The sequence below is a fragment of the Pseudomonas sp. GW823-FHT02C02 genome (assembly GCF_058797635.1).
Genome location: NZ_JBXAJV010000015.1, coordinates 1 through 55,546 on the forward strand (window position 1 = coordinate 1; position 55,546 = coordinate 55,546).

Annotated in this window: 55 protein-coding genes, 1 tRNA gene and 1 riboswitch (1 of these 57 cut by a window edge); of the genes, 17 read left to right on the top strand and 39 right to left on the bottom strand. The window is 60.0% G+C overall.

What is annotated here, in order from left to right; translation table 11 throughout:
- Positions 1–2: 2 nt before the first annotated feature.
- A tRNA-Val gene (locus tag AC1ROI_RS23775) sits at positions 3–75 on the bottom strand.
- A 160-nt stretch (positions 76–235) separates the two neighbouring features.
- Between AC1ROI_RS23775 and rdgC the strand changes: the two genes are divergently transcribed.
- The 3 genes from rdgC (at position 236) to sugE (ending at position 2,701) form a co-directional block, all read left to right on the top strand.
- Complete coding sequence (rdgC, locus tag AC1ROI_RS23780; protein WP_077749804.1) at positions 236–1,156, top strand: recombination-associated protein RdgC; 921 nt, start codon at positions 236–238, stop codon at positions 1,154–1,156.
- A gap of 145 nt (positions 1,157–1,301) precedes the next feature.
- Positions 1,302–2,267 (top strand): bile acid:sodium symporter family protein, encoded by a 966-nt coding sequence (locus AC1ROI_RS23785; RefSeq protein WP_077749803.1) that lies wholly within the window; start codon positions 1,302–1,304, stop codon positions 2,265–2,267.
- 119 nt (positions 2,268–2,386) lie between these two features.
- Positions 2,387–2,701 carry a quaternary ammonium compound efflux SMR transporter SugE gene (sugE, locus tag AC1ROI_RS23790; RefSeq protein ID WP_010456757.1) on the top strand — a complete coding sequence of 105 codons (315 nt, stop codon included), beginning with the start codon at positions 2,387–2,389 and terminating at the stop codon, positions 2,699–2,701.
- A gap of 124 nt (positions 2,702–2,825) precedes the next feature.
- Here sugE and AC1ROI_RS23795 read toward each other — a convergent pair whose 3' ends face one another.
- The 4 genes from AC1ROI_RS23795 to AC1ROI_RS23810 all read right to left on the bottom strand — a co-directional run bounded on the left by AC1ROI_RS23795 (position 2,826) and on the right by AC1ROI_RS23810 (position 7,603).
- The gene (locus tag AC1ROI_RS23795; protein ID WP_102599431.1) at positions 2,826–4,700 is read right to left on the bottom strand and encodes an MFS transporter; all 1,875 of its coding nucleotides are present in this window, start codon (positions 4,698–4,700) and stop codon (positions 2,826–2,828) included.
- 99 nt (positions 4,701–4,799) lie between these two features.
- The gene (locus tag AC1ROI_RS23800) at positions 4,800–5,951 is read right to left on the bottom strand and encodes a TDT family transporter (protein ID WP_102595104.1); all 1,152 of its coding nucleotides are present in this window, start codon (positions 5,949–5,951) and stop codon (positions 4,800–4,802) included.
- 104 nt (positions 5,952–6,055) lie between these two features.
- Positions 6,056–6,367 (bottom strand): cupin domain-containing protein, encoded by a 312-nt coding sequence (locus AC1ROI_RS23805; protein ID WP_010456760.1) that lies wholly within the window; start codon positions 6,365–6,367, stop codon positions 6,056–6,058.
- A gap of 42 nt (positions 6,368–6,409) precedes the next feature.
- Positions 6,410–7,603 (bottom strand): MFS transporter, encoded by a 1,194-nt coding sequence (locus tag AC1ROI_RS23810; RefSeq protein WP_077749801.1) that lies wholly within the window; start codon positions 7,601–7,603, stop codon positions 6,410–6,412.
- Positions 7,604–7,694: 91 nt separating this feature from the next.
- Here AC1ROI_RS23810 and AC1ROI_RS23815 point away from each other — a divergent pair, with 91 nt between their 5' ends.
- Both AC1ROI_RS23815 and AC1ROI_RS23820 read left to right on the top strand, forming a co-directional pair.
- Positions 7,695–8,234, top strand: coding sequence for a TetR/AcrR family transcriptional regulator (locus tag AC1ROI_RS23815; protein ID WP_010456762.1), 540 nt, complete (start codon positions 7,695–7,697; stop codon positions 8,232–8,234).
- 276 nt (positions 8,235–8,510) lie between these two features.
- Positions 8,511–11,981: a hybrid sensor histidine kinase/response regulator gene (locus AC1ROI_RS23820; RefSeq protein ID WP_077749800.1), complete on the top strand. Its 3,471-nt coding sequence runs from the start codon at positions 8,511–8,513 to the stop codon at positions 11,979–11,981.
- A 137-nt stretch (positions 11,982–12,118) separates the two neighbouring features.
- Here AC1ROI_RS23820 and AC1ROI_RS23825 read toward each other — a convergent pair whose 3' ends face one another.
- Together AC1ROI_RS23825 and AC1ROI_RS23830 are read right to left on the bottom strand one after the other, a co-directional pair.
- Positions 12,119–13,483: a DNA recombination protein RmuC gene (locus tag AC1ROI_RS23825; RefSeq protein ID WP_169857066.1), complete on the bottom strand. Its 1,365-nt coding sequence runs from the start codon at positions 13,481–13,483 to the stop codon at positions 12,119–12,121.
- A gap of 175 nt (positions 13,484–13,658) precedes the next feature.
- A complete protein-coding gene (locus tag AC1ROI_RS23830; protein ID WP_077749798.1) occupies positions 13,659–13,982 on the bottom strand; it encodes an SEL1-like repeat protein in 324 nt (107 codons plus the stop codon).
- A 940-nt stretch (positions 13,983–14,922) separates the two neighbouring features.
- On the opposite strand from AC1ROI_RS23830, the gene AC1ROI_RS23835 reads away from it, so the two are divergent.
- From AC1ROI_RS23835 to AC1ROI_RS23845, 3 genes are all read left to right on the top strand, one after another.
- The gene (locus AC1ROI_RS23835; protein WP_008031832.1) at positions 14,923–15,147 is read left to right on the top strand and encodes a hypothetical protein; all 225 of its coding nucleotides are present in this window, start codon (positions 14,923–14,925) and stop codon (positions 15,145–15,147) included.
- 277 nt (positions 15,148–15,424) lie between these two features.
- The gene (locus AC1ROI_RS23840) at positions 15,425–15,907 is read left to right on the top strand and encodes a hypothetical protein (protein WP_102595106.1); all 483 of its coding nucleotides are present in this window, start codon (positions 15,425–15,427) and stop codon (positions 15,905–15,907) included.
- Positions 15,908–16,053: 146 nt separating this feature from the next.
- The gene (locus AC1ROI_RS23845; protein ID WP_102595107.1) at positions 16,054–17,325 is read left to right on the top strand and encodes an OmpP1/FadL family transporter; all 1,272 of its coding nucleotides are present in this window, start codon (positions 16,054–16,056) and stop codon (positions 17,323–17,325) included.
- Between the two features lie 89 nt (positions 17,326–17,414).
- On the opposite strand, the gene AC1ROI_RS23850 is transcribed toward AC1ROI_RS23845, so the two are convergent.
- The 14 genes from AC1ROI_RS23850 to cobO all read right to left on the bottom strand — a co-directional run bounded on the left by AC1ROI_RS23850 (position 17,415) and on the right by cobO (position 29,011).
- Positions 17,415–17,966: a glutathione peroxidase gene (locus tag AC1ROI_RS23850; protein WP_102595108.1), complete on the bottom strand. Its 552-nt coding sequence runs from the start codon at positions 17,964–17,966 to the stop codon at positions 17,415–17,417.
- Positions 17,967–18,020: 54 nt separating this feature from the next.
- Positions 18,021–18,143: a hypothetical protein gene (locus AC1ROI_RS23855; RefSeq protein ID WP_010456772.1), complete on the bottom strand. Its 123-nt coding sequence runs from the start codon at positions 18,141–18,143 to the stop codon at positions 18,021–18,023.
- Entirely contained in the window at positions 18,140–19,348 is a 1,209-nt protein-coding gene (locus AC1ROI_RS23860; protein WP_102595109.1) for an MFS transporter, read from the bottom strand. Before AC1ROI_RS23860 ends, AC1ROI_RS23855 begins: the two co-directional genes overlap by 4 nt.
- Positions 19,349–19,400: 52 nt before the next feature.
- Positions 19,401–19,805, bottom strand: coding sequence for a MarR family winged helix-turn-helix transcriptional regulator (locus AC1ROI_RS23865; protein WP_102595110.1), 405 nt, complete (start codon positions 19,803–19,805; stop codon positions 19,401–19,403).
- A gap of 203 nt (positions 19,806–20,008) precedes the next feature.
- Positions 20,009–20,740: an adenosylcobinamide-GDP ribazoletransferase gene (locus tag AC1ROI_RS23870; protein WP_102595111.1), complete on the bottom strand. Its 732-nt coding sequence runs from the start codon at positions 20,738–20,740 to the stop codon at positions 20,009–20,011.
- A 2-nt stretch (positions 20,741–20,742) separates the two neighbouring features.
- On the bottom strand, positions 20,743–21,318 hold the full coding sequence (gene cobC, locus AC1ROI_RS23875; protein ID WP_102595112.1) for an alpha-ribazole phosphatase family protein: 576 nt from the start codon (positions 21,316–21,318) through the stop codon (positions 20,743–20,745).
- Entirely contained in the window at positions 21,315–22,370 is a 1,056-nt protein-coding gene (gene cobT, locus AC1ROI_RS23880) for a nicotinate-nucleotide--dimethylbenzimidazole phosphoribosyltransferase (RefSeq protein WP_102595113.1), read from the bottom strand. Before cobT ends, cobC begins: the two co-directional genes overlap by 4 nt.
- Complete coding sequence (gene cobU, locus AC1ROI_RS23885; RefSeq protein ID WP_010456782.1) at positions 22,367–22,888, bottom strand: bifunctional adenosylcobinamide kinase/adenosylcobinamide-phosphate guanylyltransferase; 522 nt, start codon at positions 22,886–22,888, stop codon at positions 22,367–22,369. The genes cobT and cobU overlap by 4 nt, the downstream gene beginning before the upstream one ends.
- 118 nt (positions 22,889–23,006) lie before the next feature.
- The gene (locus AC1ROI_RS23890; protein WP_102595114.1) at positions 23,007–24,458 is read right to left on the bottom strand and encodes a cobyric acid synthase; all 1,452 of its coding nucleotides are present in this window, start codon (positions 24,456–24,458) and stop codon (positions 23,007–23,009) included.
- Positions 24,455–25,447: a threonine-phosphate decarboxylase CobD gene (cobD, locus tag AC1ROI_RS23895; RefSeq protein WP_010456784.1), complete on the bottom strand. Its 993-nt coding sequence runs from the start codon at positions 25,445–25,447 to the stop codon at positions 24,455–24,457. The genes AC1ROI_RS23890 and cobD overlap by 4 nt, the downstream gene beginning before the upstream one ends.
- Positions 25,440–26,348, bottom strand: a complete 909-nt coding sequence (gene cbiB / locus AC1ROI_RS23900) for an adenosylcobinamide-phosphate synthase CbiB (RefSeq protein ID WP_102595115.1) — start codon at positions 26,346–26,348, stop codon at positions 25,440–25,442. The genes cobD and cbiB overlap by 8 nt, the downstream gene beginning before the upstream one ends.
- Positions 26,345–26,995, bottom strand: a complete 651-nt coding sequence (gene bluB / locus AC1ROI_RS23905; protein WP_102595116.1) for a 5,6-dimethylbenzimidazole synthase — start codon at positions 26,993–26,995, stop codon at positions 26,345–26,347. The genes cbiB and bluB overlap by 4 nt, the downstream gene beginning before the upstream one ends.
- Positions 26,992–28,389 carry a cobyrinic acid a,c-diamide synthase CobB gene (locus AC1ROI_RS23910; RefSeq protein ID WP_102595117.1) on the bottom strand — a complete coding sequence of 466 codons (1,398 nt, stop codon included), beginning with the start codon at positions 28,387–28,389 and terminating at the stop codon, positions 26,992–26,994. Before AC1ROI_RS23910 ends, bluB begins: the two co-directional genes overlap by 4 nt.
- 10 nt (positions 28,390–28,399) lie before the next feature.
- Positions 28,400–29,011 (bottom strand): cob(I)yrinic acid a,c-diamide adenosyltransferase, encoded by a 612-nt coding sequence (gene cobO, locus AC1ROI_RS23915; RefSeq protein WP_010456792.1) that lies wholly within the window; start codon positions 29,009–29,011, stop codon positions 28,400–28,402.
- Between the two features lie 80 nt (positions 29,012–29,091).
- Positions 29,092–29,324: riboswitch (cobalamin riboswitch) on the bottom strand.
- Positions 29,325–29,479: 155 nt separating this feature from the next.
- Between cobO and AC1ROI_RS23920 the strand changes: the two genes are divergently transcribed.
- Together AC1ROI_RS23920 and AC1ROI_RS23925 are read left to right on the top strand one after the other, a co-directional pair.
- Complete coding sequence (locus tag AC1ROI_RS23920; RefSeq protein ID WP_077749786.1) at positions 29,480–30,064, top strand: hypothetical protein; 585 nt, start codon at positions 29,480–29,482, stop codon at positions 30,062–30,064.
- A 67-nt stretch (positions 30,065–30,131) separates the two neighbouring features.
- Entirely contained in the window at positions 30,132–31,445 is a 1,314-nt protein-coding gene (locus AC1ROI_RS23925; RefSeq protein ID WP_102595118.1) for a PQQ-dependent sugar dehydrogenase, read from the top strand.
- A gap of 102 nt (positions 31,446–31,547) precedes the next feature.
- Here AC1ROI_RS23925 and AC1ROI_RS23930 read toward each other — a convergent pair whose 3' ends face one another.
- The 6 genes from AC1ROI_RS23930 to AC1ROI_RS23955 all read right to left on the bottom strand — a co-directional run bounded on the left by AC1ROI_RS23930 (position 31,548) and on the right by AC1ROI_RS23955 (position 36,925).
- On the bottom strand, positions 31,548–32,201 hold the full coding sequence (locus AC1ROI_RS23930; protein WP_077749784.1) for an O-methyltransferase: 654 nt from the start codon (positions 32,199–32,201) through the stop codon (positions 31,548–31,550).
- Between the two features lie 22 nt (positions 32,202–32,223).
- A complete protein-coding gene (locus tag AC1ROI_RS23935) occupies positions 32,224–32,760 on the bottom strand; it encodes a C40 family peptidase (RefSeq protein WP_010456801.1) in 537 nt (178 codons plus the stop codon).
- Positions 32,761–32,979: 219 nt separating this feature from the next.
- On the bottom strand, positions 32,980–33,606 hold the full coding sequence (locus tag AC1ROI_RS23940; RefSeq protein ID WP_010456802.1) for a C40 family peptidase: 627 nt from the start codon (positions 33,604–33,606) through the stop codon (positions 32,980–32,982).
- 213 nt (positions 33,607–33,819) lie between these two features.
- Positions 33,820–34,524: a DnaA regulatory inactivator Hda gene (gene hda, locus AC1ROI_RS23945; RefSeq protein WP_010456804.1), complete on the bottom strand. Its 705-nt coding sequence runs from the start codon at positions 34,522–34,524 to the stop codon at positions 33,820–33,822.
- Positions 34,525–34,754: 230 nt separating this feature from the next.
- Positions 34,755–35,828 carry an AI-2E family transporter gene (locus AC1ROI_RS23950; protein WP_010456806.1) on the bottom strand — a complete coding sequence of 358 codons (1,074 nt, stop codon included), beginning with the start codon at positions 35,826–35,828 and terminating at the stop codon, positions 34,755–34,757.
- Positions 35,829–35,866: 38 nt separating this feature from the next.
- Positions 35,867–36,925, bottom strand: a complete 1,059-nt coding sequence (locus tag AC1ROI_RS23955) for a DUF8605 domain-containing protein (RefSeq protein WP_102595119.1) — start codon at positions 36,923–36,925, stop codon at positions 35,867–35,869.
- 384 nt (positions 36,926–37,309) lie between these two features.
- Here AC1ROI_RS23955 and purM point away from each other — a divergent pair, with 384 nt between their 5' ends.
- The 3 genes from purM to AC1ROI_RS23970 are packed head-to-tail and all read left to right on the top strand — an operon-like array spanning position 37,310 to position 39,740.
- The gene (gene purM / locus AC1ROI_RS23960) at positions 37,310–38,368 is read left to right on the top strand and encodes a phosphoribosylformylglycinamidine cyclo-ligase (protein WP_010456810.1); all 1,059 of its coding nucleotides are present in this window, start codon (positions 37,310–37,312) and stop codon (positions 38,366–38,368) included.
- A complete protein-coding gene (purN, locus tag AC1ROI_RS23965; RefSeq protein ID WP_010456811.1) occupies positions 38,368–39,018 on the top strand; it encodes a phosphoribosylglycinamide formyltransferase in 651 nt (216 codons plus the stop codon). Before purM ends, purN begins: the two co-directional genes overlap by 1 nt.
- Before the next feature lie 8 nt (positions 39,019–39,026).
- Positions 39,027–39,740 carry a DUF3108 domain-containing protein gene (locus AC1ROI_RS23970; RefSeq protein ID WP_077749780.1) on the top strand — a complete coding sequence of 238 codons (714 nt, stop codon included), beginning with the start codon at positions 39,027–39,029 and terminating at the stop codon, positions 39,738–39,740.
- A gap of 64 nt (positions 39,741–39,804) precedes the next feature.
- On the opposite strand, the gene AC1ROI_RS23975 is transcribed toward AC1ROI_RS23970, so the two are convergent.
- From AC1ROI_RS23975 to AC1ROI_RS23985, 3 genes are all read right to left on the bottom strand, one after another.
- Positions 39,805–40,983 (bottom strand): trans-sulfuration enzyme family protein, encoded by a 1,179-nt coding sequence (locus AC1ROI_RS23975; RefSeq protein ID WP_077749779.1) that lies wholly within the window; start codon positions 40,981–40,983, stop codon positions 39,805–39,807.
- A complete protein-coding gene (locus AC1ROI_RS23980) occupies positions 40,980–42,356 on the bottom strand; it encodes a pyridoxal-phosphate dependent enzyme (RefSeq protein WP_077749778.1) in 1,377 nt (458 codons plus the stop codon). Before AC1ROI_RS23980 ends, AC1ROI_RS23975 begins: the two co-directional genes overlap by 4 nt.
- A 149-nt stretch (positions 42,357–42,505) precedes the next feature.
- On the bottom strand, positions 42,506–43,516 hold the full coding sequence (locus AC1ROI_RS23985; RefSeq protein ID WP_010456819.1) for an amidohydrolase family protein: 1,011 nt from the start codon (positions 43,514–43,516) through the stop codon (positions 42,506–42,508).
- Positions 43,517–43,658: 142 nt separating this feature from the next.
- Between AC1ROI_RS23985 and AC1ROI_RS23990 the strand changes: the two genes are divergently transcribed.
- On the top strand, positions 43,659–44,075 hold the full coding sequence (locus AC1ROI_RS23990; RefSeq protein ID WP_010456822.1) for an OsmC family protein: 417 nt from the start codon (positions 43,659–43,661) through the stop codon (positions 44,073–44,075).
- A gap of 61 nt (positions 44,076–44,136) precedes the next feature.
- Complete coding sequence (locus AC1ROI_RS23995) at positions 44,137–44,997, top strand: pirin family protein (RefSeq protein WP_102595120.1); 861 nt, start codon at positions 44,137–44,139, stop codon at positions 44,995–44,997.
- 135 nt (positions 44,998–45,132) lie between these two features.
- Here AC1ROI_RS23995 and AC1ROI_RS24000 read toward each other — a convergent pair whose 3' ends face one another.
- The 4 genes from AC1ROI_RS24000 to AC1ROI_RS24015 form a co-directional block, all read right to left on the bottom strand.
- Complete coding sequence (locus tag AC1ROI_RS24000; RefSeq protein ID WP_010456825.1) at positions 45,133–45,861, bottom strand: dienelactone hydrolase family protein; 729 nt, start codon at positions 45,859–45,861, stop codon at positions 45,133–45,135.
- A gap of 66 nt (positions 45,862–45,927) precedes the next feature.
- Positions 45,928–47,832, bottom strand: a complete 1,905-nt coding sequence (htpG, locus tag AC1ROI_RS24005) for a molecular chaperone HtpG (protein WP_102595537.1) — start codon at positions 47,830–47,832, stop codon at positions 45,928–45,930.
- Between the two features lie 81 nt (positions 47,833–47,913).
- On the bottom strand, positions 47,914–48,366 hold the full coding sequence (locus AC1ROI_RS24010) for a PaaI family thioesterase (protein WP_010456830.1): 453 nt from the start codon (positions 48,364–48,366) through the stop codon (positions 47,914–47,916).
- Positions 48,363–48,839, bottom strand: a complete 477-nt coding sequence (locus AC1ROI_RS24015; protein ID WP_102595531.1) for a PaaI family thioesterase — start codon at positions 48,837–48,839, stop codon at positions 48,363–48,365. Before AC1ROI_RS24015 ends, AC1ROI_RS24010 begins: the two co-directional genes overlap by 4 nt.
- Positions 48,840–48,996: 157 nt before the next feature.
- Between AC1ROI_RS24015 and AC1ROI_RS24020 the strand changes: the two genes are divergently transcribed.
- Complete coding sequence (locus tag AC1ROI_RS24020; protein WP_102595532.1) at positions 48,997–49,233, top strand: hypothetical protein; 237 nt, start codon at positions 48,997–48,999, stop codon at positions 49,231–49,233.
- 68 nt (positions 49,234–49,301) lie between these two features.
- Here the strand turns inward: AC1ROI_RS24020 and AC1ROI_RS24025 are convergent, their stop codons facing one another.
- Positions 49,302–49,703 (bottom strand): MAPEG family protein, encoded by a 402-nt coding sequence (locus AC1ROI_RS24025; protein ID WP_102595533.1) that lies wholly within the window; start codon positions 49,701–49,703, stop codon positions 49,302–49,304.
- Positions 49,703–50,440 carry a DUF599 domain-containing protein gene (locus AC1ROI_RS24030; RefSeq protein ID WP_010456838.1) on the bottom strand — a complete coding sequence of 246 codons (738 nt, stop codon included), beginning with the start codon at positions 50,438–50,440 and terminating at the stop codon, positions 49,703–49,705. Before AC1ROI_RS24030 ends, AC1ROI_RS24025 begins: the two co-directional genes overlap by 1 nt.
- 228 nt (positions 50,441–50,668) lie before the next feature.
- Between AC1ROI_RS24030 and AC1ROI_RS24035 the strand changes: the two genes are divergently transcribed.
- Complete coding sequence (locus AC1ROI_RS24035) at positions 50,669–51,976, top strand: NHL repeat-containing protein (RefSeq protein ID WP_102595534.1); 1,308 nt, start codon at positions 50,669–50,671, stop codon at positions 51,974–51,976.
- A gap of 87 nt (positions 51,977–52,063) precedes the next feature.
- On the opposite strand, the gene brnQ is transcribed toward AC1ROI_RS24035, so the two are convergent.
- The 3 genes from brnQ to sucC form a co-directional block, all read right to left on the bottom strand.
- Complete coding sequence (gene brnQ, locus AC1ROI_RS24040; RefSeq protein ID WP_010456842.1) at positions 52,064–53,377, bottom strand: branched-chain amino acid transport system II carrier protein; 1,314 nt, start codon at positions 53,375–53,377, stop codon at positions 52,064–52,066.
- Positions 53,378–53,841: 464 nt separating this feature from the next.
- Positions 53,842–54,723 (bottom strand): succinate--CoA ligase subunit alpha, encoded by an 882-nt coding sequence (gene sucD, locus AC1ROI_RS24045; protein WP_008148605.1) that lies wholly within the window; start codon positions 54,721–54,723, stop codon positions 53,842–53,844.
- Positions 54,723–55,546, bottom strand: the 3' portion of a protein-coding gene (sucC, locus tag AC1ROI_RS24050) for an ADP-forming succinate--CoA ligase subunit beta (protein ID WP_008148602.1). The gene runs 343 nt beyond the window's last position; the window shows 824 of its 1,167 coding nt (coding positions 344–1,167); the start codon falls outside the window, past its right edge; its stop codon occupies positions 54,723–54,725. Before sucC ends, sucD begins: the two co-directional genes overlap by 1 nt.

Consider the following 55,546-nt stretch of genomic DNA (forward strand, 5'->3'; position numbering starts at 1 on the left):
GGTGGGTGATGACGGGATCGAACCGCCGACATTCTGCTTGTAAGGCAGACGCTCTCCCAGCTGAGCTAATCACCCTTCACTTTCGGTGTGGCGCGCATTCTACGGAGCGACCCAACCTCTGGCAAGCACTTTTTACAATAATTTTTGCAGGCCTTCCAAAGGCTTAGAGAAGGGTTGGCCTATGGCTTCGCTAAGAGAATAATGCCCCCCTTTGTATAAAGGAGAGACTCGCCCCATGTGGTTCAAAAACCTGCTTATCTATCGCCTGACCCAAGATCTGCCTTTTGATGCCGAGGCGTTGGAAACTGCACTGGCCACCAAACTGGCGCGTTCATGTGCAAGCCAGGAGTTGACCACCTATGGTTTCGTCGCGCCCTTCGGCAAAGGCGAAGATGCCCCCCTGGTGCACGTCAGCGGCGACTTCCTGCTGATCTCCGCCCGTAAGGAAGAGCGCATCTTGCCGGGCAGCGTCGTGCGTGACGCTGTGAAGGAAAAGGTCGAAGAGATCGAAGCCGAACAAATGCGCAAGGTCTATAAAAAGGAACGCGACCAGATCAAGGATGAAATCATCCAGGCGTTCCTGCCGCGTGCCTTTATCCGTCGTTCGTCGACCTTCGCTGCTATCGCGCCGAAACAAGGCCTGATCCTGGTGAACTCGGCCAGCCCGAAACGCGCCGAAGACCTGCTGTCCACCCTGCGCGAAGTGATCGGCACACTGCCGGTACGTCCGCTGACCGTTAAAATGTCGCCGACCGCGACCATGACCGAATGGGTCACCACCCAGAAAGCCGCGGACGACTTCTTTGTGCTGGACGAGTGCGAACTGCGCGACACCCACGAAGATGGTGGCATCGTGCGTTGCAAGCGTCAGGACCTGACCAGCGAAGAAATCCAGTTGCACTTGAGCACCGGCAAAGTGGTGACTCAGCTGTCGCTGGCCTGGCAAGACAAGCTGTCTTTCGTCCTCGACGACAAGATGGTGGTCAAGCGCCTGAAGTTCGAAGACCTGCTGCAAGACCAGGCGGAACAGGACGGCGGCGAAGAAGCCCTCGGCCAGCTGGACGCCAGCTTCACCTTGATGATGCTGACCTTCGGCGACTTCCTGCCGGCCCTGGTTGAAGCGTTGGGCGGTGAAGAGCTTCCGCAAGGGATCTAAAAGCGTGTGATATCACTGTGGGAGCAAGCCTGCTCGCGAAGGCGTTGTGACAGTCGGCATTTATGTCGACTGATACACCGCATTCGCGAGCAGGCTCGCTCCCACATTGGTTTTTGTGGTGTTACTTAATAATAAGGATCAGGCCATGCGCGCCCTCGCTGCATTGAGTCGTTTTGTCGGCAACACCTTCGCTTACTGGGTATTGATTTTCGCGGTCGTGGCGTTCTTGCAGCCGACGTGGTTTATCGGCCTGAAAGGCGCGATCGTGCCGCTGCTGGGCCTGGTGATGTTCGGCATGGGCCTGACACTCAAACTCGAAGACTTCGCCGAAGTCGCTCGCCATCCGTGGCGCGTGGCGCTGGGCGTGGTTGCACATTTCGTGATCATGCCCGGTGTGGCGTGGTTGCTCTGCCAGGCGTTTCACCTGCCACCGGAAATCGCCGTCGGCGTGATCCTGGTCGGCTGCTGCCCAAGCGGCACCTCGTCGAACGTGATGACCTGGCTGGCACGCGGCGACCTGGCGCTGTCGGTGGCCATCGCCGCCGTCACCACCCTCCTCGCTCCGCTGCTGACCCCGGCGCTGATCTGGCTGCTGGCCTCGGCGTGGCTGCCGGTGTCCTTCATGGAGCTGTTCTGGTCGATCCTGCAAGTGGTGCTGTTGCCGATCGTGCTGGGTGTGGTTGCCCAGCGTTTGCTCGGCAGCCGGGTGCGCCATGCGGTGGAAGTATTGCCGCTGATTTCGGTGGTGAGCATCGTGATCATCGTCACCGCCGTGGTGGCCGCCAGCCAGGCGAAGATTGCCGAGTCCGGCCTGCTGATCATGGCCGTGGTGATGTTGCACAACAGCTTCGGATATCTGCTGGGTTACTTCACCGGGCGCCTGTTCAAGTTGCCGCTGGCCCAACGCAAATCCCTGGCACTGGAAGTCGGCATGCAGAACTCCGGCCTCGGTGCTGCGTTGGCCAGTGCGCACTTCTCGCCACTGGCGGCGGTGCCTAGTGCGCTGTTCAGCGTCTGGCACAACATTTCGGGGGCGTTGCTCTCGACGTATTTCCGTCGCATGAGCGAAAAACAAGACCGGGAAACCGCAGTTCAGCAAGCGGCCGAGTAATCCGCAAACTTGATCCCCGGGTTAATGATGGGCACTCTATGGCGCAACGCGAGGACGACCTCGCGGCTCGATCGAGTCATTAATCTGGGGACGACCCCGTCAATCGATGGAGGTCTTTCATGTCCTGGATCATTCTGTTTTTCGCCGGCCTGTTCGAAGTCGGCTGGGCCGTCGGCCTGAAATACACCGATGGTTTCAGCCGCCCTCTCCCCACCGCATTGACCGTTGCCGCCATGGCGATCAGCCTTGGCTTGCTGGGCCTTGCCATGAAGGAATTGCCGCTGGGCACGGCCTATGCGATCTGGACCGGTGTGGGTGCGGTGGGCACGGTGATCGCCGGGATCATTTTGTTTGGTGAATCCATGGCGCTGTTCAGGCTGGCCAGTGTGGCGTTGATTATTGCCGGGTTGATTGGGCTCAAGGTCAGCGCCTGACCTTTAGATGGCCTTCGCGGGCAGCCTCTTTCCTGCAGGGTTTCTGGCGCATCCCGAATGATGGATATGCCACAAACCCCGCAGGAGCGAGGCTTGCCCGCGAAGAGGCCCTCACAGTCACCGACTATCTAACGGCCCCACGCAAATCCCCGACCATCGCCTGCAACGTCGCCGGCTCCGCCGCCTCAACCGCCACCGCCGGCCCCGCCACCAACGTCACCCGCGACCACAACCGACGAAACAAGCCCTTGCCCGGATCGCGGCTGAAGAAACTCCCCCACAACCCTTGCAACGCCATTGGAATCACCGGCACCGGCGTCTCTTCGAGAATGCGCACCAGCCCGCCCTTGAACTCACTCATCTCCCCGTCAGCGGTCAACTTGCCTTCCGGGAAGATGCACACCAGTTCACCGTCCTTCAGGTATTGAGCGATACGCGTGAAGGCTTTTTCGTAGATTTGAATGTCTTCCTGGCGCCCCGCAATCGGAATCGTCCCCGCCGTGCGAAAGATAAAGTTCAGCACCGGCAAGTTGTAGATCTTGTAGTACATGACAAAGCGAATCGGCCGACGCACCGCACCGCCAATCAGCAACGCATCCACAAACGAAACATGGTTGCAGACCAGTAATGCCGCGCCTTCATCCGGGATCAAATCGAGATTGCGATGCTCCACGCGGTACATCGAATGGCTGAGCAGCCAGATCAGGAAACGCATGGTGAACTCAGGCACGATGCTGAAGATGTAGGCGTTGACGCCGATGTTCAGCAGCGACACCACCAGAAACAGCTGCGGAATCGACAGCTCGACCATGCTCAGGAGCACGATCGAGACAATCGCCGACACCACCATGAACAGTGCGTTGAGAATGTTGTTGGCGGCAATCACCCGCGCCCGCTCGTTCTCGGGGGTGCGCGACTGAATCAGCGCATACAGCGGCACAATGTAGAAACCGCCGAAAATCCCCAGACCCAGAATGTCGATCAGCACCAGCCAGGCGTGACCAAAACCAAGGATTTCGATCCAGCCGTGGCCGGCAACGCTGTCTGGGATACCGCCGGAATGCCACCACAGCAGCAAGCCAAAGACCGTCAGGCCGAACGAGCCGAACGGCACCAGGCCAATCTCGACTTTGCGTCCGGAGAGCTTCTCGCAGAGCATCGAACCGAGCGCGATCCCCACGGAAAACACCGTCAGAATCAGCGTCACCACGGTCTCGTCGCCGTGCATCCATTCCTTGGCATAGGCCGGGATCTGCGTCAGATAAATCGCCCCGACAAACCAGAACCACGAGTTGCCGACGATGGAACGCGATACCGCAGGCGTCTGCCCCAGGCCCAGTTTCAAGGTGGCCCAGGATTGGCTGAAGATGTTCCAGTTCAGGCGCATTTGCGGCGACGAGGCCGCCGCCCGTGGAATGCTGCGACTGGCCAGGTAGCCGAGCACCGCGACAGCGATGATCGCGGTGGACACGATGGGCGCGTAATGACTGGACGACATCATGATCCCGGCGCCGATAGTCCCGGCGAGGATCGCCAGGAACGTGCCCATTTCCACCAGCCCGTTGCCACCCACCAACTCTTCTTCACGCAGGGCCTGGGGCAGGATCGAATATTTCACCGGCCCGAACAGCGCCGAGTGCGTGCCCATGGCAAACAGCGCCACCAGCATCAGCGACAGGTGATCGAACAGGAAACCCACGGCGCCGACCGCCATGATGGCGATTTCCCCGAGCTTGATCAGTCGAATCAGCGCGTCCTTGGCGAACTTTTCCCCGAACTGGCCGGCCAGCGCCGAGAACAGAAAGAACGGCAGGATAAACAGCAACGCGCACAGGTTGACCCAGATCGAACGGTCACCGTCGATGGTCAGCTTGTACAGAATGGCGAGGATCAACGACTGCTTGAAGATGTTGTCGTTGAACGCCCCGAGGGACTGCGTGACAAAGAACGGCAGGAAGCGCCGGGTGCGAAGCAAGGTGAACTGTGAGGGGTGGCTCATCTTCCATGGGTCCCTGAGATTGGGTAAAGAGTGGCTTGGCGATTTGCTATTGGAATGTCGAACGTCGATCCAGGCCACACATTACCTAATCTTTGCGGCTTATTTCTTTAATCCTGCAATGCACGGCGAGACAAACAACTCACCCCGCCACGCGCCCTGCACTGTGCGTTTGGAGACAATCAGCCACATCACCGCCAGCATCGCCACCAGCACGCAGCCAAAGACATTGAAAAACGCCAGGTTCAAGGTGCTGCCCAGTTTCAACGTCGTCAGAGAATAGACGCCCAGCGGGAAGGTGAAGCCCCACCAGCCCAGGTTGAACGGGATACCGTCGCGCAGGTAACGCACGGTGATCAGCACCGCCATCAGCATCCACCAGAAGCCGAAGCCCCACAGCGTGATCCCGGCCACCAGGCCCAACCCGGCTGCAATTTCACCGATGCCCGGCAGGCCGTTGGCCGCAAAGATGGCCGGCGCATCGGCGCCCAGCAGCAACATGCCCAACGCCCCGGTGCCGATCGGCCCCAGCGCCAGCCAGCTGGAGGCGGCCATGTTTTCGTGAGGCAGTTTATGCAGCGCCATGCGCAGCAACAGAATGGTCAGAATGCTGAACGCCACCGGCAGGGAAAAGGCCCACAGCACGTAGCTGGTTGTCAGCACGACCAGTTGCGAATGGGCATCGGTCAAGTGCGGTGCCAACAGGCCCCCACTGGCGGCCGCCACTTCCGCCGCGACCACAGGCAACAGCCAGACCGCTGTCATCTGGTCGATGCTGTGCTCCTGACGGGTGAACATCATGTAGGGAATCAGCACACCGCAGGCCAGCGACATGACCACATCGAGCCACCACAGCACCTCGGCGACATGAATCACTCCATCGCCCCAGCGCGGCAAGCCGAACACCAGGAAGCCATTGATGATGGTCGCCAACCCCATGGGGATGGTGCCGAAGAACATCGAGACCGTGGAGTGACCGAAGATCCGCCGAGCCTCATCGAAGAACAGCACCCAGCGTGCCGTGTACGCGGCGGTGAATAATACGAACAAGCAGATATTGAGCAGCCAGAGACCTTCGGCCACCGCCTTCAGTCCGGGCATGGCGACGGGCAATTGCGCCAGTGCCAATGCCAGCACGCCCGTGCCCATGGTCGCGGCGAACCAGTTGGGCGTGAATTGGCGAATCGCCTCAAGCGGGTGCTGCAAATGGCTGAACGGTCTTGAACCGAGGGTGCTGCTGTTGGGGCATGTCATGGTGAATTCCTCTCCTCTTGTGAGGTGGAATCCATGGTAGATCCGAATCGAATATCTATATAACGGGTAATATCTCTAACTGTTATCTGTTTTGTAGATATGCGTCAGACGCTACCTTCCGTCTCGATCACCAGGATCCGCGCCGCACCTTGTGGATGGGCAACGTGTTCGGTGCCCACCGAGGCGTAGAAAATGTCGCCGATGTCGAGCAGCGTGTCCTTTTCAACGCCGTCTTCGCGATAGCGCATCTGCACTTGGCCATCGAGTACGACGAACACTTCCTGCCCATCGTTGACGTGCCATTTATACGGCTGATCGGTCCAGTGCAAACGGGTGGTAATGCCGTTCATGTTGGCGATATCCAAGGCGCCCCAGGCGCGGTCAGCAGTGAAGGATTTGCTGCGGATGATCTTCATCGGGTGGTCCGTTGAAATGGGTGGCGACGCCAAGGCTAGCGGTCATCGAGCATCGGCGCCACAGACTTTGGCAGGCTGTTGACGCATCAACGCGGGCAGAGCACTGACCGCCAGGATAATCAGCACCGCGCCATAACCATCAGTCGTGGTCACCAGCCCAAAGGCCCGCGTCAGATTCCCCGCCAGCAACGATGGCAGGCAGAACGCCAGATAACTGAGCACATAAAACGCCGACATCAACCCGGCCCGTTCATGAGGCAAGGCTAACGGCACGACACTGCGCAACGCGCCGAGAAAACTCGCGCCAAAACCGCATCCGGCGACCAGCGTCCCGATGAAAAACAACGGCAGACTGGCGCTGTGAACCGCCAGTAAAATCAGCGCCACACCGACGGGCAGAATGCTCGCGCCGACCCGCAAGACTTTGTCGGCCGGGCGACTGCGCAAGGTGTAGATCATCAGCGCGCCGGTGACAGTCAGCACCGCCACTGTCGCACCGCCAATCAGATTTGAAGTCGATCCGGTGGCCGTCCGCACAAGGGATGGAGCGAGGGACGCGTAAAAACCGCCGAGCGCCCAGGCGGCGGTGTTGATCGGCAACACCAGCCACAACGCACGCCTTGCCTGGATGGGCACATGCAGGGTCGGGCGCAGCGACGCCAACGCGCCACGTTGCGCACTGACGCTTTCCGGCAGACGCCAGACGTACAGCGCCTGCAACCCGAACATCGCGAGCAGCACCCAGAAGGTCAATTGCAGCGGCAGCGGCGCAAACTCGGCCAACAAACCGCACCCCATGGCGCCGGCTGCCATGCCGAGCAGGGGAGCGACGCTATTGACCAGCGGACCTTGCTGGCGATCCGTGTCGAGCAGCGCGGCGCCCAACGCAGCCGTGGCCATCCCGGTAGCAAAACCCTGAAGCACCCGGGCACTGATCAACCAGGCGACGCTGTCGGCATTGATAAAAAGCAGCATGGCCAGCATGTTCAGCGCCACAGCGGTGAAAATCACCGGTTTGCGTCCCAGGTAATCCGAGAGCGAACCGACGGTGAGCAGCGCGGCGAGCAAGCTGATGGCGTAGACGCCGAAGATCAGGGTCAGGGTCGCCGCCGAAAATTGCAGGTGTTCCTGATACAAGTGATACAGAGGCGTTGGTGCAGTGGAAGCGGCGAGAAAACTCAGTAAAGTGATCGCCAGGAACCACAGGCTGGAACGGTTTGATATCGAGCTGGACATACGCACACTCCGCAAAAGCTAATTTGTTGCTTTTGCGGAGTGTGCTACTGACCCGAGCTTAAAGCAAATTCTTTGTGTTAAGGTCCGCCGTATGGCTATTAAAGAAGGTTTACGCCCGGGCGGTCGAAGCGCCCGGGTGCAAGAGTCGATTCATTCGGCTGTCCGCGCCCTGCTTGAAGAGCAGGACCGCTCGACCGTGACCGTCCCGCAAATTGCTGCGCGCGCGGGAGTGACGCCGTCGACCATTTATCGGCGCTGGGGCGATTTGTCGGTGTTGCTGGCAGACGTCGCGCTGGCGCGCATGCAACCCGACAGCGAACCCGCCAATACCGGCAGCCTGCGCGGTGACGTGCGAGCCTGGGCCGAGCAATACCTGGATGAGATGAGTTCCGAGCCTGGCCGCAACATGCTTCGCGACGTGCAATGCAGCCTCACACCGGTCTATTGCACGACGATCATTGGCGGGCAGTTGCAGACGATTCTGGACCGTTACCCGGATCAGCCGAAGCCGAGTGTTGATCGATTGATCAACCTGGTGGCGGCACCGACGGTGTTTCGGATCCTGTTTTCAGCGGCGGCACTGGAGGTTGAGGAGTTGCATCAGTTGATCGAGATTGCTTTGAATCAGTGAGGCCGTTTTCGCGGGCAAGTCGCGCCGCATCTCACGCTCCTACAGGCTTTTTTGTCGTTCGCAGATTATGTAAACGACACATAACCTGTAGGAGCGTGAGATGCGGCGACCCGACTTGCCCGCGAAGAGGCCAGCACAAACACTAAAAATCCAACTGACAAACACCCTGCGACACCCCACCACGCCACGACCTTGGTCGACACTGACTATCCCCGGCCATCGTGCGAGACTGTCTGACCGGGCGGGAGTCCCGGGTGTCTTTTGTCGGGAGTTCCCATGTCGCTGTCCAGCGGGCTGATCGCCGCCGTCGCCCTGGCCTATATGGCCATCATGTTCGCCATCGCCTTTTACGGCGACCGTCGCAGCACACCGTTGCCGCCGCGAGTGCGCGCCTGGGTATACAGCCTGTCGCTGGCGGTCTATTGCACCAGCTGGACCTTCTTTGGCGCCGTCGGCCAGGCCGCCGAGCAACTCTGGTCATTCCTGCCAATTTACCTCGGGCCGATCCTGCTGCTGGTCTGCGCGCCGTGGGTCCTGCAAAAAATGGTGATGATCAGCAAGCAGGAGAACATCACCTCCATCGCCGACTTCATTGCCGCCCGCTATGGCAAATCCCAATCGCTGGCGGTGGTGGTGGCGCTGATCTGCCTGGTGGGCGTGTTGCCCTACATTGCGCTGCAACTCAAGGGCATCGTCCTCGGGGTGAACCTGCTGATCGGCGCCGGTGCCGACGCCATGGGCACCCGCGCCCAGGACACGGCGCTGATCGTGTCGCTGGTGCTGGCGCTGTTCACCATTGTCTTCGGTACCCGCAACCTCGACGCCACGGAACACCACCGTGGCATGGTGCTGGCGATTGCCTTTGAATCGCTGGTCAAGCTGTTCGCGTTTCTCGCGGTCGGCGCGTTCGTGACTTACGGCCTGTACGACGGATTCGACGACCTGTTCAACCAGGCCATGCTCGCCCCGCGCCTGGAGGCGTACTGGAAGGAAACCATTAACTGGCCGTCGATGGTGGTGCAGACCGGCGTGGCCATGATGGCGATCATCTGCCTGCCCCGGCAGTTCCACGTGACGGTGGTGGAAAACATCGACCCTCAGGATTTGCGCCTGGCGAAATGGGTGTTCCCTGCCTACCTGGCGCTGGCAGCGCTGTTTGTCGTGCCTATCGCCCTCGCCGGCCAGATGCTGCTGCCCAGCTCGGTCCTCCCGGACTCTTTCGTCATCAGCCTGCCACTGGCCCAAGCCCATCCGGCTCTGGCGATGCTGGCCTTTATCGGTGGCGCCTCGGCGGCGACCGGCATGGTGATTGTCGCCAGCGTGGCGCTGTCGACCATGGTTTCCAACGACATGTTGCTGCCGTGGCTGCTGCGCCGAAACAACGCCGAGCGACCGTTCGAAGTGTTCCGCCAGTGGATGCTGTCGGTGCGCCGGGTCAGCATCGTGGTGATTCTGTTGCTGGCTTACGTCAGTTATCGCCTGCTCGGCTCCACAGCGAGCCTGGCGACCATCGGCCAGATCGCCTTCGCCGCCGTGACCCAACTGGCCCCGGCCATGCTCGGCGCGCTGTACTGGAAACAGGCTAACCGCCGGGGCGTGTTCGCCGGTCTCGCCGCCGGGACATTCCTCTGGTTCTACACCCTGATTCTGCCGATCGCGGCCCACAGCCTCGGTTTGTCCTTGAACAGTTTCCCGGGGCTCGCCTGGTTGCACAGCAACCCGCTGAACCTGCCGCTCACCCCGCTGACCCAAGGCGTCGTACTGTCGCTGGCGGCCAACTTCACGCTGTTCGCCTGGGTGTCGGTGCTGTCACGCACGAGGGTGTCGGAACACTGGCAGGCCGGTCGTTTCATCGGTCAGGAAATCAGCGCGCGCCCCAGCGCCCGCTCGATGCTCGCAGTGCAGATCGATGACTTGCTGCAACTGGCCGCACGCTTCGTCGGTGAAGAACGGGCGCGGCAGAGCTTCATCCGTTTTGCCTACCGCCAAGGCAAAGGCTTCAACCCGAACCAGAACGCCGACGGTGAATGGATCGCCCACACCGAACGCTTGCTGGCGGGTGTACTCGGTGCTTCTTCGACGCGTGCGGTAGTCAAGGCCGCCATCGAAGGTCGGGAAATGCAACTGGAGGATGTCGTGCGGATCGCCGACGAAGCCTCGGAAGTGCTGCAGTTCAACCGCGCCCTGTTGCAAGGCGCCATCGAAAACATCACCCAAGGCATCAGCGTGGTCGACCAGTCGCTGAAACTGGTGGCCTGGAACCGGCGTTATCTGGAACTGTTCAATTACCCCGACGGGCTGATCAGGCTTGGCCGCCCGATTGCCGACATCATTCGCTACAACGCCGAGCGCGGACTGTGCGGCCCCGGTGAAGCCGAAGTGCACGTCGCCCGCCGCCTGCACTGGATGCGTCAGGGCCGCGCCCACACCTCTGAAAGACTGTTTCCCAACGGGCGTGTGATCGAGCTGATCGGCAACCCGATGCCCGGCGGCGGTTTCGTCATGAGTTTCACGGACATCACCGCGTTCCGTGAGGCCGAGCAGGCGCTGACCGAAGCCAACGAAGGCCTGGAGCAGCGGGTCACCGCGCGGACCCACGAACTGTCCCAACTGAACGTGGCCTTGACCGAAGCCAAGGGCACCGCCGAATCGGCCAACCAGTCGAAAACCCGCTTTCTGGCGGCGGTCAGCCATGACTTGATGCAACCGCTGAATGCCGCACGCCTGTTCTCCGCCGCCCTTTCCCATCAAGAGGACGGTCTGTCCAGCGAGGCGCAGAAACTGGTGCATCACCTCGACAGCTCGTTGCGCTCGGCCGAGGACCTGATCAGCGATCTTCTGGATATTTCCCGCTTGGAGAACGGCAAGATCAACCCGGACCCCAAACCCTTCGTGCTCAACGAGTTGTTCGATGCGCTCGGTGCCGAGTTCAAGGCACTGGCTCAGGAACAAGGGCTGAAATTCCGTGTTCGGGGCAGCACATTACGGATCGACAGCGACATCAAACTGCTGCGTCGGATCCTGCAGAATTTCCTGACCAACGCGTTCCGCTACGCCAAGGGGCCCGTGCTGCTCGGCGTCCGGCGGCGCAAGGGCGAGTTGTGCCTGGAGGTGTGGGACCGTGGACCGGGAATCCCTGAAGACAAGCAGCTAGTGATTTTCGAAGAATTCAAACGCCTCGACAGCCACCAGACGCGCGCGGAGAAAGGCCTGGGACTGGGGCTGGCGATTGCCGACGGGCTGTGTCGCGTTTTGGGTCACACTTTGCGTGTAAGGTCCTGGCCGGGGCGCGGCAGTGTGTTCAGCGTCAGCGTGCCGCTGGCGCGGGCTCAAGTCGTCGCGCCAACCCAGGTCAGCGAGCTCAATGGCCATGTGCTGAGCGGCGCGCAGGTGCTGTGTATCGATAACGAAGACAGCATCCTGATCGGCATGAACAGCCTGCTGACACGCTGGGGCTGCCAGGTCTGGACTGCACGCAACCGCGACGAATGTGCGGCGCTGCTGAAGGACGGTGTACGCCCGCAATTGGCGCTGGTGGATTATCACCTGGACCATGGCGAGACCGGGACCGAGTTGATGGCGTGGTTGCGCACCCAACTGGGTGAGCCGGTGCCGGGAGTGGTGATCAGTGCCGATGGCCGGCCGGAGACGGTGGCCCAGGTGCATGCGGCGGGCCTGGAGTACTTGGCCAAACCGGTGAAACCGGCGGCGTTGCGGGCGTTGTTGAGCCGGCATTTGCCGTTGTAAGGACAGGTTTTAATCCCGTAGTGATTGAACCGACGCCTTCGCGAGCAGGCGCGCTCCCACGGTGGATCGGTGTTGTTGCCTACATCGAGTGGACATACAAAACCCTGTGGGGGCGAGCCTGCTTGCGATGCTTTCAGCTATTCAGGCAACTCGGCCAAGCCATCGACGTCGGTCATCGCTCGCTCCAGCAGATCAGCCGGCAAGCTCTTGCTGGCGCGCGCTCCCAGCAGCTTCAACTGCTCACTGCGACTGACCAGGTTGCCGCGCCCTTCTGTCAGCTTGTTGCGCGCAGAGCTGTAGGCCTTGTCCAGTTGCTGCAAGCGATTGCCGACTTCATCCAGGTCCTGGATGAACAACACGAACTTGTCGTACAGCCACCCGGCGCGCTCGGCAATTTCCCGGGCGTTCTGGCTCTGGCGCTCTTGCTTCCACAGGCTGTCGATGACCCGCAGGGTCGCCAGCAACGTGGTCGGACTGACGATGACGATGTTGCGGTCGAAGGCTTCCTGGAACAGCGTCGGCTCAGCCTGCAACGCAGCGGAGAACGCCGCTTCGATCGGCACGAAAAGCAAGACGAAATCCAGGCTGTGCAAGCCGTCGAGTCGCTTGTAATCCTTACCTGACAGGCCTTTGACGTGATTGCGCAGCGACAGCACGTGCTGCTTGATGGCGATCTGGCCGATGGCATCGTCGTCGGCCGACACGTATTGCTGATAGGCCGTGAGGCTGACCTTGGAATCGACCACCACCTGCTTGTCGCCCGGAAGATAAATGATCACGTCCGGCTGGAAACGCTCACCGTCCGGCCCCTTGAGAGTGACCTGAGTCTGGTACTCACGACCCTTTTCCAGCCCGGCGTGTTCAAGCACGCGCTCGAGAATCAACTCGCCCCAGTTGCCTTGGGTTTTCTGCCCTTTCAACGCACGAGTGAGGTTGGTGGCTTCGTCGCTCAGGCGCAGGTTCAGTTGCTGCAGGCGTTCCAGCTCTTTGGCCAGGGAAAACCGTTCACGGGCCTCGGCCTGATAGCTTTCCTCAACGCGTTTTTCGAAAGACTGAATGCGTTCTTTCAAAGGATCGAGCAACTGGCCCAGGCGCTGCTGGCTGGTTTCGGCGAAACGCTGCTCGCGCTCGTCGAAGATCTTGCCCGCCAGTTCGGCGAACTGTGCTCGCAGTTCGTCTCGTGAGCCTTGCAGGTCGTTAAGGCGTTGTTGATGGCTGTCCTGCTGCTCACGCAGCTCGGCCTGGAGCGAGGCCGCTTGAGAGTCCAGACGCCGCAGTTCGGCTTCTTTGCCGGCGCGCTCGATGTTCCAGGCGTGAGCCGCATCGCGGGCATCGTCGCGCTCTATCTGTAGCAGTTCGATTTCGCGGCGCATGGCGGCCAGCTCTGCCTGCTTGGCGGCGTTGGCCTGGCCAAGATCACCGATTTCATCGCGGCAGGCTTCGAGCTGAGCGTTCAAGCCGTCCTGCGCCAGTAGCGACATGGCCAGACGCTCTTCCAGCAAAGCCACCTCGGCTTGCCCCACGCTCGCCCGACGCTGGATTTGCCAGGCCAGTAACAGCAAGGGCAGTGCGGCACCCGCCAGACCCAGCAAAATGCTGGTCAAGTCCATAGCCATAGCGACTCCTGCCGATGAGATAAAGCTTGAAGGGTAACCAAGGCGTCAGGACTTGGACAGCTCAGTCTTCGACCAGGCCCAGTTCCTGTTGAGCACGCCGGTCCCCTGCCCGCGCCGCCTGGCGCAACAGATCCTGGCCAATGCGGCGATCGCGGGCATTGCCGCATTCGCGGCACATCAGCTGGCCGAGACGACTTTGCGCGGCCACCACGCCTTCACGGGCAGGCTGTTTGAGCAAGCGTCCGGCGAAATGTTTGACGTTGGTATTTTCACCCAGGCGCGGGCTATCGAGCAGCCACTCCGCCACGCGCATCGAAAAGCGTTTGGGAGGGGTAACACTGGGAGGTGTTGAGGTAGCAGAAACTGATACGGAGCGAAACTTCATAAAGCACTGTGGGGCAGATCGGAAGGCGCGCCACTCTACTCTTTTTTTCTTACAGGTAAAGCCTAAAAAAACCCGGCACGCCCGTCCTAGAGCAAGCGCTCGGGACAATCCACAGAAGCTGTGGATAACTCAGTGGACAACCGCCCTTGAACTCGCGCAAAGCCCTGTGGAATGGGGCTCGCAGTCAAACTGACGATTTTTTCACCAGTAAAAAAAAGCGATGTTTTTCATTGACTTAAATTTTCAATACAGGCACCCACTGGGGTCGTGGCGTGGATGACAGTCCGGTTACAGTCTGCGCAACTTATGTGCACAAGTACCTTCGCGGCAGTTATATCGATGCGTTTTTTCGGAGCGTTTTGTAGGCATTTTCTGGGGATAACCTTGGCAAACCCTTGTTCCAGGCGTTTGCCCGAGCGACGACCAATGGTCGGAAATGATCCCATTACCCAGCGTGTCAGCAGGGCATGGCAATTATTTTGCTTTAACGCTTCCCTTCGCCCATTCAATTCGTTACTATCCGCGGCGTTAGTACCAAGCTGAAAGTCAATTCTGGTCGAACAAATCCTCCCGGTCAGCCTTCCCAACGGAAGCCTCTACCGAACAAGCGGGATCGACCACCTCGATGGTTTCCAGGTAAACCTTGCGCCAACACTGCCTTTGAATCGAATGCAAAGGGTGTTGCGAAGCTCACTTACTCTGACCGAACCAGCCTGCAAATTGATCAGGATCTTCACCCCGGGCCCAGAACCTTTGCCCTTGATGTGTTGCCTGCCCTCCTAAGTACCTACCTGCCAGCCCAAGCGCGCCAATTATCAGCGCTTCAAACTGGCTGCTTTGTTCCAGTCGGGTTCTTCGTTCGACCAATGGTGGTCGTCGTCACTGGAACGTTTTAATTTTGCACGGCTCTTATCCGTGTCGCTTGTAGGAACACCCAATCATGACTACTCAAATCCACACTCAGGATGCAATTCGCACCCTAACCAACGCTTTTGCTCCAATGAACTGCCTGATCATGGCCGCTCGCAAAGGCTGCTTCAGCTTCACCCTGGTCAACGAACACGGCATCGCTCGTCACAGCGAACGCCTGTACCCCGATCAATACTCCAGCGCAGAACCGCTGCAGGCCGTGATCGAGCGTACCCGTCAGGCACTGGTTGCCTGATACGCCAGAAAGACTGAAAACCTCAAAAGCCCTGCTCAAAAAGCGGGGCTTTTTATTGCCCGATATTTCTCATTGCGCAGCCTTCGACTAAGTTCCAAACGATATAACGGTTATAACTCGAAGCCGGAAATATTTTAAAAACAGGCCTTTACAGCGCGAATATGACACTACACTTCAACTCAAGCGGCTTGATCCGCTTCCGGCGAGCCTGAGTCGATCCACCTGCTGCCAACGCTCCCTTCAGGTATCGCCGCCCATTTGATGTTTCGAGGGCTTTATGGGTATCGCTGCCAGCGAACTGTGCCGTTATGTGATCCGTCCGACATTGATTTACCTCGGGCGCCATAGCGCAACTGCCGAATCCCTTCTGCTGGGCATTGCCGCCAGCCAGTCAGCCCTTGGTTCCGCCCTGCATGACCGCCGTGGACACGGCCTGTACCGAATTGCCGAACCCCGCCACCAGGCTCTCTGGGATCACTACCTGGCGTTGGACCCGGAGCGCGCGAGCCTCGTGCGCGGCCTCGCCAGTCAGCATGCCTTTCTCAGCGGGCCTCACCTGGAATTGATCGTCAACCTGCGTTACGCCACTGCCATCGCCTGGCTGCTGGTAGAAGAACAGAACACTCCCCTCCCCGCCGCAGATGACTTGTTGGGAATGGCCCGAATCTGGCGCCAGACTTTTCAGCCTCAAGGACGCCTGCGCGATTTCACCTACGCCTGGCAAACCTGTGTTTCACCAATGAATCAGGTCGCCTGCTGATCCACCGATTTCCAAAGATCCTGCAACGGGACGCGAATCTGGTCGGATTGTCCTACAAAACCGCTCTAACTCAAGCCATACAGCCTATAGCGCTGGGACGAAAATGTTGGTAATTTTCGCCCCGGTGATCACCAGGAGTTCTAATAATGAAAAAAGTAATGCTCAAAACCACCATTAGCCTCGCCGTTGCCATGGCATCCACCCAGATCTTCGCAAGTGGCTTTGCCCTCAACGAACAAAGCATCAGCGGGATGGGAACAGGTTTTGCCGGGCGATCTTCTGCTGCCGACGACGCATCCACCATTGCTGGCAACCCTGCCGGCATGTCTCGCCTCAAGCGCGAACAAGTAACCGGCGGTGTTGCTTTCATTGACGCGCACACTGACATCAGTGACGCCAGCTCCAGTCCGAATAGCGGTACCAACAAAGGTGACATGGTCCCTTTCATGGGCGTGCCGATGGGCTACTACGTCAAGCCTATCGATGACCATTGGGCAGTCGGTTTCGGCGTCTACGCTCCATTCGGCCTGGTGACCGACTACGAGAAAGGCTTTGCCGGCCGTTACTTCGGCAGCAAGAGCGAAGTCAAGATCGTCACCCTGCAACCGACTGTCAGCTACGCCTTCAACGACAAGGTTTCCATCGGTTTCGGTCCGACCATCAACCGCATCGACGGCACCCTGGAATCGAACCTGTCGATCACCCAGGCCGCGCCGGACGGCAAGGTCAAGATCGAAGGTGACGACACTGCGCTGGGCTACAACATCGGCGTGCTGGTCCAGGCCACCGACAGCACCCGCGTCGGCCTGACCTACCACTCGAAAGTGAAGTACAAGCTCGAGGGCAACACCAAGGTCGACTACAACGTGCTGGGCCTGATCGGTCAGAACCCAAGCCAGAAATACGACGCTTCGCTGGACCTGACCACGCCTGAATCGGTGGACTTCTCGGTCACTCATCAGCTGGACGACCAGTGGACCCTCTACGCAGGCAGCACCTGGACTCGCTGGAGCCGCCTGAAAGAAATCACCGTCGATAACAAAGGTGTTCCGGCGGTCCTGAACGGTCAGTTCGGCACCATCACCGAAGACCAGAACTGGCACGACACTTGGGCTCACGCCATCGGCGCGTCCTACCAGCTGAACAAGCAATGGGTGCTGCGTACCGGCCTGTCCATTGACCAGGCACCGACCAACAACGTCGACCGCTCCCCACGCATCCCGACTGGCGATCGCAAGATTTTCAGCGTGGGCGCCGGCTGGAGCCCGACCGACGACCTGACCATCGACGTAGCGTATTCGTACCTGCGTGAAGAGTCGGTCAAGGTCACCAACAGCAACGACCGTGGCCAGAACTACAACGCCAAGTATGAAAACTATGCGAATGGTTTCGGCGTAGGCGCGACCTACCGCTTCTGATGAAGCCCGGCGAGCCTGAAACGCTCGCCGCCTGAATCAAAAAAGCCCCGCTCTCTTGTACAGAGGCGGGGCTTTTTAGTGAGCGTCAATCAGGGTTGCGAGGCCAGGGCTTTTTCCACCGCGGCAATGAACTCGGGATCGTCGGGCTTGGTCAGGCTGGAGAAATTGGCGATCACCTTGCCTTTGCGATCGACCACGTATTTGTAGAAATTCCACTTCGGCGCGCTGGTCTGTTTGGCGAGGACCTTGAACAGGTGAGTCGCGTCATCGCCGCGGACTTTCTGCGGCTCGGTCATGGTGAACGTCACCCCATAGTTCACGTAGCAGACCTTGGCGGTCTCAGCGCCGTCCTTGGACTCCTGCTTGAAGTCATTGGACGGAACGCCGATCACCTCCAGCCCCTGATCCTTGTAACGCTGATTCAGAGCCTCAAGGCTTTTGAACTGTGGGGCAAAGCCACAGAAGCTTGCGGTATTGACCACCACCAGCGGCTTACCCTCAAACCGCTGGCACAGGTCGATGGATTCCTTGGCGCGCAGCTTGGGCAACGAGCCCTGCAACAGCTCCGGGCACTCGGTTGCTTGTGCCAATCCGGTAAACGCCACCAGCAACGCGGGGACTGCAATCCAGCGCATCAGCATGTCGGTGCATCCTTATTAATGGTCACAAACGAAGTTACTCGCCCTCGCCTGTTCCTAGCAAGCGCCCATGCCCAACTGCATCAGCGCCAATCCGCCCTGATGCCAGCCCCACCAGGCCAAGGCCAGCAGCAAGGCACCGACAGCGACCACCGCCACTCGCGGCCAGAGACGGTTCATATCGCACTCAACCGGGTTTGCAGACGCGCCACCGGCTGCTCACGCACCGGCCAGTTCAAGGCGGCGGCCAACAGACTCAAGAGAATCGCTACTTGCCAGATCAAGTCATAGCTCCCGGTTCGGTCATACACCACGCCACCCAACCAGCCGCCGAGGAACGAACCGAGCTGGTGGAAGAGGAAAACAATCCCGCCGAGCATGGACAGGTTTCGCACGCCAAACAAGGTCGCCACGGTGCCGTTGGTCAATGGCACGGTCGACAACCACAGGAAGCCCATCGCCATGCCGAACAGGTACGCGGTAGTCGTGGTCACCGGCGCCCACAGAAACAGCGCAATCACCACCGCCCGCAGCAGGTACAGACCGGTGAGCAAGCGCGGCTTGGACATGCGACCGCCGAGCCATCCTGCGGTGTAGGTGCCGAAGATATTGAACAGCCCGATCAGCGCCAGCACCGTGGTGCCCACTGTGGCCGGAAGGTGCTGATCCACCAGATAGGCCGGCAAATGCACGCCGATGAACACCACCTGGAAACCGCAGACAAAAAAGCCGAACGCCAACAGCCAGAACCCCGAATGGGAGCAGGCTTCCCGCAGCGCTTCAGAGAGGGTTTGTTCATGGCCGAGCACTGGCAGCGGTTTGTCCTTGAGCATGCTCACCAGCGGGATAATCAGCGCCACCAGCAGGCCCAGGACCAGCAATGCCGCGGACCAGCCCAGCCAGCCGATCAGCCCCAGCGTACCGGGCAACATGGCGAACTGACCGAAAGAGCCGGCAGCGCTGGCGAGGCCCATGCCCATGCTGCGTTTCTCCGGGGGCACGGCGCGACCGACCACGCCAAGGATCACCGAGAACGAAGTGCCCGACAGGCCGATGCCGATCAACAGGCCCGCACTCAGGGACAACGTCACCGCCGAGTCGGACAAGCCCATGAACACCAGGCCCAACGCGTACAGCACACCGCCGACCAACACCACTTTCGCCGCGCCAAAGCGGTCGGCCAGCGCGCCGGTGAACGGCTGCGCCAGACCCCAGATCAGGTTTTGCAGGGCGATGGCAAAAGCGAACGTCTCACGCCCCCAGCCGAATTCGGCACTCATCGGTGCCAGGAACAGCCCGAAGCCGTGTCGCACGCCCAACGACAATGCCAGGATCAGCGCACTCCCCACCAACACCCAACCGCATGTACGCCACATCGAGGTCATTCTTATTCTCCGGTAGCGGGTATATACCCGCTTAAGATCGGAAAAACCGGCATCACGCCAGTTCGTCCAGCAGTCGCAACAAGGTTTCGCGTTTTTCGACACCCAGACGATCGACCAGCCGCTGCTGCGCCGCTTCCCACGCAGGCAAGGCCGCGGCCAGGCGAGCTGCGCCCGCCTCGGTCAGCCGGACAATGCGATTACGCATGTCCTCACCCTCGACCAGCGCCACCAGGCCCTCACCTTCCAGCACCCGAAGATTGCGCCCCAGGGTGCTGCGGTCCAGACCCATGGCTTCGGCCAGGGTGGAAATACTCGGTTCATTCAGACGCTGCAGATTGCACAGCAAAGAATACTGGGCAACGTTGATCCCGAAGCCATCGAGAGCGCCGTCGTAATGCCTGCTGACGCCACGGGCGGCGCGACGCAGGTTGATGCATAAACATTGGGAATCGAGCATGGTGCGTGTATATACCCGCGAGTGTGTTAAATCAAGTTACAGATGGGTTCATTGATAAATATTCGAGGTGCTTGGTCGACCGCCTTCGCGAGCAGGCTCGCTCCCACAGTGGATCTTCAGTGGACGTTAAATTTATGCAAGACGCCATCAACGTAGGAGCGAGTCTGCTCGCGATGAGGCCGGCACATCCTGCCCACAAACCATCAGACCAACGCCCATCCCACCAGCACCACCATCTCCAGCAATTCCAGCATCGCCCCGGCCGTATCGCCCGTCGTCCCGCCCAATCGCCGCAGCATCACCTGCCGCAACCAAACGAACATCACCCCCGCCAGCACAAGCGCCCAGACACCACTGAACCCTGCGATCAGCACACACGCCAACGCGCTGACTGCCAGCACCCGCTTACCCGCCAAACGCGGCAAATGATCCGCCAGCGCCTGCCCCAACCCGCCGGCACGCACATACGGCGTGGTCAGGAACAATCCCAGCATCGCGCTGCGGCCAATCAGCGGAACGATCATCAGAAAAAGACTGTGCTGCTGCTCGATCAATGCCAGCAACGCGGCGAATTTGAGCAGCAACACCAACACCAGCGTCACCACCGCAATCGGTCCGCTGCGCGGGTCTTTCATGATGGTCAGCGTGCGCTCGCGGTCGCCGAAGCCCCCGAGCCACGCATCGGCGCTATCGGCCAGACCGTCCAGGTGCAACGCGCCGCTGAGCAATACCCAAGTGCTCAGCAGCAGCGCGGCGTGAAGCAACGAAGGCGTGCCCAGTAGCAGCCAGTTCAGTGCCCATAACAGCGCGCCGAACAGCAGCCCCACCAGCGGATAAAACAGCAGCGACCGACCCAGTTCCTGAGGCGCCGGCATACCCGGCAGACGAATCGGCAAACAGCTGAGAAATTGCAGGGCGATCCAGAAGGGCAGCATGGTCAGATCGCTTCCTTGAGGAGGACGCCTGACTCGACGCTCAACGAAAACAGCGAGCCATGCCCGACCTCGACATTCAGCAACTGCTCACGGGGCAAGCCACGTGCCTGAGCCAGCAACAAACGCATGACACCGCCATGACTGATCAGCAAGATCCGTTCACCCGCATACGCCGCGTGCAGACGCGCTACCGCCGTCAGCACCCGCGTTGAGAAATCCTCGACCGGCTCACCTCCCGGCGGCGTAAAGGCATACGGATCGGCCCAGAACAGCCCCAACCCCTCGGCGTCAGTCTCCATCAGCGCCGCCGCGCTCTGTCCTTCCCAGGCACCGAAATGCAGTTCTTGCAGATCCTTGTCCAGGTGCACAGGCAACTCCAACTGCGCACCGAGCTCATGCGCAAACCGCGCACATCGTTGCAGCGGCGAACTGATCAACCGATCCCATGGCCCTTGCTCGACCACCGCCGCGCGCATCTGCGCCCAGCCCTTGTCGGTCAGCGCATCGTCGAGGCTGCCGCGCAAACCGCCGCCCAGTTCGGTTTCCCCGTGGCGCAGAAGATCCAGTCGCAACGTCATGCCGGACGATCCGCCACCGCCGCTTCGGCGAAGGTTGCCATCTGCCCGTGAAGATCGCAGGCCAGACGCAGCAACGGCACGGCCAACGCGGCGCCACTGCCCTCGCCCAGACGCAGCCCCAGATCCAACAGCGGCTCGGCATTGAGGGTTTCCAGTACATGACGATGACCCGGCTCGGCACCGCGATGGCCGAACAACAGCCATTCGCGGCAGCCAGGGTTCAAACGCACCGCCACCAACGCGGCGACGCTGCAGATAAAGCCGTCCACCAGCACCGCAACGCCCTCCTGGGCGCACGCCAGATACGCGCCGACCAGCGCCGCAATCTCAAAACCGCCGATATTGAACAGGGTTTGCAACGCATCACCGCGCTGAGCACCGTGTAATGCCAGGGCACGCTCGATGACTTGGGCTTTGTGGCTGACCCCCGCCGCGTTCAAACCGGTGCCCGGCCCGGCCAGATGCACCACCGGGCAATCGAGCAAGGCACAGGCCAGCGCGCTGGCCGCCGTGGTGTTGCCGATGCCCATCTCGCCGCCGATGAACAGCTGCGCGCCATTGGCGACCGCACGTTGCACGCTGTCGCGACCAGCCTGCAAGGCGAGTTCGCCCTGAGTAGCCGTCATGGCCGGGCTTTCGACGAAATTGGCGGTGCCCGCGCCGATATTGAGGTGACGCACGCCTGGCAGATTCAACGACGGCGTTACCGTGCCGAGGTCGACCACTTCGAGGGAAGCCCCGAGCTGGCGCGCCAACACGCTGATCGCTGCACCGCCGCTGACGAAGTTGTGCAGCATTTGCCCGGTGACTTCCTGAGGGAACGCCGACACGCCTTCTGCAACCACACCATGATCGCCGGCAAAAATGGCAATCCACAGCTGATCGAGACTCGGTTTGACCTGCCCTTGCAGCCCCGCCATTTGCACGGCCACCGATTCCAGTCGGCCAAGGGAGCCAGCGGGTTTGGTCAGTTGCTGTTGACGTGCCTGCGCCTGCTCGACGGCTTGCGCGTCGATCGGCTTGCACGGGTTCAGCCACCAGGATTGAGTCATAACGCGGTTCCTTTCAAAGTCAGGGGCAGGCCGGCGACGGTCAGGACGACTCGTTGGCAGCGCTCGGCCAGGGCTTGATGCAGCCAACCGGCTTCATCGACATAGCGGCGAGTCAATTCGCCCAGCGGCACGACACCCATTCCGGTCTCGTTGCTGACAAAAATGATTTCACCCGGCAAGGAGGCCAGGCAGTCCAACAGGGCTTCGCGTTCAGCGTCGAGACGTTTGGCGTCGTCGAGCATCAGCAGATTGGTCATCCACAGGGTCAGGCAATCCACCAGCAGGCAACGCTCGGCGCGGGCGCTTTCGCGCAATACGCGGGCGAGTTCGATTGGCTCTTCGATCAACGCCCATTCGGCTGGACGACGGGCCCGATGATGGGCGACCCGTTCGTTCATTTCACCGTCCAGCGGTTGACTGGTGGCGATGTAAGTCACTTGGAGGTGACTGTCTAACGCAAGTTTTTCAGCCAGTCGGCTTTTGCCGGAGCGGGCGCCGCCGAGGATCAGTTGCAGCATGGTTCATTCCTTAAATATGCGGTGTAGCTGCTGGCCTATTCGCGGGCGAGCCTCGCTCCTACAGGGCTGAGCCGCTCCTGACCTTGTAGGAGCGAGGCTTACCCGCGAAAGCGTCCTCTCAAAAACCGCAGAGCTCACGCAACAACGCGGTATCCAAATGCTTCTCCACCAGATCCGCCAACCGCTCGATATCCCGCTCGCGCAACCCGTGGTAATCCACGTCCTGCACCTCCTGCAAACCCGCCCAGCGCAGCAGCGCACTGCACGCCGCCGGGGATTCAAACAGGCCGTGCAGGTAGGTGCCGAAAATCTGCCCGTCAACACTTTGCGCGCCATCGCAGCGACCATCGTCCAGCTGCACCGCAGCGTTTTCCAGCGCTGGCCCGGTGGTCACCCCGGCATGGATTTCATAGCCACTGACCTGCGCATCCTCCAGCGCCAGACGACCGCGCACATTGCGCAATTGCTTCTCTTCTTCGAGCTGTGTTTCGAACGCCAGCAAGCCCAGGCCAGCACTGGAACCCGGCGCGCCTTCGAGGCCCAGCGGATCGTGCACCTGCTCACCGAGCATCTGCAGACCGCCGCAAATCCCCAGCACTTTTCCGCCATAACGCAGATGACGACTGATGGCCGTGTCCCAGCCATTGGCCCGCAGGTACGCAAGATCACTGCGCACACTTTTCGAGCCGGGAAGAATGATCAGATCAGCCGGCGGGATTGCCTGGCCGGGGCCGATGAATTGCAGGTCGACTTGCGGATGCAGGCGCAGCGGATCGAAATCGGTGTGGTTGCTGATGCGCGGCAGCACCGGCACCAGCACTTTGAGCACGCGTTCAGCCTTGACGGCCTGGCGCTGATCGATGCCGTCCTCGGCTTCCAGGTGCAAATCCATCACATACGGCAGCACGCCGATCACCGGTTTGCCGGTGCGCGCTTCCAGCCAATCGAGGCCGGGTTGCAGCAAGGCGAGGTCACCGCGAAAACGGTTGATGATGAAGCCTTTGACCCGCGCCTGCTCGGTCGGCGACAGCAGTTCCAGCGTGCCCACCAGATGCGCGAACACCCCGCCGCGATTGATGTCGGCGATCAACACCACCGGACAATCCACCGCTTCGGCAAAGCCCATGTTGGCAATGTCGCCGGCACGCAGATTGATCTCGGCCGGCGAGCCCGCGCCTTCGACCATGACCACCGGATACGCCGCGCTCAATCGTTCATGGGAAGCCAGTACGGCTTGCATGGCGATGGCTTTGTAGTCGTGATAGGCGACCGCGTTCATGGTCGTGACCGCGCGACCATGGATGATGACCTGGGCGCCTGTGTCGCTGTTGGGCTTGAGCAGCACCGGATTCATGTCAGTGTGCGGTTCCAGGTTGGCCGCCTGGGCCTGCACCGCCTGGGCGCGGCCGATCTCGCCGCCGTCGGCGGTCACGGCACTGTTGAGGGCCATGTTCTGCGGTTTGAACGGCACGACGCGCACGCCCTGACGCGTGACCCAGCGACACAAGGCCGTCACCAGCGTGCTTTTACCGGCGTCGGAGGTGGTGCCCTGCACCATCAATGTTGTCATTGGGCTTCCTTTACGAAGGCTTGAAGCGCTTGCTCAAGACGCAGCCAATCGGCTTCATCCGCCGGCAAGCCGAAACGCACGCTGCTGTTGTGGGCGAACAGCCGCAGCAAGATGCCGCGCCTGGCCATGAACTCGTGAAGCGCTTCGGCATGCTCGGTCATCAGCCATTGAAACAAGGCGCAGCCACCCTGCGGCTGCAAACCATACTGCCCAAGCAAAAGTGCCAGGCGTTTGCCGGCCTCTTCGCTGCGCGCGCGCTGCCTTGCATGGCCTTCGGTGTCCAGCAAACAGGCTTGGCCCAACACGCGTGTCGGCCCGCTGACCGCCCACGGGCCCACCTGTTCTGCGAGCAGTTTGAGCAGCTTGCGCTCAGCCAGCACAAAGCCCAACCGCACACCGGCCAAGCCAAAAAACTTGCCGAAGGAACGTAGCACGATCAGGCCGACCTGATGGGCAAACGGCGCGAGGCTCAACGCCGGCGTGTTGTCCATGAACGCTTCGTCCACCACCAGCCAGCCGCCGCGCGAGGCCAGTCGGGCATGCCAGTCGAGCAAGCGACTCGGGCTCAGGCTCAAGCCTGTCGGGTTGTTCGGGTTGACCACCACCAGCACGTCGAGGCTGTCGATATAGAAGTCGACTTCCTGCTCCAGCACCTCGCGCACGATGTAACCATTGCTGCGCCATGCGTGCGCGTGTTCGGCGTAACACGGCGACAGCACGCCGACCTTACCGGCCCGACGCAAACGCGGCAGTAACTGGATGGCCATTTGCGAACCGGCCACCGGCAGCACCTGTCCGGTGCCGTAATAATCGCAAGCGGCCTGCTCCAGACCATCATCGGTTTCCGGCAAGCGCGCCCAGGCGCGCAACGGAATGTCCGGGATCGGGAATGGCCACGGCGCGAGACCGCTGGACAGGTCCAGCCAGTCAGCTTCGGCAATGCCATATTCGAGCGCGGCCTTGCGCAAGCGACCACCGTGCTCAAGCATAGAATTCAGCTCCCACGCAGAGAATCAGCAGCCATAACCATACCCCGCGCTGAACCAATTGCCAGCCACGGTCGATGGAATCGGCATCCGCCGGCACGCCTTCGCCCAGTTGCGAGCGCTGATGCAATTCACCGTGATAGATCGCCGCCCCGCCCAACTCGACGCCGAGCGCACCGGCACCGGCCGCCATGACGGGCCCGGCGTTGGGGCTGTCCCAGGTCGGGCCCTGGGTGCGCCAGCATTTCAAGGCCAGCCGGGTTTTGCCCAGCAGCGCGTAGGTCAACGCCACCAGGCGTGCAGGCAGGTAGTTGAGGACATCGTCGATCTTCGCCGCCGCCCAACCGAAACGTTCGAAGCGTTCGTTGCGGTAACCCCACATGGCATCGAGGGTGTTACTCAAGCGATAGAGCACCACGCCGGGCGCGCCGGCCACGGCAAACCAGAACAGCGCAGCAAATACCGCGTCGCTGCCGTTCTCCAGGACAGATTCAGTGGCGGCACGGGCCACTTCGGTTTGATCCAGTTCACTGGTCTGACGGCTGACCAAATAACCCACGCGCTTGCGGGCTTCGTCCAGATCATCGCTGCGCAAAGCCTTGGCCACCGGCTCGACGTGCTCACCGAGGCTACGCATGCCGAGGGCGCAATAGAGCGCGAGAATCTCGACAATCCAGCCCACATACGGTGCCCAGGAAAAAGCCGTGGCAAGCAAGGTCAGCGGCACGACCGCGATCACCCACGCGGTGACGCCATGGCTGCGCCAGCCACGCCCCTCACCGTTGAAACGTTGCTCGATGCGGTCGGCAAAACGGCCGAACGCCACCAGCGGATGCCAGCGTTTGGGTTCACCCAGCAGCGCGTCCAGCGCAACCGCGGCGACACTCAATAACGCCACACTCATTGACTCACTCCCCAATAATTTTCATACAGCAACTCACTGAGCGGACGCGCCTGCGCCCACCCTTCGAGTACCAGCATCGGCGCCGCATAGAATTCCTTGACCGGGCCGAGGCAAAGAACCGCCAACGGCTTGGCCCCGGGTGGCAAACCCAGCAGGTCCGCCAGCGCTTGCGGTTCGAACAGCGACACCCAGCCCAAGCCCAGACCTTCGGCGCGGGAGGCCAGCCAGAGGTTCTGGATCGCGCAGGACAGCGAGGCCATGTCCATTTCCGGCAAGGTGCGACGACCGAAGATGTGGCGCTCGCGATCGTCCATGAGCGCGGCGACCAACACCTCGGCGCAGTCGTTGATGCCTTCGACCTTGAGCTTCATGAATTCGTCAATGCGCTCGCCGAGGGCTTCGGCGGTGCGGATGCGTTCTTCTTCCACCAGTCGCTGGATGTTGCCTCGCAGGGCCCGGTCGCTGATGCGGATGAAGCGCCAGGGCTGCATCAGGCCGACGCTCGGGGCCTGGTGGGCGGCTTCGAGCAGACGCCGCAACAACTCGGGCTCGACGGTGCCGCCACTGAAGTGGCGCATGTCGCGACGTTCGGCGATGGCTCGGTAGACCGCTTCGCGTTCGGCTTCGGAGAATGCGTTGTCGGTCATGGCCTCTTCGCGAGCAGGCTCGCTCCTACAGGGGTTGGGTGATCCATTGTAGGAGCGACGGTGCGACGATTCGGCCTGCTCGCGAAGGCGGCATCAAGGTCAGGCGCAAAAAGCGCGGCGACTGCGGTGGGATTGGACGGAAAATAAAAATGCACATAAGAGGCGGTCATCCGCCCCTCACGGTAAACCGCCTCCGCCCCACGCCCGCCGTTCGGACTGAGTCCACGGGCAATCGGCTCAAGTTCGGTGCTGGTCAACGAATGGTGATAGGTGTGCCCACGCAGTGAACCTTCCGGCAACTCAACCGCTTGCAACGCCAGCGCGGCCAGACGCTTTTGCATCACCGCATCACCTTTGAGCAAGCCCACCAGTTCGGCGCGAGCTCCCTCGACATCAGTCAACGAATCGAGCAGGTACAACATCCCGCCGCACTCGGCCAGCAACGGTTTGCCGGCGGCATGATGGGCGCGGATCGCGTCGAGCATCGAGGTGTTCTGTGACAGCGCCACATGGTGCAGTTCCGGATAACCGCCCGGCAGATAAAGGCTGTCAGCTTCCGGTAGATCAGCATCGCGGATCGGCGAGAAGAACAGCAACTCGGCGCCCATGGCGCGCAGCAAGTCCAGGCTCGCGCCGTAGGTGAAGGCAAACGCTTCATCACGGGCCACGGCAATTCGGATGCCTTTAAGCAAAGGCTCGGCGGCGATCACGTCGGGCCCGGCGAACTCCACGGCAGGCGGCAGCGTCACATCGCAACTGCTGGCCAGCGATTCGGCCGCCGCATCGAGGCGCAGGTCCAGATCATTCAACTCGCTGGCCTGGACCAGACCGAGGTGCCGACTCGGCAATTCGATCGCGGTTTCCCGCGACAAGGCGCCGTACCAGCGCAAGCCTTCCGTCAGGCTGCCTTCGAGCAATTGCGCATGACGCAGCGTGCCCACGCGGTTGGCCAGTACACCGGCAAACGGCAAGTCCGGCTGATACTTCGCCAGCCCCAACGCCAGCGCACCAAAGGTCTGCGCCATGGCCGTGCCGTCGATCACGCCGAGCACCGGCACACCGAAGTGCCGCGCCAGGTCGGCGCTGGACGGCGTGCCGTCGAACAGGCCCATGACGCCTTCTATCAGGATCAGGTCGGCTTCCCCGGCCGCTTCCCATAACAGACGACGACTTTCCTGCTCGCCGACCATCCACATGTCCAGTTGATACACCGGCGCACCGCTGGCGCGTTCGAGAATCATCGGGTCGAGAAAGTCCGGGCCACATTTGAACACGCGGACCTTGCGCCCCTGATTGCGGTGCAAACGGGCCAGCGCGGCGGTGACGGTGGTCTTGCCCTGACCGGAGGCCGGCGCGGCAATCAATACCGCCGGGCAATGACGATGACTATTCATAAAGTGCGGCTCACAACTCGACGCCTTTTTGCGCTTTGATGCCGGCCTGGAACGCGTGCTTGATCACGCCCATTTCGGTGACTGTGTCGGCCAGTTCGATCATCTCTGGCTTGGCGCCGCGACCGGTGACCACCACGTGTTGCATCGGCGGACGCGCCTGCAAATCACTGAGTACCTGATCGAGGTCGAGGTAGCCGTGCTTGAGGGCGATGTTCAACTCATCCAGCACCACCAGACCGATCGACGGGTCACGCAGCAGTTCCTGGGACACCGCCCATGCGGCCTCGGCGGCGGCGATGTCACGCTGGCGGTCCTGGGTTTCCCAAGTGAAGCCCTCGCCCATCACATGAAAACGCACCTGCTCCGGGAAGCGGCGGAAGAACAGCTCTTCGCCGGTGCTGTTACGGCCCTTGATGAACTGCACCACGCCGCACTGCATGCCGTGGCCCATGGACCGGGCGAGCATGCCGAAGGCCGAGCTGCTCTTGCCTTTGCCGTTGCCGGTCAGCACCAGCAGCAGGCCGCACTCGTTCGGGGAGTTGGCGATGCGTTCGTCGATCACCGCTTTTTTGCGCTGCATGCGCGCCAGGTGGCGTTCGTCACGATCAGGGGAATCAGTCATGGGGAGCTCTCCGTTGAGGCTGGATAACGGCGGGCAGGCACAAGAATAGACGGCAACAAGCCTGGCATCGCCCACCGTGATGCCGTTGGATGAATCAGGCCGGTCTCCGGGCTCATGAGCGGCTTGCGCCGGACTGCGCGCCTTCCCATATCGACAGTCGACACAGTGGCTCAAGACGCAGTCTTTACTCATTTACCGTTGCGGGGGCAGCGCCGGGATCATGACTCTTCGTCGCTTGAAGAGAGTCACTCACCGGCTTCCCTGTTTCACTCTGTCGGCTTCGCCACAGAGCACCTGAAACAAGCCGCGAAGGTTAGAGGGTTGGGGGGGGAGCGTCAATTGAAGACAGGGCACGGATTCTCGATAGACTGCCGCCCATCAATAACCTGACGTCAATCTTGCGCCATACTGCCAGCAGTGATATCAAAGCGCCATAAACCCAACAACACAATTACAAGGGTGAGCGACATGCAAGGCATGATCATCAGTAATCCGAAGCTGGAATTCCTGCGACCGGTGCTGGAACGCTGGTTTGACTGTATCGACCGCTTTAACGCCGTGCGCGGCGATAACGACACGCCTTATTGGTACGACGAGAAAGCCAACCTTGGCCTGCTCTGCGCCGCGGCCTGGATGGCGGAAATGGTCACGCTGCAACAAACGCCGACCCGTAAACAGAACGAAGAAGGCGAACGCAACAGCCGCGCCGACCTGTTTATCGCCACCGCCGAAGAACGCGCCTACCTTCAGGCCACTCAACGCTGGCCGAAGGTCAACAGCCTGAACCTGAGCCAGGCGCTGCAGGACATCACCAGCGACGCCAAACGCATCAGCTACGCCAGCGACCTGAAACTCGGCTGCCTGTTCGTTGCGCCACAAAAGGCCCAACAGAGCGCGACCCCGGAAGAACTCCAGGACATGGTCGACGACCTGCAAAAGGAACACAGCTGCGCCGTGGCCTGGTATTTCCCGTACGCCTATCGCAAGTTGCGCAACGAAGCCGGTCACTATCACCCCGGCATCGCCGTGCTGCTCAAGGAAGCCCGCGGCTGACCGGTTGAACCATCGCGCGTCTAAGCTTCTCTATGACTAAGTCAATGCATTCATAGGGAAGTCCAGCATGCGCAAGACTCAGCTCGTTCTCGTCATCGCGCTCGCCGGAGGGCTCGCCGCCTGTGGTGAAACCTCCAGCCTGCAAGTCTCCGACGGCACCGGCCCGTCACCCAAGCTGCCCGAGCCGAACAAGACCCTGATCCCGACGGTGAATATCGCCCCGGCGATCGGCTGGCCGGAGGGTGCAAAACCCACCGCTGCGGCAGGCACTCAGGTAGCGGCATTTGCCGAAGGGCTCGATCACCCGCGCTGGCTCTACGTGCTGCCCAACGGCGATGTATTGGTGGCGGAAACCAATGCCCCTCCCAAACCCGATGACGGCAAAGGCATTCGCGGCTGGGTGATGGGCAAAGTCATGGGCCGTGCCGGTGCCGGCGTCCCTAGCCCCAACCGCATCACGCTGCTGCGGGACAAGGACCACGACGGCATCGCCGAAACCCGCACGGTGTTCCTGGAAAACCTCAATTCGCCCTTCGGCATGACCCTGGTCGGCAATGACCTGTATGTCGCCGATACCGACCGCTTGCTGCGCTTTCATTATGAAAATGGCGACACCGCAATCAAGTCGCAGCCGATCAAGGTGGTCGATCTGCCGGGCGGCACGTTGAATCACCACTGGACCAAAAACGTCATCGCCAGCAAGGATGGGAGCAAGCTGTACGTCACCGTCGGCTCCAACAGCAACGTCGGCGAAAACGGCCTGGATCAGGAGGAAGGTCGTGCGGCGATCTGGGAAGTGGATCGCGCCACCGGCAATCACCGGATCTTCGCCTCGGGGATTCGTAATCCGAACGGCCTGGCCTGGGAACCTCAGACCGGCGCCCTGTGGACGGCGGTCAATGAGCGCGACGAAATCGGCAGCGACCTGGTGCCGGACTACATCACGTCAGTGAAAGACGGCGGGTTCTACGGCTGGCCCTTCAGCTACTACGGCCAGCACGTCGATATCCGCGTCGAGCCGCAAAACCCAGATCTGGTGGCCAAGGCCATTGCTCCGGATTATGCGGTCGGCCCACATACCGCATCGCTGGGCCTGTCGTTTGCCGAGGGCAACACACTTCCCGCGCAATTCAAGGAAGGCGCCTTCATCGGCCAGCACGGCTCCTGGAATCGCAAGCCGCACAGTGGCTATAAAGTGATTTTCGTCCCGTTCGCGGGTGGCAAGCCGACCGGCCAACCGGTTGATGTACTGACAGGCTTCCTCAACGAAGATGAAAAAGCCATGGGTCGGCCCGTAGGCGTGGTGATTGATCAGCAGGGCGGTTTGCTGGTGGCCGATGATGTGGGGAACAAGGTGTGGCGCGTTTCGGCCGCTAAATAGCCGCCCTGCAGGGGCGAGGCTTGCCCGCGAAGGCTGTAGGACAGGCAACATCAATGTTGGATGTGCCGACGCCTTCGCGGGCAAGCCTCGCTCCTACAAGGGTCAGCGTTTTCGACAGAGCGTGAGCCCATCACCCAACGGCAACAACGACAGATCCACACGCACGTCATTCTTCAAGGCGCGATTGAGCGCCTGGATGGCTCGGGTGTCTGCACTCTCGGGATTCTCCTCAAGCACCCGCCCACTCCACAGCGTGTTATCGAACACCGCCAGCCCGCCGACGCGCAGCAGACGCAGTGCATGCTCCAGATAGTTCGGATAGTTGGACTTGTCGGCATCAATGAAGATCAGGTCGAACGCCTCCGGCTGATCCAGCATGGCGAGCGTTTCCAGTGCAGGGGCCAGCCGCAGGTCAATTCGCTCGGCCAGCCCCGCTTCCTGCCAATAACGGCGTGCGATAGCGTTGTAGTCGCCGGGAATGTCGCAGCAAATCAGCGAACCGCCCTGCGGCAATGCAGCGGCCATGCACAGGGCGCTGTAACCGGTAAACGTACCGACTTCCAGCAAGCGCTTGGCACCAATGAGTTTGACCAATAACGCGAGGAACTGCCCCTGCTCCGGCGCTACCTGCCAGCGCGCCATTGGCATCGCCTGGGTCTCGTCGCGCAAGCGCTTGAGCAGCGGCGTTTCCCTCAGGGAAACGTCGAGCAGGTATTGATACAGGGCATCGTCGAGATTGAGAGTGCGAGCGGTCATGACAACCTCTTCGGACAGGACGCTACGGATTACGCGCCAGGTGTTCAGGCTGCAGAACGCGCTTGGCGCTCAGATAAGCCTTCTGCCAGTAAGCCTTGGACAGGCTGTCGAGCTTCACCGTGCCGCCAGTGGCCGGCGCATGAACGAAGCGACCTTCACCGACGTAGATACCGGCATGACTGACCTGGGATCCGCCATTGGTGGCGAAGAAGATCAAGTCACCGGTTTGCAGGCCTTCCTTGCCGACGTTGGCCGCCTGCATGCTGATCATTTCGCGGGTGGTACGCGGCAGGGAAATACCGGTGACGTCATGGTAGACGTAACCGATCAGGCCGCTGCAATCGAAACCCGAATCCGGCGTGTTGCCCCCCCAACGATACGGCGTGCCCACCAGGCCCAGCGCGCGGAACAGCACGTCTTCTGCCTCGGGGGAAAAGGGTTGTGGGTTACCGAAAACAATGGGTGCACGAACCACCGGCGCAGGCGGCGGTGTGCGACTGGCGCAGGCGCTGAGCAGCGCTGCGAAGAACATGATTGCGAGGCGGGCCGACATCGTCATAAGCAGAACATCCTGATCTGGCTGCGGCTTTTTCTGCCGGGAAGGCAGAAAAGAAAACCGCCTGCGCAGGACGCAGGCGGTTTGCCATCAATAATAGATCTGGATTCTAGCGGCTATGGGCCAAACTTCAAGTAAGACTTTAAGTTCGCCTTACAAAGTGTCCGCCTACTTCGTTGCGAAGAGGTAGTTGTCGCCACCCACGTGGCGACAGGTTAAGCCTTATTTGCGTGCAGTGACCACGGTCGGAGCCATCGCGAGGGCGCGTTTGGCTTCGATGAAGGTCTTGCTCCAGTAGCTGTCGCCCAGGCTATCGACCCGGACACCACCGCTTTTGCGGCTGCTGGAGTGGATGAACTGGTTGTCACCCAGGTAGATCCCGGCGTGACTGACACGACCACGACGACCATTGGTGGCGAAGAACAGCAGATCACCCGGCTTCAGCGCGCTGCGAGCTACCAGCGGAGCGTCGACGTTGATCATTTCGCGAGTGGAGCGCGGCAGGTTCATGCCGGCTTCTTCACGAAACAGATAACCGATGAAACCGCTGCAATCGAAGCCAGCCTCGGAGGTGCCGCCGAAACGGTAACGGGTACCGATCAGGGACATGCCACGCTCGAGGATGCTGTCAGCCAGAACCGGAAGCTGGTACGACTTGCCATCGGCGAAGTTTGCCAGTTCTTTATCGGTGGCTAGCTCTTCCTGGAAAAGAACGGAAGAAGACTGCGCAGTAACTGAATTCTTGACCTGCTGTTGTTGCTCTTGCTGAGTCACTGGGGAGTGGGCAGCGCAACCGAACAACAGGGTGACGAGTGCGAGAGGCACGAGGGGTGCGAAGCGCTTTAGCATGGGCACGACCGTGGCTGATAGTTGTAAAGAAGCCGAGACTATGCCCGCTATCATCCTCATTTGCAAATTCAATCGAACTTTATGTGACTTCCCGGTTTCGCGATTACATCTAAGCGCTTAAGCCCCATTTAGACACTCGCGCAGCCTGCACCCTGCAGGAAAGCGGATTTTCTGGCGCCTGAAATATGCCAAAAACCCCCGCCAAGCTTAGGTTTACCAGCCTAGGGTTTCTTTCAGGAACGGAATCGTCAGCTTGCGCTGAGCTTGAAGGGAGGCCTGATCGAGACGCTCAAGCAGCTCGAAAAGCGCGCTCATGCTGCGGGTACCACGAGTCAAAATAAAATGCCCGACTTCATCGGTCAGGTGCAGGCCGCGACGGGATGCACGCAGTTGCAAGGCGCGCAACTTGTCTTCGTCAGAGAGCGGACGCATCTGGAAGATCAGTGCCAGGGTCAGGCGCGATTTCAGGTCAGCCAGTTTCACCGGCAGTTCGCGCGGCGAGGTTGATGCAGCAATCAACAGACGCCGACCGCTGTCGCGCAGACGATTGAACAGATGGAACAACGCCTCTTCCCAATCCGCCCGGCCGGCCACGGCCTGCAAATCATCCAGGCAGACCAGTTCGTATTGTTCGAGGTTGTCGAGGATCGAGATGCCGCGGTCCAGCAGCTCGGCCAGCGGCAGATACACCGCCGGCTCCCCCAGTTGTTCGAAGCGCAGGCAGGCGGCCTGCAACAAGTGCGTGCGCCCTACCCCGTCCTTGCCCCAGAGATAAATCAGGCTTTCTGTCCAGCCGGCGTCGGCTTCGCATAGCCGCTCGACATAGCCGAGTGCAGCGGCATTGGCGCCTGGGTAGTAATTGATAAAGGTAGCGTCATCACGCAGACGCACACCTAGGGGCAGCTGAATCGGTTTCATGCTGACTGAACAGTTCCAAAGGAACCGTTAGTGGCCTCTGTGTAAAGTTTGCGAAGTTTATACCCGTGAGGCGGGTCGCACAATGCGACAGACCACAAGCAAAATCAAAGGTTTGCGTTAACGCCCTGGTTTCATGACAGTTTCTTTGGCGGCGCATGTGACAGCCGCGCGAGGGATACGGGCCGACCCGGCATGGAACCAGGCCGCCCGCCACAGGACTTCAACGACTCTTACAGCTCCGGTTCGTCGACACCACTGTAGATATCAGAATCCTTATACAAATCATGCACATGGCGCACCAGCACCATGATCACCGCCGCCACCGGCAGCGCCAGTAACACGCCGGTAAAGCCGAACAGTTCGCCCCCCGCCAGAATCGCGAAGATCACCGCCACCGGGTGCAGACCGATACGATCGCCCACCAGCAACGGCGTCAGCACCATGCCTTCCAGTGCCTGCCCGACCATGAACACCGCAACGATGCCGATCATGGGATACAGATCGCCACCGAACTGGAACAGGCCGGCGATCAACGCCGCGCCGATCCCGATGACAAACCCCATGTACGGCACAATGGCCGCCAGGCCTGCGATCAGACCGATCAACAACCCCAGCTCCAGCCCCACCAGCATCAAGCCCGCAGCGTAGATCACGCCCAGCGCCAGCATCACCAGCAACTGCCCGCGCACAAATGCCCCCAACACTTCATGGCATTCGCCCGCCAGGGTCACCACGCGTTCTTCACGATCACGAGGAAGCAGGCTGCGGATCTTGGCCATCATCAGGTCCCAGTCCCGCAGCAGGTAGAAACTCACGACAGGGATCAGCACCAGATTCGCCAGCCAGCCGATCAACGCCAGCCCGGACGCCGTCGCCTGACTCAGCACCACCCCGACGATGTCGGTGGTCTGGCCCATGTGTTCGCTGATCGCGGCCTTGAGCTTGTCGAACTTCCAGAAGTTATCCGACAGTCCGAATTTTGATTGCGCCCACGGCAGTGCAGTGTGCTGCAGCCAGTCGAGCATCTGCGGCGCCAGTTCATACAAGCGAAATAACTGCTTGGCGAGCATCGGCACCAGCACCAGCAGCAATGTGGTGAAGATCAAGGTGATCAGCGCAAACACCGCCACCACGCCCCAGGTGCGTGACAGACCGGCCTTTTCCAGCCGATCCACCAGCGGATCGAACAGATAGGCCAGCAGCAACGCGACCAGAAAGGGCGTCAGGATCGGATGCAACAACCAGACAAACACGCAGAGCAGAACCACCCCACCCAACCAGAACCAACGCCGCGTATCCGCCATGTACCACTCCATATGCATCTATATAAAGAAAGAAAACCTTACCAACGGAATCTCAGCTGTGGCACCGGTGCCGGGGTTGGTGCAACGACCGGCGCCGCACCCTCGGCTGGCTGCGCAGGCGCTGCCGGTGCAGGCGCCTCACCGGCTGGAACTTCCTGCAACTTCGCGAGGGACAGCTGCGAACGTAACTGCTCGGCGCTGCCATTGACCCGATAGAGAATGCGCTCGCCATCAACCGTTTGCAGGCGCGCCCTAAAAGGCTCCAGCAAGCGTCCAAGGGCGGCGTAGCGTTCCAGGTTCATGCCCTGCACTTCCAGCAATTGTTCGCCCGAAGCGCCCGGCTTGACGACAAACCGCGGTGCCAGGCGCTCACTGACCGCCAGCATCACTGCATCGGCTACAGCAGCCTGATCCGCCCCTTGTACGCTGCCCGCCTCTTTCTTGTCGCCCAGCCACATGTTCCATTTGGCCTGCCACTGGCCGCCCTCTTCCCGGGCATGCACCGCGAGCAAGGCATCGGCATTGTAACGGTCCGAGGCAGCGCGCAACGGCGTTGCATCTGCCCCTTCAAGGTTGGGTGCCGTAGCCACCAGCTGCTCACTCAGGTCCGCCAACGGCAATCGCAACGGCAGACCACGATGCTGGGCTGCGCGACGCAACGGCGCGGCGCTGGACTGGCCATCGCCCACCAGGCTCGATCCCTCGGCGGAGTCGTTCAACCACCAACTCAGGATCGACGGCCGATTCGTCCCCCACAAAGACAACCCGGCGCGGCGCAAGGCTTGTTCGGTGCTGGCCGGGTCGAAATCGACTTTCAGCACTTCCGGCGGGCCGGCGTCGAAACCGTATTGACTGATGATCTGTTGCGGGTCTTTGCGCAGCGCCGCCAACCCCGGACTTTGCGCAGCCTTGGGATCACCGGTCAGGCGCAGCACCAGGGTGTCCAGCGCGCGCTGGGTCGCCTGGTCGCGCTCCTCAGACGATTGACTGCTGACAGGCTCACGCACTTGATACAGGCCTTTGACGGTTTCGGCATGACTCGCCAGGCTGACCAGTGAAAAACAGCCTGCAAATAAAAATCTGGAAAAAAAACGCATGGGAGATTCCTGACGACGAGAGCGGCTGGAACAGACCGCATGAAGATGATCGAGCAAGGCTGTGACCACATCCCTGCGCAAAACATTCACCACGATCTGACTAAGTTTTTCGCACTGTCATAACGATAGACGGTTAATCGCGATACCTTATACAGCCATCGAGGCGGCGACCAACACGGGCAATAAAGGTTTTTTTCAGCCGATATGCCCCTGCCGTCGGCGTGAGGATGGCCGCTGCCCTTCAAGCCTGATAAAATCGCGCGCCTTCGCAGACCGGCAACAGCCGGGCACCCTGAAATTCGTGCAAGGCGCTCGCCTTCGTTTATTTCAGCGGTCCCACTGGACTCGGTCGTTACCCCTGAATCCCCCCTAAAGGCCTGGATCATGAGCAAGCAACCCTCCCTGAGCTACAAGGACGCCGGTGTAGACATCGACGCCGGTGAAGCATTGGTCGAACGCATCAAGAGCGTCGCCAAGCGCACTGCGCGCCCGGAAGTCATGGGCGGCCTGGGCGGTTTCGGCGCCCTCTGCGAAATCCCGGCCGGCTACAAGCAGCCCGTACTGGTTTCCGGCACCGACGGCGTGGGCACCAAGCTGCGCCTGGCGTTGAACCTGAACAAGCACGACAGCATCGGCATCGACCTGGTGGCCATGTGCGTGAACGACCTGGTGGTCTGCGGCGCCGAGCCGCTGTTCTTCCTCGACTACTACGCCACCGGCAAGCTGAACGTCGAAACCGCGACCCAGGTCGTGACCGGCATCGGCGCTGGCTGTGAACTGTCCGGCTGCTCCCTGGTCGGCGGCGAAACCGCTGAAATGCCTGGCATGTACGAAGGCGAAGACTACGACCTGGCCGGCTTCTGCGTCGGCGTCGTGGAAAAATCCGAAATCATCGACGGTTCGAAAGTCGCTGCCGGCGATGCCCTGCTCGCCCTGCCGTCTTCCGGCCCGCACTCCAACGGCTACTCGCTGATCCGCAAGATCATCGAAGTCTCCGGTGCCGATATCGAAAATATCCAGCTCGACGGCAAACCGCTGACCGACCTGCTGATGGCCCCGACCCGCATCTACGTGAAACCGTTGCTCAAGCTGATCAAGGACACCGGCGCGGTCAAAGCCATGGCCCACATCACCGGTGGCGGCCTGCTGGACAACATCCCGCGCGTACTGCCAAAAGGCGCCCAAGCCGTGGTTGACGTCGCAAGCTGGACCCGCCCTGCCGTGTTCGACTGGCTGCAAGAGAAAGGCAACGTCGACGAAAACGAAATGCACCGCGTGCTGAACTGCGGCGTGGGCATGGTCATCTGCGTGGCTCAAGAGCACGTTGAAACTGCCCTGAACGTCCTGCGTGAAGCCGGCGAGCAGCCATGGGTTATCGGTCAGATCGCCACCGCTGCCGAAGGCGCAGCCCAGGTTGAACTGAAGAACCTCAAGGCTCATTGATGTCCCAGACCTGTGATGTGGTGGTGCTGTTGTCCGGCACCGGCAGTAACTTGCAGGCCTTGATCGACAGCACGCGGACCGGCGACAGCCCGGTCCGCATCGCCGCGGTGATTTCCAACCGCGCCGACGCTTACGGCCTGCAACGCGCCAGGGACGCGGGTATCGACACCCGCTCCCTGGATCACAAGGCTTTCGAAGGCCGCGAAGCCTTCGATGCCGCGCTGATCGAACTGATCGACGCCTTCAACCCCAAACTCGTGGTACTGGCCGGTTTCATGCGCATTCTCAGCGCTGACTTCGTGCGCCACTACGCGGGTCGCCTGCTCAACATCCATCCCTCGCTGCTACCCAAATACAAAGGGTTACACACTCATCAGCGCGCGCTGGAAGCCGGCGACACGGAACATGGCTGCTCCGTGCACTTCGTCACCGAGGAACTCGATGGCGGACCACTGGTCGTACAGGCAGTAATACCGGTAGAGTTGCACGATTCGCCGCAGAGTCTGGCGCAGCGAGTCCATGTTCAGGAACACCTGATCTACCCGATGGCTGTACGCTGGTTTGCCGAAGGCCGTTTATCGCTCGGTGAGCAAGGTGCTTTACTGGATGGAAAGTTACTCGCGGCCAGCGGCCACTTGATTCGACACTAGGAGATTTTATGCGTCGCGCCCTGCTCTTCGCTTGCGCTCTGTTTGCCCTGCCTTTCGCGCAGGCTGCAGACCTTCAACCTTTCTCCGCCAGCTACACCGCCGACTGGAAGCAGCTGCCCATGAGTGGCACGGCTGAACGCAGCCTGACCCAGGGTGCCAACGGTGTCTGGAAGCTCAGCTTCAAGGCCTCGATGATGATCGCCAGCCTGACAGAAGAAAGCACCCTTACCCTGGACAAGGACACGTTGCTGCCCCAGTCCTACCACTTCGAACGCGGTGGTCTGGGTAAAGCCAAGAAAGCCGACCTGGACTTCGACTGGACCAACAAAATGGTCACTGGCACCGATCGCGGTGATGCGGTCAAGATCCCGCTGAACCGTGGCATGGTCGACAAATCCACCTATCAGCTGGCCCTGCAACACGATGTGGCCGCCGGCAAAAAAAGCATGAGCTATCAGGTCGTCGATGATGGCGAAGTCGATACGTATGACTTCCGCGTGCTGGGTTCGGAGAAAGTCGACACCAAGGCCGGCCAGATCGATGCGATCAAGGTCGAGCGCGTGCGCGACCCGACGCAAAGCAAGCGCATCACCGTCCTGTGGTTCGCCAAGGATTGGGATTACCTGCTGGTTCGCCTGCAACAGGTCGAAACCGATGGCAAGGAGTACAACATCATGCTCCTTGACGGTACGGTCAACGGCAAGGCTGTCAAAGGCAGCTGATCCGGGCCTGAACAAAAATCCGGAATCCCTCAGGGATTCCGGATTTTTTTATGCCTGCTGAACGTCAAATCCGCGCCAGCGCCTGAGCCAGGTCAGCGCGCAGATCCTCGACATCCTCGACCCCCACGGACAAACGCACCAGCGCATCGCCGATCCCGAGTTGTGCACGGGTGTCTGCGGGGATGGTGGCATGCGTCATGATTGCCGGATGCTCGATCAGGCTTTCCACCCCGCCCAGGCTCTCGGCCAGGGCAAATATCTGCACATTTTCAAGGAAGCGTCTGGCACCGGCCAGGTCGCTGTTCAGGTCGAGGGAAATCATCCCGCCAAATCCACGCATCTGCTGCCGCGCCAATTCGTGCTGCGGGTGCGACGGCAAGCCCGGATAGTAAACGCGTGCCACTTGCGGCTGACGCTCCAGCCATTGCGCCAGCTCCAGCGCGTTACTGCAATGACGCTCCATGCGCAACGCCAGGGTCTTCACGCCGCGCAGGGTGAGGAACGCGTCAAACGGCCCGGCGATGGCACCTACCGCGTTCTGCAAAAAGCCCAGGCGCTCGGCCAGTTCGGCGTTCTGCCCGACCACCGCAATGCCGCCGATCACGTCGGAGTGGCCGTTCAGGTACTTGGTCGTCGAGTGCACCACGATATCGAAACCCAACTCCAGCGGGCGCTGGATCCACGGGCTGGCGAAGGTGTTGTCGGCGACACAGAGGATGCCGCGCTCGCGGCAGATACGCGCAATGGCGGCGAGATCAGAAAGGCGCAGCAAAGGATTGCTCGGCGTCTCGACACAGACCATCCGCGTGTCGTCCTGCAACGCCGCTTCGAAGGCGGACAGGTCGGTCAGGTCGACGTAGCTGAAGCGATGCCCGGCGCTGCGCTGACGGACTTTGTCGAACAGACGGAACGTCCCGCCGTACAGGTCGTTGCCGGAGACGATGTGCGCGTTGGCATCGAGCAATTCGAGCACCGTGGAAATCGCCGCCAGCCCGGAGGCAAAGGCGAAGGCCCGGGTGCCGCCCTCGAGGTCCGCCACGCAACGCTCCAGCGCAAAGCGCGTCGGATTGTGCGAGCGGCCATAGTCGAGGCCCTTATGCACGCCGGGGCTTTGCTGCAAGTAAGTGGAGTTGGCGTAGATCGGCGGCATCAGCGCCCCGGTGGAAGGATCCGGCGTCTGTCCGGCATGGATCACACGGGTGCCGAAGGCGCGGGGCGCGCCGGATTCATCGTGCTGACTCATGTAAGCGATCTCCGTAAGTGATTAAGCAGGTCGACTCGCGTAATCAGGCCATGGAAGCCCGAGGCATCGGCGATGATCGCCACCAGACCACGATCGAGTTCCGCCTGCAGTTCGGCCAGACTGGCGTTTGCCGGCAGGGTTTGTAACTTGTCAGTCATGGCGCTGGCTACGGGCATGCGCAAATGCGAAGCGTCTTCGTGCACGCCCAGCAGAATATCGGATTCGTCGATCACGCCGACCAGCCGCTTGCCGTCCGCCAGCACCGGCAATTGCGATACATCCGCCAGGCGCATGCGCTGGAAGGCGGTGAGCAGCGTGTCGTCGGGGCCGACGCTGATGACGCGGCCATCCTCGAAACGCCGCGCGATCAGGTCGCGCAGATCGCCGTAGCGCTTGTATTGCAGCAGGCCCTGATCGTTCATCCATTGGTCGTTGTAGACCTTCGACAGGTAACGGGTGCCGGTGTCGCAGACGAAGCTGACCACCCGTTTCGGCTCGGTCTGCTCGCGACAGTAACGCAACGCCGCCGCCAGCAAAGTGCCAGTCGAGGAACCGCCGAGAATGCCTTCGGCGCGCAGCAGTTGACGGGCGTGATCGAAGCTTTCCTCGTCGCTGATCGAATAGGCGTGGCGCACGCTGGAAAGGTCGGCAATCGATGGAATGAAGTCTTCGCCGATGCCTTCCACCGCCCATGAACCGGCCTTGCCGAGGGTGCCGCTGCGGCTGTACTCGGCCATCACCGAACCGACCGGATCGGCCAGCACCATTTCCAGGTTCGGTTGCACGCGTTGAAAGAAGCGCGTCAGCCCGGTCAGGGTGCCGGCCGAACCGACGCCGACGACAATGGCATCCAGATCATGCTGGGTCTGTGCCCAGATCTCCGGCGCGGTGCTGCATTCGTGGGCCAGCGGATTGGCCGGGTTGTTGAACTGGTCGGCGAAGAACGCATCGGGAATCTCCTGCGCCAGCCGCGCCGCCACGTCCTGATAGTAATCGGGATGACCCTTGCCGACGTCGGAACGGGTGATGTGCACCTCGGCGCCCATGGCCTTGAGGTGCAACACCTTCTCGGTGGACATTTTGTCCGGCACCACCAGCACCACTCGATAGCCTTTGGCTCGGCCGACCAGGGCCAGGCCGAGGCCGGTGTTGCCGGCGGTGGCTTCAACGATGGTGCCGCCGGGTTGCAGACGGCCATCGCGTTCGGCGGCATCGATCATCGCCAGACCGATGCGGTCCTTGATCGAACCGCCGGGGTTCTGTGATTCGAGTTTGAGAAACAGCGTACACGGGCCGGTATCGAAACGGCTGACGCGCACCAGCGGCGTATTGCCGATCAGTTCAAGCACGGCAGGGCGGGAGTCGTTTGGCATGTCGTTACCTCGCTGCGAGAATCCGCACTGGATGGACAGCAACCGGCATCGGGTCTTCGTGCGCCAGTCACCAGTAATGCCTCGCAAGGAACATAGGCAGGGAATGCGCTATCCGCAACCGTGCGCAGCCAACCGGTAGCGTCGCAGCCTTAACGGTTGCGCGGCAAAATCGACAGAAAATTGTCCCGCGCGACTTTTCTCGCCACCTGCTCAGGCAAGGCGTCGAGAAACGGGTCGAAGCTGCGCATTTCCTTACCCAGCTTGTTGAAACGTCCCACCACATCAGAGCCGAGCATGAAGCGATCCGGGAAGCGCTCCACCAGTCCCAGCCAGGCTTCAGAAGGCTTGCCCTGCTCATCCAGCAGGTAAGGCGTCAGCATGCTCCAGGACAGGTCGATGTAAAGATTGGGGTAGGCCTCGAGCATTCGGCTCAGGGTCGGCAACAGAAAATCCAGTCGGGTTTGATGCCGATGGACCTCGGCGCTGGTGCCTGCGTGCGCCCAAATGAATCGTGTATGCGGATGATTACGCAACGGCTCCTCGACTTCCGACAGGTACAGCGGATTTTTCTCACGCTTGGAGGTGATGTTGGAGTGCAGCATCACCGGCAAGTCGTTCTCCGCCGCGAGGTGATAGATCCGCGTCATCGCTTCGTTGTTGGCCCGTGGCGTGTCGCCGGCGGTCAGCGCGGTCAGGTCATCGTGCCGGGTAAACACTTCGCCGATCCCTTGCCACAGCCCCGGATTGAGATCGAGCATTCGCTGGATGTGCGCTGCGGAGTTTTTGTCGTTGGGGTTGAAACCGGACAGGAACGGGTGAAAGCGCTGACGCTGCTCGGGGGTCAATTTGTTTACCGCTGCCGCGACGATCACATCCGTCGCGCTGTACCAATAGGCATCGGCGTCATCACCGGCGTAATAGCGCGGGCGCTTCGGTTCGTCTTCGTGCCATTTCTTCGCCACCGGGATCCCGGAAATCATCACATGATCAATGGCATTGTCGTCCATGGCCTTGAGCAATGTCGGCATGCCGGCGGTTTCCTGAAAAAAGTCCACGTAATGCAGGTGCGCATCGCTGTAGGCGTATTCGCGTGCATTGACGTAAGCACTGGATAGCACCAGCAAACAGGCAAGGCTCAAACGGAACAGGGGCACGGGCATTCTCCGGGGGCAGGAAAGACGTAGACCTTTGCACACTCAAGACGGTTCAGCCGGTAAGAAAGTGGAACGCGCATCGTCAGGAATGCTCTATAACTTCGAGGTCTGTTTTGATCGAATGACTTTTTAGCCTGGGAGGCTCCCAATGACCGTTACCGTCAATACCGTTTCCGCCGAAGGTTTTCGCCACAGCGTCCAGATCGATGACCACGAGCTTTTTGCCGATGTGCCGACCACGTCTGGCGGCGAAGGCTCGGCCCCTGAGCCACACGACTACTTCGACGCGGCCCTGGGTGCCTGCAAGGCCCTGACACTGAAGCTGTACGCAAAGAAGAAAGACATTCCGCTGACCGGCGTCACGGTTGAAGTCAAACGTGACAACAGCGAAGAGCAGAAAGGCAAATATGCCCTGCACGTCAAACTGACCCTCAAGGGCGTGCTCACCGACGCCCAGCGCGACGAGTTGCACCGCGTGGCCGACCGCTGCCCGGTACACAAGCTGATGACCAGCACCGAGGTGAGCATCGAAACCCATCTCTCCGAAGGTGCCTTCAGCCAATAGCGGCAAGGGCTGCGCAAGCGGGTTATGCTCCACGCGTCACCCGCTCAGCCTGGAATGCACCATGAACACGCCACTCGTGATCCGCCCTCGCGCCGAAGATGTCGAGGGCCAACCGATTCTGCGCCCGCTGCCGTCAGCCAAATGCCGCAGCGTCGGGCCTTTCGTCTTTTTCGACCACATGCTCGAAACCCGTTATGCGGCGGGAACAGGCATGAACATCCGTCAGCACCCGCACATTGGCCTGTCCACCCTCACGTATTTGTTCGAAGGAAAAATCCAGCACAAGGACAGCCTCGGCTCCGATCAGGTGGTCGATGCCGGCGATGTCAGCTGGATGACGGCGGGCAGTGCAATTGCTCACGTTGAACGCACGCCTGAAACCTTGAAGGAAAGCGGCTTCACGATGCACGGTTTGCAGGTTTGGCTCGCCTCCCCCAAGACGCAGGAACAGGGGCCCGGTCACTACAGCCATCATCCGGCAGCGACGTTGCCGGTCAGCGATAACCTTGGCGTGAAGATCCGCATGATTGCCGGTTCAGGCTTTTGCCTGGAATCGCCGGTACCGGTGCTTTCTCCTACGCTGTATGCGGAATTGAACCTGCAAACGGCGACCACCTTGCTGATCACGACCGAGCATGAAGAGCGGGCACTGTACGTGCTCAGCGGCGACGCACAGCTTGATGGCGAGCTGCTGGAGCCGCATGCGCTGGTGGTGCTGCCTGCCGGAGAGGAAATGACGTTGTTCGCCGAGAGCGACTGTCATGCCGTGCTGTTTGGCGGGGCACCGCTGGACGGACCGCGGCGAATCAACTGGAATTTTGTGGCGAGCGATCCGGCGGCGATCGATGAAGCGCGACGACGCTGGGCGGCTGGGGATTGGCCGACGGTGCCGGGGGAAAGCGAGCGGATCGAGCTGCCTTAGCATCGTCGGTAACAGTTACACCGCCATCGCGAGCAGGCTCACTCGTACAAGGGAGAATGCATTCCAATTGTAGGAGTGAGCCTGCTCGCGATGGGGTCGGCCCTGACACCGAGAGTGTCAGGGCGGAATCAGCTATCAGTCTTTAAAAACTTCATCCAGCAGATTGTGCATCGAAGTAAACGCCCGAGCCGCCGTCTTCGCGTCATACATCATCTTGCCCGGCACATTCGCATGCGGGTCAGTAAACGAATGCACCGCGCCGCCGTAACTCAGCAGTTGCCAATCCACGCCCGCCGCATTCATTTCCTCTTCAAACGCCGGCAATTGCTCTTTCGGCACCAGCGGGTCGGATGCACCGTGCAACACCAGCACCGAGCCCTTGATGGTTTTAGCATCGTTGACGTTCGGCGTATCCAGCGTGCCATGGAACGAAACCGCCGCTTTTACCGGCGCGCCGGTGCGGGCCAGTTCCAGTGCGCAGCAACCGCCGAAGCAGAAACCGAAGGTCGCCAGTTTCGAGGTATCAACCGCCGCCTCGCCCTGCCCTTGCAACTGTTCGAACGCCGCTTGCATGCGCTTGCGCAGCAAGGCGCGGTCGTTCTTCAGGGGCATCATCGCTGCACCCGCCTCGTCGCCATTCTGTGGACGCACCGACTGGCCGTACAAGTCGGCGATCAACACCACATAACCCTTGGCCGCCACCGATTTGGCGATCTCCTCGGCACCGGCGCTGACACCCATCCAGTTCGGCGCCATCAACAGACCGGGGCGCGGGCCTTTGTGGTCGGCATCGAACGCCAGACGGCTTTCATACGACTGGCCATCAAGCTGATAAGCGACGGAACGAACAGTGATTTGGCTCATGACTAACTCCCAGTAAAAGACACCAGAATGAAAAAACCCGCCGAAGCGGGTTTTTTTACAACTCGGTTAAACCGACAGTTCAACCAGCAGCTTGTTGAGGCGGCGCACATACGCGGCCGGGTCTTTCAAGCTGTCGCCGGCTGCCAGTGCCGCCTGATCGAAGAGAATGTGCGACAGGTCGCCGAAGCGCTCGTCGCTCTGCTCGTTGTCGAGTTTCTCGATCAGCGGGTGAGCCGGGTTGAATTCGAAGATCGGCTTCGAATCCGGAACCTTCTGACCGCTGGCTTCGAGGATCTGACGCATCTGCATGCCCAGGTCCTGCTCGCCGATGGCCAGGATCGCCGGGGAATCAGTCAGACGGTGGGAAACCCGTACTTCAGCGACGGATTCGCCCAGTGCAGTTTTCAGACGCTCAACCAGGCCCTCTTTGGACTTGGCGACTTCTTCCGCGGCTTTCTTGTCTTCTTCCGAATCCAGGTTGCCCAGGTCCAGGTCACCGCGCGCCACGTCGACAAAGCTCTTGCCGTCGAAGTCGCTGAGGTAGCTCATCAGCCACTCATCAATGCGGTCGGTCAGCAGCAGCACTTCGATGCCTTTCTTGCGGAAGACTTCCAGGTGCGGGCTGTTTTTGACCTGCGCGTAGGTTTCGCCGGTCAGGTAGTAGATCTTGTCCTGACCTTCCTTGGCACGCGCCAGGTACTCGGCCAGCCCCACAACCTGCTCGCCTTCTTCGCCCTGAGTGGAGGCGAAACGCAGCAGGCCAGCGATTTTCTCTTTGTTGGCGAAGTCTTCTGCCGGGCCTTCTTTCATGACCTGGCCGAAGTTCTTCCAGAAGCCTTTGTATTGCTCAGGCTCGTTCTTCGCCAGTTTTTCCAGCATGTCCAGAACGCGCTTGGTCAGGGCCGACTTCATGGAGTCGATGATCGGGTCTTTCTGCAGGATTTCCCGCGACACGTTCAGCGACAGGTCGTTGGAATCGACCACACCTTTGATGAAGCGCAGGTACAGCGGCAGGAACGACTCGGCCTGATCCATGACAAATACGCGCTGTACATAGAGCTTCAGGCCTTTCGGCGCTTCACGCTGGTACAGGTCGAACGGAGCACGGGTCGGCACGTACAGCAGCGAGCTGTATTCGAGCTTGCCTTCGACCTTGTTATGGCTCCAGCTCAGCGGATTTTCGAAGTCATGAGCGATGTGCTTGTAGAACTCCTGGTATTCCTCGTCCTTGATCTCGGTGCGAGGACGAGTCCACAGGGCGCTGGCGCGGTTGACGGTTTCCCATTCAACTGCGGGCTTCTCTTCACCTTCGACAGCTGCCACTTCTTTCGGCAACTCGATCGGCAGAGCGATGTGGTCGGAGTACTTCTTGATGATGTTGCGCAGACGCCAGCCATCGGCGAATTCGTCTTCACCGGATTTCAGGTGCAGGACGATACGGGTGCCGCGCTCGGCTTTCTCAACGGTGGCAACTTCAAAATCGCCTTCACCTTTGGACGACCAATGCACGCCTTCGCTGGCAGCAGAACCGGCACGACGGCTGAACACGTCAACTTTGTCAGCGACGATGAAGGCCGAGTAGAAACCGACACCAAACTGACCGATCAGGTGCGAGTCTTTCTTCTGATCGCCAGACAGGTGTTTCATGAAATCAGCAGTGCCGGATTTGGCGATGGTACCCAGGTGGGTAATCGCGTCTTCACGGCTCATGCCGATGCCGTTGTCTTCGAGGGTGACGGTCTTGGCGTCCTTGTCGAAGCTCACACGGATTTTCAGTTCGGCGCCACCTTCCAGCAGTTCAGGCTTGGACAGGGCTTCGAAACGTAATTTGTCGACAGCGTCAGAGGCGTTCGAGATCAATTCGCGAAGGAAAATTTCCTTGTTGGAATACAGCGAATGGATCATGAGGTGCAGCAGTTGCTTCACCTCGGTCTGGAAGCCCAGGGTTTCCTTTTGAGTTTCCACACTCATGGTCATCAAACTCCAATCAGATGGCAGTGGCCGCGACCTGAAGGGTCGGCGGCGGGTTGTCATCAGAGTTTGGGGCTGAGTTCAGGATTTCAAGGGCTCTTCAATTTTGAAATGACCGCGGGCGGTGGCAATCGGCTCGGCTTCGGTGGTTTGCCAGGCTGTAATCGCCACGTTTGCCACGCGTCGGCCCTGGCGGCAAACCTGACATTTGGCCCACGTATCGCGAAACTGCCCGGCTCGCAGGTAGTCGAGGGAGAAATCGATGATCTTCGGTACACCGGGCGAGCCGGTGAAAATCAGCAGGTGCAGCGCTGCGGACAGCTCCATGAACCCGGCGATCACCCCACCATGGATGGCCGGCAGTAAAGGGTTACCAATGTTGTCCTTGTTGGCCGGCAAGCGAAACAGCAGCTCATCCCCGACACGCGAACACTCGATGCCGATCAGTTTGGCATAAGGCAACAGGTGCAGCAGCGAAGCGTAGTCCCCCTGCGCGTGGGCTTGCTGGAGTTGCTCCTTGAAAGAGTCAGTCATTTCGCACCTCCGGCGATTGCGCCACCCAATCCCTTGGCGCCTTTGACGGCTTTGCCCATGCGCATGAACGTGCCGACGACATGGGCGATGGGCTGCTCGGGATCGTCCTGGTAGGCAAAGCCTCGGGCGAAGATCACGTCGGTGGTCACCCGGTAGCATTGGGCGAAACCGTAGACATCCTTATGAGGCTCGGCGGCGTGCATGTAGTCGATGCGCAAATCGAGGGTCGGGCAGACTTCAAATTCGGGCAGGACGCAGAGGGTCGACATGCCACACGCGGTGTCCATCAGCGAGGTCAAAGCCCCGCCATGGATCACACCGGTCTGCGGGTTGCCGACGATTTGCGGGCTGTACGGCAGGATGACCGTCAGCCCTTCGTTGCTGGCGCTGTGAACCCGCAAACCCAACACCTGACAATGCCTGAGTGCCGAAAGAAATCGCGTCGCGCGCTCAAAAACGGGGTTTTCGGCCATGTGATAAACACTCTTCTTAATAGTCGGAAATCGTATTCGGCGTATTCGTAAAAGTTCCCGCAGGAATATTCTTATATATCTGAACGATTTGAGGAACTTAACCCTGGGGGCTGTGCTCGAAAGGCCAGTAGATATTTTCCATAAGGAGATACACCCCATGCGTAAGACTTTAGCTATTGCCTTGATGTTGACCGCTTCCCTCGGTCTCGCTGCTTGCGATAAAAAATCCGAGGACAAAGCTCAAGATGCTAACCAACATGCTGAGCAAGCCCAGCAAGACATGAACAAAGCTCAGGATAAAGTGAACGACGCTGCGAAAGAAAACGCCGAAGCTGCCAAAGCTCAGGCCGAATCGAACGAAGCCGCAGCAAAAGAAGAAGCACCTAAAAACTAAAATCGTTTTTAGCGTGATAAAAGAAAACCCGCCAAGTGCGGGTTTTCTTTTGCCTGTCATTCGGTCCGTCAGAGCAAAACAGTTCTAAAAGTCGGACTAATCATCAACAGCAACGAACACACTAGTCCGACGATCCATACCAGGCTGCGCTGCCAGGCAAGATCCGCCCAATAGCACAGTAAATAAATGATTCGGGAAATCACAAAGATGATGGCCAGCGAATCGATCAGCCACCCCGCCGTCTGCGTGGTGTGCGCCATCAACACCCCCACCGCAAACAATATGAACGCCTCGAAGCAGTTTTGATGCGCCGCCACTGCACGGGCGCCGAAACCTGTGAGTTGCGCCTGTTGCTGACGCGGCAGGTGATTGTTGTAACCGTCCTGCTCTTTCATGGCCTTGGTCACGGGCATGCGGGCCACGTAGATCAGCAAGGCGCTGATAAACACGCACCAGAACGGAATACTCATCAAGCGGCCTCTTTATTGGCTTCGGGCAATGGCGCCTCTGTAGGGGTATAGACCATCACGTCGAGAACGTCGGAATGAAACTCCCGGCGATACAACACCAGCACCACGCCAGCACTCATCAACATGAACAGCCATGGGCTGACGAACCAAGCCAGCATGGTCATGCCAAAGTAGTAAGAACGCAGGCCAAAGTTGAACTGGTTGGCCGCCATGGAAATTACCCGGGCGGCTCGGGCGGCGAAGGCTTTGCGCTCTTGTTCGGACACGTGACGTTCGCCAATCATCGGCGCCGACCCGATCAAAATGGCGGCGAAGTTGTACTGGCGCATGCACCAGCTGAAGGTGAAGAACGCATAGACAAACACCAGCGCCAGGCACAGTAACTTGATCTCGGACATCCCCTGCGACGCCTGTTGCACCATCGGAATATCCGCCAGCAACGAGACGGCCCGTTCCGACGCACCGAGTACGGTGAGAATGCCAGCCAGGATAATCAGCGTGCTGGAGGCAAAGAACGAGGCGTTACGCTCCAGGTTGCCGACCACGCTGGCGTCGGCGATGCGGTTGTCGCGCAAGAGCATGCGGCGCATCCAGTCTTCACGGTACAGGTGCAGCACACTGGCCAGGCATGCGGTGTCGCGGCCCTTCCATGAGGCATAGCGGGTGTAACCGCCCCAGCAGATGACAAACCACAGCGCGGCAACGATGTGGATGATATTGGCGTGGATGAACGACATGCAGGTCCTTAAACGTGGGCTGAAGCTGAGTTTTCAATACGAATTGGCTGTGCAAGGCAACCACTACCTCTCGCGTTCAACGTTACATAAGCGCTTGTTCAATGCAAAGTCGAAAAAGGGCGCACTTCATTAAATTCTATCGATTGAACATCATCAATAGCTGTCATATTTGACAGCTATTCAGTCTTATTTTTACCGGTTAGCCTCCAAGGTATCGCTTGTAGCCTCTTGAACTTTATCAATCGGCACCTGGAGAATTCCTATGCTCAGCCCAAAAAAAAATCAGCCGCGGCTCCTGATGAACAATGGCTTGATCCGTCTTTTGGGCAGGCTGGCGTAGCCTATCAATTTTCTGCAGGAAGTGACCCACTGCAAATTGTTTCCAGAAGACCCGACGAGAAGTTACTTCTGGCAGGCGGCGTCTACTGGGAAGGTCATCAAGACTTCCAGCTTGTGCAACTGCTGGAAGATGGCAGCCGGGATCCTGATTTTGCGGATGACGGAATACTCAAGGGCGGGTTTAAGGTTGGATCTCGGGCCTCTCTACACGGCGCCCAACTTTACAAAGATGGGAAGATCCTGGTCATTGGTACACACCGCGACGATATTGAGTATCTTGCTTTCGCGCGCTTTCTCGAAAACGGCAAACCTGATTACACGTTTGGCGATGGAGGTCTGGTACTGAATCCCTACCCAACCCACTTGAGTAACCTGGCCGTTTCAACCAGACCCCATCGTTCAATGACTCAACCAACCTCCAACACTGCAATCGGTCCAAATGGCGAGATCATAATGGCGGGTTGGATGAGCATCTTTCGATACGACCCAGACGGCAAACTTGATCTGTCATTTAACGGAAGCGGCAGCATCAATGTCGATTTCGTCATCCATGCAGTCGGCGCGTCCGCTGATGGCGCCATTACTGTCGTCGGATCCAGCTCCGTAGGCTTTAGCCCTCAGAACGAAGGTATCGTCGCCCGCTTCAAAGCTGATGGAACTCCAGACAATTCCTTTGGGACGAGCGGCATCACGAGAATCCGCATCGACGAAGCCGATACAGTATTTTCAGGCCTGTTACTGCGCGAAGATGGCAGTACGTTCGTGACTGGCTCGTTGGACCGAACCCCGAACGATGTTTGGGGCAACGGCCGCCGGGAAGTGCTTGCAGCGTTTAATGGAAATGGTTGGCCGAATCTTGTTTTCAACGGTGGCAAAGCGGTGGTGTCCGAGTTGCCATCAAGCGCAGCCAACGCATGGTCTGACATTGGCGGAGACCCTGCACATGGAATTGTCGTCGTTGGCCTGTCAGGCGCGAGAAGCAGGGAGAGTACGCTGATCGCCCGTTATGAGGCTACGGGAAAACTCGACATCACGTTCGGCGACGAAGGCTTTCTGAATACCCGCTTTGGAAAAGATTACGAGTTCTGGAAGTCGGTGGTTGTGCAACCCGATCAAAAAATCATTGCTTCGGGTGATTGCCGGTATTTTTTTGACAGGGCGACTGTAGCGCGGTTTCTAGCCACCAGAGAGAAGTAAATGGTGATAAAAAAATGCCCCGTATCGATTGATACGGGGCATTTCTATAGCGACTCAAGACCCGCTTGTGGCGGGCCATGAAGCAACTTAAGCCAGCACTTCTTCGCGCTTGCCCAGCAGACGATCGCAAACCACCGCAACCACCAAGGTCATCACCGACGGCACCAGCCACGCCAGACCTTGCTCGCTCAGCGGCAGGTGGGACAGCTGAGCTGGCATCCAGTCCGCCAGACCCGCCCCCTTGAGCGCATCGATCATGCCGAAGATGAACGACACCAACATCACAGGGCCAACGATACGGCCCTGTTCATGCCAGAAGTCTTTGCAGAAGCTCAGCGCGACCAGGGCGATGCAGGGCGGGTAAATCGCCGTCAGTACCGGGATCGAGAACGCAATCAGCTTGGTGAGGCCCAGGTTGGACACAAACAGGGAGAACACGGCGAGGATGATGACCAATGTCTTGTAGGACAGTGGCAGCACACGGCTGAAGTATTCGGCGCATGCACACGTCAGACCGACCGCGGTGACCAGACAGGCCAGGGAGATCAGCACCGCCAGGAAACCGCTGCCCAGCGAACCAAAGGTGTGCTGAACATAGGCGTGCAACACCGCGGCACCGTTAGCTGCACCGGCCGCCACTTCATGACTGCCGGAACCGAGACGAAACAGGCTGACATACACCAGCGCCAGGCCCACGCCGGCAATCAGCCCGGCAATGATCGCGTAGCGGGTGATCAGCGCTGGTGACTCGACGCCACGGGAGCGGATCGCGTTGACGATGACGATGCCGAACACCAGCGCGCCAAGGGTATCCATGGTCAGGTAACCGTTGATGAACCCTTGGGAGAACGGCGCCGCGACATACTCAGGCGTCGCCACGCCGATGTCACCGGCAGGCAGCGCGAATGCGGCGATGCCGAGTGCGGCCAGGGCGATGATCTTCAGGGGGGCGAGGAAACGTCCTACGGTATCCAGCAAACGGCCCGGATAGAGCGAAATGAAGAACACCAGCAGGAAGTACACCGAGCTGTAGAGGAACAGCGCCAGCGGGCTTTCGCCGGTCAGCGGCGCCAGACCCACTTCGAACGATACGGTCGCGGTACGCGGCGTGGCGAACAGCGGGCCGACCGCGAGGTAGCACGCAGCGGCCAGCAGGCCGCCGGCGATTTTGCCGATCGGGCTGCTCAAGGCATCCATCGCACCACCGACCTTGGCCAACGCAACCACGGTGATCACCGGCAAACCGACTGCCGTGATCAAGAAGCCTAGCGCCGCCATCCAGACATTGGGCCCGGACTGCAAACCGACGATAGGCGGGAAGATGATGTTGCCAGCCCCGACAAACAGGGCAAACGTCATAAAACCAAGTGCCAGGATGTCCTGACCTTTCAAGACTTTCATTAAGGAAATACCACACTACTGAATCGGAATTTAGAGAGGGATTTCCCTGAGGGGTGAGGGAAATGCTGTCGGTCCGTATAGGACTGACCCGTTTAGCGCGACGCTTCCTTGTGGGACGCAAACGCAAAAATGGCGGCTAGCCTAACGAATTTGCCCGACAAACGCACTGTTAAGGGGCGATCTATCCGATACGCGACATTTCCGTGTCGCGTTTACATATCTAATTTACCTAAGAAGAGCCCCGTGGCGAGGGAACTTGCTTCCGCTCGGCTGCGCAGCAGTGGTAAATCCATTGCATGCGGCGTACCGGACAATCTTCGACGGCCTGTTTTGGGGCCGCTTCGCAGCCCAGCGGGAGCAAGCGCCCTCGCCACAAAAAGCACTGCAAATATCTCAACACCAGAAACGACAAAGGCCACCCGAAGGTGGCCTTTGTTTGGTGAAGCGTCAGCTAAGCGCGAGGCTTATTTGATCGCCCAACCGGTCAGCTCGGACAATGCCTTGCCGATGTCTGCCAGCGAACGCACGGTTTTAACGCCTGCGTCTTCCAGGGCAGCAAACTTCTCGTCTGCAGTGCCTTTGCCGCCAGAGATGATTGCGCCAGCATGGCCCATGCGCTTGCCCGCAGGGGCAGTCACACCAGCGATGTAGGAAACAACCGGCTTGGTCACGTGTGCCTTGATGTAGGCAGCCGCTTCTTCTTCAGCCGAACCGCCGATCTCACCGATCATGACGATCGCTTCGGTCTTCGGGTCTTCCTGGAACAGCTTCAGGATGTCGATGAAGTTCGAACCCGGGATCGGGTCACCACCGATGCCGACGCAAGTCGACTGACCGAAACCGGCGTCAGTAGTTTGCTTCACAGCTTCGTAGGTCAGGGTGCCGGAACGGGAAACGATACCGACCTTGCCTGGCAAGTGAATGTGACCTGGCATGATGCCGATCTTGCATTCGCCTGGGGTGATCACGCCTGGGCAGTTAGGACCGATCAGGACTACGCCCAGCTCGTCGCACTTAACTTTAGCGTCCAGCATGTCCAGGGTAGGAATGCCTTCGGTGATGCAGACGATCAGCTTGATGCCGCCGAAAGCAGCTTCCAGGATCGAATCCTTGCAGAAAGGAGCCGGAACGTAGATCACGCTGGCGGTAGCGCCAGTGGCAGCTACAGCGTCTTTCACGGTGTTGAACACTGGCAGGCCCAGGTGCTCGGTGCCGCCTTTGCCTGGAGTTACGCCACCAACCATCTTGGTGCCGTATTCGATGGCTTGCTGGGTGTGGAAACTACCTTGCGAACCGGTAATACCCTGGCAGATAACTTTGGTGTCTTTATTGATCAGGACGCTCATTATTTGCCCTCCGCAGCTTTAACGACTTGTTGAGCAGCGTCGGTCAGGCTGGTAGCAGCGATGATGTTCAAACCGCTTTCTGCCAGTACTTTAGCGCCCAGCTCAGCGTTGTTGCCTTCAAGGCGAACAACAACCGGGATTTTCACGCCGACTTCTTTCACAGCGCCGATGATGCCTTCGGCAATCATGTCGCAACGAACGATGCCGCCGAAGATGTTGACCAATACTGCAGCGACGTTAGTGTCGGACAGGATGATCTTGAACGCTTCGGTAACGCGTTCTTTGGTAGCACCGCCGCCCACGTCGAGGAAGTTGGCTGGTTTGCCGCCATGCAGGTTGACGATGTCCATGGTACCCATGGCCAGGCCAGCACCGTTGACCATGCAACCGATGTTGCCTTCCAGCGCTACGTAGTTCAGTTCGAACTTGGCAGCGTGCGCTTCGCGCGGATCGTCTTGCGACGGATCGTGGAAAGTCTTCAGCTTAGGCTGACGGTACATGGCGTTGGCGTCGATGTTGATCTTGGCGTCGAGGCAATGCAGATCGCCGTCAGCCTTGATCACCAGCGGGTTCACTTCCAGCAGAGCCAGGTCGTGATCCTTGAACAGCTTGGCCAGACCTACGAAGATCTTGGCGAACTGAGCAACTTGCTTGCCTTCCAGACCCAGCTGGAATGCCAGCTCGCGACCCTGGAATGGCTGGGCGCCAACCAGTGGATCGATCGTGGCTTTCAGAATTTTTTCTGGAGTGTCGTGAGCGATTTTCTCGATGTCCACGCCACCTTCGGTGGAAGCCATGAACACGATGCGACGGCTCGAACGGT

Bases quoted from the DNA above. Each gene is read 5' to 3' on its own strand.
- AC1ROI_RS23865 (WP_102595110.1), bottom strand. From the start codon at position 19,805: ATGCTCGATTCCCAATGTTTATGCATCAACCTGCGTCGCGCCGCCCGT.
- AC1ROI_RS24000 (WP_010456825.1), bottom strand. From the start codon at position 45,861: ATGAGCCAAATCACTGTTCGTTCCGTCGCTTATCAGCTTGATGGCCAG.
- bluB (WP_102595116.1), bottom strand. From the start codon at position 26,995: ATGACCGACAACGCATTCTCCGAAGCCGAACGCGAAGCGGTCTACCGA.
- AC1ROI_RS23950 (WP_010456806.1), bottom strand. From the start codon at position 35,828: ATGGCGGATACGCGGCGTTGGTTCTGGTTGGGTGGGGTGGTTCTGCTC.
- sugE (WP_010456757.1), top strand. From the start codon at position 2,387: ATGTCCTGGATCATTCTGTTTTTCGCCGGCCTGTTCGAAGTCGGCTGG.
- AC1ROI_RS23955 (WP_102595119.1), bottom strand. From the start codon at position 36,925: ATGCGTTTTTTTTCCAGATTTTTATTTGCAGGCTGTTTTTCACTGGTC.
- AC1ROI_RS23815 (WP_010456762.1), top strand. From the start codon at position 7,695: ATGGCTATTAAAGAAGGTTTACGCCCGGGCGGTCGAAGCGCCCGGGTG.
- brnQ (WP_010456842.1), bottom strand. From the start codon at position 53,377: ATGAAAGTCTTGAAAGGTCAGGACATCCTGGCACTTGGTTTTATGACG.
- AC1ROI_RS24020 (WP_102595532.1), top strand. From the start codon at position 48,997: ATGCGTAAGACTTTAGCTATTGCCTTGATGTTGACCGCTTCCCTCGGT.
- AC1ROI_RS23890 (WP_102595114.1), bottom strand. From the start codon at position 24,458: ATGACAACATTGATGGTGCAGGGCACCACCTCCGACGCCGGTAAAAGC.
- AC1ROI_RS24030 (WP_010456838.1), bottom strand. From the start codon at position 50,440: ATGTCGTTCATCCACGCCAATATCATCCACATCGTTGCCGCGCTGTGG.
- AC1ROI_RS23820 (WP_077749800.1), top strand. From the start codon at position 8,511: ATGTCGCTGTCCAGCGGGCTGATCGCCGCCGTCGCCCTGGCCTATATG.
- AC1ROI_RS23990 (WP_010456822.1), top strand. From the start codon at position 43,659: ATGACCGTTACCGTCAATACCGTTTCCGCCGAAGGTTTTCGCCACAGC.
- cobD (WP_010456784.1), bottom strand. From the start codon at position 25,447: ATGCTTGAGCACGGTGGTCGCTTGCGCAAGGCCGCGCTCGAATATGGC.
- cobU (WP_010456782.1), bottom strand. From the start codon at position 22,888: ATGCTGCAACTGATCCTCGGCGGCGCCCGCTCCGGCAAAAGCCGACTG.
- AC1ROI_RS24015 (WP_102595531.1), bottom strand. From the start codon at position 48,839: ATGGCCGAAAACCCCGTTTTTGAGCGCGCGACGCGATTTCTTTCGGCA.
- AC1ROI_RS23940 (WP_010456802.1), bottom strand. From the start codon at position 33,606: ATGCTAAAGCGCTTCGCACCCCTCGTGCCTCTCGCACTCGTCACCCTG.
- hda (WP_010456804.1), bottom strand. From the start codon at position 34,524: ATGAAACCGATTCAGCTGCCCCTAGGTGTGCGTCTGCGTGATGACGCT.
- AC1ROI_RS23920 (WP_077749786.1), top strand. From the start codon at position 29,480: ATGCAAGGCATGATCATCAGTAATCCGAAGCTGGAATTCCTGCGACCG.
- AC1ROI_RS24010 (WP_010456830.1), bottom strand. From the start codon at position 48,366: ATGACTGACTCTTTCAAGGAGCAACTCCAGCAAGCCCACGCGCAGGGG.
- AC1ROI_RS23925 (WP_102595118.1), top strand. From the start codon at position 30,132: ATGCGCAAGACTCAGCTCGTTCTCGTCATCGCGCTCGCCGGAGGGCTC.
- AC1ROI_RS23970 (WP_077749780.1), top strand. From the start codon at position 39,027: ATGCGTCGCGCCCTGCTCTTCGCTTGCGCTCTGTTTGCCCTGCCTTTC.
- cobT (WP_102595113.1), bottom strand. From the start codon at position 22,370: ATGACTCAATCCTGGTGGCTGAACCCGTGCAAGCCGATCGACGCGCAA.
- AC1ROI_RS23980 (WP_077749778.1), bottom strand. From the start codon at position 42,356: ATGCCAAACGACTCCCGCCCTGCCGTGCTTGAACTGATCGGCAATACG.
- purN (WP_010456811.1), top strand. From the start codon at position 38,368: ATGTCCCAGACCTGTGATGTGGTGGTGCTGTTGTCCGGCACCGGCAGT.
- purM (WP_010456810.1), top strand. From the start codon at position 37,310: ATGAGCAAGCAACCCTCCCTGAGCTACAAGGACGCCGGTGTAGACATC.
- AC1ROI_RS23800 (WP_102595104.1), bottom strand. From the start codon at position 5,951: ATGACATGCCCCAACAGCAGCACCCTCGGTTCAAGACCGTTCAGCCAT.
- AC1ROI_RS23830 (WP_077749798.1), bottom strand. From the start codon at position 13,982: ATGAAGTTTCGCTCCGTATCAGTTTCTGCTACCTCAACACCTCCCAGT.
- AC1ROI_RS24025 (WP_102595533.1), bottom strand. From the start codon at position 49,703: ATGAGTATTCCGTTCTGGTGCGTGTTTATCAGCGCCTTGCTGATCTAC.
- cobC (WP_102595112.1), bottom strand. From the start codon at position 21,318: ATGACGTTGCGACTGGATCTTCTGCGCCACGGGGAAACCGAACTGGGC.
- htpG (WP_102595537.1), bottom strand. From the start codon at position 47,832: ATGAGTGTGGAAACTCAAAAGGAAACCCTGGGCTTCCAGACCGAGGTG.
- AC1ROI_RS23850 (WP_102595108.1), bottom strand. From the start codon at position 17,966: ATGCTGATGCGCTGGATTGCAGTCCCCGCGTTGCTGGTGGCGTTTACC.
- AC1ROI_RS23845 (WP_102595107.1), top strand. From the start codon at position 16,054: ATGAAAAAAGTAATGCTCAAAACCACCATTAGCCTCGCCGTTGCCATG.
- cbiB (WP_102595115.1), bottom strand. From the start codon at position 26,348: ATGAGTGTGGCGTTATTGAGTGTCGCCGCGGTTGCGCTGGACGCGCTG.
- AC1ROI_RS23840 (WP_102595106.1), top strand. From the start codon at position 15,425: ATGGGTATCGCTGCCAGCGAACTGTGCCGTTATGTGATCCGTCCGACA.
- sucD (WP_008148605.1), bottom strand. From the start codon at position 54,723: ATGAGCGTCCTGATCAATAAAGACACCAAAGTTATCTGCCAGGGTATT.
- AC1ROI_RS23795 (WP_102599431.1), bottom strand. From the start codon at position 4,700: ATGAGCCACCCCTCACAGTTCACCTTGCTTCGCACCCGGCGCTTCCTG.
- AC1ROI_RS23975 (WP_077749779.1), bottom strand. From the start codon at position 40,983: ATGAGTCAGCACGATGAATCCGGCGCGCCCCGCGCCTTCGGCACCCGT.
- AC1ROI_RS23785 (WP_077749803.1), top strand. From the start codon at position 1,302: ATGCGCGCCCTCGCTGCATTGAGTCGTTTTGTCGGCAACACCTTCGCT.
- AC1ROI_RS23855 (WP_010456772.1), bottom strand. From the start codon at position 18,143: ATGAACCGTCTCTGGCCGCGAGTGGCGGTGGTCGCTGTCGGTGCCTTG.
- AC1ROI_RS23995 (WP_102595120.1), top strand. From the start codon at position 44,137: ATGAACACGCCACTCGTGATCCGCCCTCGCGCCGAAGATGTCGAGGGC.
- AC1ROI_RS23810 (WP_077749801.1), bottom strand. From the start codon at position 7,603: ATGTCCAGCTCGATATCAAACCGTTCCAGCCTGTGGTTCCTGGCGATC.
- AC1ROI_RS23835 (WP_008031832.1), top strand. From the start codon at position 14,923: ATGACTACTCAAATCCACACTCAGGATGCAATTCGCACCCTAACCAAC.
- AC1ROI_RS23860 (WP_102595109.1), bottom strand. From the start codon at position 19,348: ATGACCTCGATGTGGCGTACATGCGGTTGGGTGTTGGTGGGGAGTGCG.
- AC1ROI_RS23930 (WP_077749784.1), bottom strand. From the start codon at position 32,201: ATGACCGCTCGCACTCTCAATCTCGACGATGCCCTGTATCAATACCTG.
- AC1ROI_RS23805 (WP_010456760.1), bottom strand. From the start codon at position 6,367: ATGAAGATCATCCGCAGCAAATCCTTCACTGCTGACCGCGCCTGGGGC.
- AC1ROI_RS23910 (WP_102595117.1), bottom strand. From the start codon at position 28,389: ATGAATAGTCATCGTCATTGCCCGGCGGTATTGATTGCCGCGCCGGCC.
- rdgC (WP_077749804.1), top strand. From the start codon at position 236: ATGTGGTTCAAAAACCTGCTTATCTATCGCCTGACCCAAGATCTGCCT.
- AC1ROI_RS23935 (WP_010456801.1), bottom strand. From the start codon at position 32,760: ATGACGATGTCGGCCCGCCTCGCAATCATGTTCTTCGCAGCGCTGCTC.
- AC1ROI_RS23870 (WP_102595111.1), bottom strand. From the start codon at position 20,740: ATGCTGCCCTTCTGGATCGCCCTGCAATTTCTCAGCTGTTTGCCGATT.
- AC1ROI_RS23985 (WP_010456819.1), bottom strand. From the start codon at position 43,516: ATGCCCGTGCCCCTGTTCCGTTTGAGCCTTGCCTGTTTGCTGGTGCTA.
- cobO (WP_010456792.1), bottom strand. From the start codon at position 29,011: ATGACTGATTCCCCTGATCGTGACGAACGCCACCTGGCGCGCATGCAG.